At 60.4% G+C, this 46,687-nt stretch carries 42 protein-coding genes (1 of these 42 running past the window's edge); 16 read left to right on the forward strand and 26 right to left on the reverse strand.

The features are described from left to right. Window positions 1-627 carry the 5' portion of a 23S rRNA pseudouridine(1911/1915/1917) synthase RluD gene (gene rluD, locus AAEZ10_RS24680; protein ID WP_016773140.1) on the reverse strand. Its footprint begins 336 nt before the window's first position, so 627 of the gene's 963 nt are visible here — the first part of the coding sequence; its start codon is at window positions 625-627; its stop codon lies beyond the left edge, outside the window. A gap of 151 nt (window positions 628-778) precedes the next feature. Here rluD and AAEZ10_RS24685 point away from each other — a divergent pair, with 151 nt between their 5' ends. From AAEZ10_RS24685 to AAEZ10_RS24700, 4 genes are all read left to right on the forward strand, one after another. Then, window positions 779-1,795 carry an outer membrane protein assembly factor BamD gene (locus tag AAEZ10_RS24685; protein WP_056790462.1) on the forward strand — a complete coding sequence of 339 codons (1,017 nt, stop codon included), beginning with the start codon at window positions 779-781 and terminating at the stop codon, window positions 1,793-1,795. A 127-nt stretch (window positions 1,796-1,922) separates the two neighbouring features. Continuing rightward, window positions 1,923-2,156 (forward strand): PP0621 family protein, encoded by a 234-nt coding sequence (locus tag AAEZ10_RS24690; RefSeq protein ID WP_016773138.1) that lies wholly within the window; start codon window positions 1,923-1,925, stop codon window positions 2,154-2,156. After that, window positions 2,146-3,735, forward strand: a complete 1,590-nt coding sequence (locus AAEZ10_RS24695) for a sensor histidine kinase (RefSeq protein WP_350571382.1) — start codon at window positions 2,146-2,148, stop codon at window positions 3,733-3,735. The genes AAEZ10_RS24690 and AAEZ10_RS24695 overlap by 11 nt, the downstream gene beginning before the upstream one ends. Beyond that, window positions 3,732-5,078 carry a sigma-54-dependent transcriptional regulator gene (locus AAEZ10_RS24700; protein WP_110646719.1) on the forward strand — a complete coding sequence of 449 codons (1,347 nt, stop codon included), beginning with the start codon at window positions 3,732-3,734 and terminating at the stop codon, window positions 5,076-5,078. Before AAEZ10_RS24695 ends, AAEZ10_RS24700 begins: the two co-directional genes overlap by 4 nt. 92 nt (window positions 5,079-5,170) lie before the next feature. On the opposite strand, the gene thiO is transcribed toward AAEZ10_RS24700, so the two are convergent. Genes thiO through AAEZ10_RS24735 form a run of 7 tightly spaced genes read right to left on the reverse strand, consistent with a single transcriptional unit; the run spans window position 5,171 to window position 11,941 of the window. Beyond that, window positions 5,171-6,271 carry a glycine oxidase ThiO gene (thiO, locus tag AAEZ10_RS24705; RefSeq protein WP_350571384.1) on the reverse strand — a complete coding sequence of 367 codons (1,101 nt, stop codon included), beginning with the start codon at window positions 6,269-6,271 and terminating at the stop codon, window positions 5,171-5,173. A 56-nt stretch (window positions 6,272-6,327) separates the two neighbouring features. Then, a complete protein-coding gene (locus AAEZ10_RS24710) occupies window positions 6,328-6,729 on the reverse strand; it encodes a type IV pilin protein (RefSeq protein WP_122706060.1) in 402 nt (133 codons plus the stop codon). Between the two features lie 15 nt (window positions 6,730-6,744). Beyond that, the gene (locus AAEZ10_RS24715) at window positions 6,745-9,834 is read right to left on the reverse strand and encodes a pilus assembly protein (RefSeq protein WP_350571387.1); all 3,090 of its coding nucleotides are present in this window, start codon (window positions 9,832-9,834) and stop codon (window positions 6,745-6,747) included. Then, window positions 9,821-10,300: a pilus assembly PilX family protein gene (locus tag AAEZ10_RS24720; protein ID WP_041477802.1), complete on the reverse strand. Its 480-nt coding sequence runs from the start codon at window positions 10,298-10,300 to the stop codon at window positions 9,821-9,823. Before AAEZ10_RS24720 ends, AAEZ10_RS24715 begins: the two co-directional genes overlap by 14 nt. 11 nt (window positions 10,301-10,311) lie before the next feature. After that, a complete protein-coding gene (locus AAEZ10_RS24725) occupies window positions 10,312-11,025 on the reverse strand; it encodes a PilW family protein (protein ID WP_350571389.1) in 714 nt (237 codons plus the stop codon). Then, window positions 11,022-11,471, reverse strand: a complete 450-nt coding sequence (gene pilV / locus AAEZ10_RS24730; RefSeq protein ID WP_071173641.1) for a type IV pilus modification protein PilV — start codon at window positions 11,469-11,471, stop codon at window positions 11,022-11,024. The genes AAEZ10_RS24725 and pilV overlap by 4 nt, the downstream gene beginning before the upstream one ends. After that, window positions 11,468-11,941, reverse strand: coding sequence for a GspH/FimT family pseudopilin (locus AAEZ10_RS24735; RefSeq protein WP_122698535.1), 474 nt, complete (start codon window positions 11,939-11,941; stop codon window positions 11,468-11,470). Before AAEZ10_RS24735 ends, pilV begins: the two co-directional genes overlap by 4 nt. 130 nt (window positions 11,942-12,071) lie before the next feature. Here AAEZ10_RS24735 and AAEZ10_RS24740 point away from each other — a divergent pair, with 130 nt between their 5' ends. Next, window positions 12,072-12,641: a GspH/FimT family pseudopilin gene (locus AAEZ10_RS24740; protein WP_282384812.1), complete on the forward strand. Its 570-nt coding sequence runs from the start codon at window positions 12,072-12,074 to the stop codon at window positions 12,639-12,641. Here AAEZ10_RS24740 and ispH read toward each other — a convergent pair. From ispH to murJ, 6 genes are all read right to left on the reverse strand, one after another. After that, window positions 12,598-13,542 (reverse strand): 4-hydroxy-3-methylbut-2-enyl diphosphate reductase, encoded by a 945-nt coding sequence (gene ispH, locus AAEZ10_RS24745; protein ID WP_016773129.1) that lies wholly within the window; start codon window positions 13,540-13,542, stop codon window positions 12,598-12,600. The genes AAEZ10_RS24740 and ispH overlap by 44 nt on opposite strands. 206 nt (window positions 13,543-13,748) lie before the next feature. Continuing rightward, on the reverse strand, window positions 13,749-14,201 hold the full coding sequence (fkpB, locus tag AAEZ10_RS24750; protein WP_151551937.1) for an FKBP-type peptidyl-prolyl cis-trans isomerase: 453 nt from the start codon (window positions 14,199-14,201) through the stop codon (window positions 13,749-13,751). Beyond that, window positions 14,194-14,706, reverse strand: a complete 513-nt coding sequence (gene lspA / locus AAEZ10_RS24755) for a signal peptidase II (RefSeq protein WP_350571393.1) — start codon at window positions 14,704-14,706, stop codon at window positions 14,194-14,196. The genes fkpB and lspA overlap by 8 nt, the downstream gene beginning before the upstream one ends. Further along, the gene (gene ileS, locus AAEZ10_RS24760) at window positions 14,699-17,530 is read right to left on the reverse strand and encodes an isoleucine--tRNA ligase (RefSeq protein ID WP_350571395.1); all 2,832 of its coding nucleotides are present in this window, start codon (window positions 17,528-17,530) and stop codon (window positions 14,699-14,701) included. The genes lspA and ileS overlap by 8 nt, the downstream gene beginning before the upstream one ends. A 13-nt stretch (window positions 17,531-17,543) precedes the next feature. Then, window positions 17,544-18,482 carry a bifunctional riboflavin kinase/FAD synthetase gene (gene ribF / locus AAEZ10_RS24765; RefSeq protein ID WP_016773125.1) on the reverse strand — a complete coding sequence of 313 codons (939 nt, stop codon included), beginning with the start codon at window positions 18,480-18,482 and terminating at the stop codon, window positions 17,544-17,546. A gap of 129 nt (window positions 18,483-18,611) precedes the next feature. Then, complete coding sequence (gene murJ, locus AAEZ10_RS24770) at window positions 18,612-20,150, reverse strand: murein biosynthesis integral membrane protein MurJ (RefSeq protein WP_016773124.1); 1,539 nt, start codon at window positions 20,148-20,150, stop codon at window positions 18,612-18,614. A 252-nt stretch (window positions 20,151-20,402) separates the two neighbouring features. Here murJ and rpsT point away from each other — a divergent pair, with 252 nt between their 5' ends. After that, window positions 20,403-20,675 (forward strand): 30S ribosomal protein S20, encoded by a 273-nt coding sequence (rpsT, locus tag AAEZ10_RS24775; RefSeq protein WP_003228351.1) that lies wholly within the window; start codon window positions 20,403-20,405, stop codon window positions 20,673-20,675. Window positions 20,676-20,859: 184 nt separating this feature from the next. Here rpsT and AAEZ10_RS24780 read toward each other — a convergent pair whose 3' ends face one another. From AAEZ10_RS24780 to rplU, 5 genes are all read right to left on the reverse strand, one after another. Beyond that, window positions 20,860-21,327, reverse strand: coding sequence for a CreA family protein (locus AAEZ10_RS24780; protein ID WP_041477794.1), 468 nt, complete (start codon window positions 21,325-21,327; stop codon window positions 20,860-20,862). 10 nt (window positions 21,328-21,337) lie between these two features. Then, entirely contained in the window at window positions 21,338-22,456 is a 1,119-nt protein-coding gene (gene proB / locus AAEZ10_RS24785) for a glutamate 5-kinase (RefSeq protein WP_039761700.1), read from the reverse strand. Between the two features lie 137 nt (window positions 22,457-22,593). Beyond that, window positions 22,594-23,817 (reverse strand): Obg family GTPase CgtA, encoded by a 1,224-nt coding sequence (gene cgtA, locus AAEZ10_RS24790; protein WP_016773122.1) that lies wholly within the window; start codon window positions 23,815-23,817, stop codon window positions 22,594-22,596. Window positions 23,818-24,010: 193 nt separating this feature from the next. Then, window positions 24,011-24,268: a 50S ribosomal protein L27 gene (gene rpmA / locus AAEZ10_RS24795; RefSeq protein ID WP_016773121.1), complete on the reverse strand. Its 258-nt coding sequence runs from the start codon at window positions 24,266-24,268 to the stop codon at window positions 24,011-24,013. Between the two features lie 35 nt (window positions 24,269-24,303). After that, a complete protein-coding gene (rplU, locus tag AAEZ10_RS24800; RefSeq protein ID WP_007924746.1) occupies window positions 24,304-24,615 on the reverse strand; it encodes a 50S ribosomal protein L21 in 312 nt (103 codons plus the stop codon). Window positions 24,616-24,856: 241 nt separating this feature from the next. Here rplU and AAEZ10_RS24805 point away from each other — a divergent pair, with 241 nt between their 5' ends. From AAEZ10_RS24805 to AAEZ10_RS24815, 3 genes are all read left to right on the forward strand, one after another. After that, window positions 24,857-25,825, forward strand: coding sequence for a polyprenyl synthetase family protein (locus AAEZ10_RS24805; protein ID WP_016773120.1), 969 nt, complete (start codon window positions 24,857-24,859; stop codon window positions 25,823-25,825). Between the two features lie 159 nt (window positions 25,826-25,984). Beyond that, a complete protein-coding gene (locus AAEZ10_RS24810) occupies window positions 25,985-26,326 on the forward strand; it encodes a zinc ribbon domain-containing protein YjdM (RefSeq protein WP_350571400.1) in 342 nt (113 codons plus the stop codon). A gap of 204 nt (window positions 26,327-26,530) precedes the next feature. Next, window positions 26,531-26,788, forward strand: a complete 258-nt coding sequence (locus tag AAEZ10_RS24815) for a PA4570 family protein (RefSeq protein ID WP_016773118.1) — start codon at window positions 26,531-26,533, stop codon at window positions 26,786-26,788. Between the two features lie 139 nt (window positions 26,789-26,927). Here AAEZ10_RS24815 and bamJ read toward each other — a convergent pair whose 3' ends face one another. From bamJ to AAEZ10_RS24830, 3 genes are all read right to left on the reverse strand, one after another. Further along, window positions 26,928-27,545: a BamJ family beta-barrel-assembly machinery protein gene (bamJ, locus tag AAEZ10_RS24820; RefSeq protein WP_016773117.1), complete on the reverse strand. Its 618-nt coding sequence runs from the start codon at window positions 27,543-27,545 to the stop codon at window positions 26,928-26,930. 120 nt (window positions 27,546-27,665) lie between these two features. Continuing rightward, window positions 27,666-27,971: a DUF6482 family protein gene (locus AAEZ10_RS24825; protein WP_110603155.1), complete on the reverse strand. Its 306-nt coding sequence runs from the start codon at window positions 27,969-27,971 to the stop codon at window positions 27,666-27,668. A gap of 131 nt (window positions 27,972-28,102) precedes the next feature. Next, window positions 28,103-28,591, reverse strand: a complete 489-nt coding sequence (locus AAEZ10_RS24830; RefSeq protein ID WP_016773116.1) for a TIGR00645 family protein — start codon at window positions 28,589-28,591, stop codon at window positions 28,103-28,105. A gap of 160 nt (window positions 28,592-28,751) precedes the next feature. On the opposite strand from AAEZ10_RS24830, the gene AAEZ10_RS24835 reads away from it, so the two are divergent. Further along, on the forward strand, window positions 28,752-30,581 hold the full coding sequence (locus AAEZ10_RS24835; RefSeq protein ID WP_110646712.1) for a hypothetical protein: 1,830 nt from the start codon (window positions 28,752-28,754) through the stop codon (window positions 30,579-30,581). Here AAEZ10_RS24835 and AAEZ10_RS24840 read toward each other — a convergent pair. Together AAEZ10_RS24840 and AAEZ10_RS24845 are read right to left on the reverse strand one after the other, a co-directional pair. Then, a complete protein-coding gene (locus AAEZ10_RS24840) occupies window positions 30,578-30,898 on the reverse strand; it encodes a PA4575 family protein (RefSeq protein ID WP_016773114.1) in 321 nt (106 codons plus the stop codon). The two genes, AAEZ10_RS24835 and AAEZ10_RS24840, sit on opposite strands and share 4 nt — an antisense overlap. 324 nt (window positions 30,899-31,222) lie before the next feature. Further along, window positions 31,223-33,661 (reverse strand): Lon protease family protein, encoded by a 2,439-nt coding sequence (locus tag AAEZ10_RS24845; protein WP_024014367.1) that lies wholly within the window; start codon window positions 33,659-33,661, stop codon window positions 31,223-31,225. 302 nt (window positions 33,662-33,963) lie between these two features. Here AAEZ10_RS24845 and AAEZ10_RS24850 point away from each other — a divergent pair, with 302 nt between their 5' ends. The 4 genes from AAEZ10_RS24850 to AAEZ10_RS24865 all read left to right on the forward strand — a co-directional run bounded on the left by AAEZ10_RS24850 (window position 33,964) and on the right by AAEZ10_RS24865 (window position 37,542). Beyond that, window positions 33,964-34,452, forward strand: coding sequence for a DUF3015 domain-containing protein (locus tag AAEZ10_RS24850; protein ID WP_016773112.1), 489 nt, complete (start codon window positions 33,964-33,966; stop codon window positions 34,450-34,452). Between the two features lie 96 nt (window positions 34,453-34,548). Next, window positions 34,549-36,402 (forward strand): Lnb N-terminal periplasmic domain-containing protein, encoded by a 1,854-nt coding sequence (locus AAEZ10_RS24855; protein WP_024014368.1) that lies wholly within the window; start codon window positions 34,549-34,551, stop codon window positions 36,400-36,402. Window positions 36,403-36,620: 218 nt separating this feature from the next. Then, entirely contained in the window at window positions 36,621-36,977 is a 357-nt protein-coding gene (locus tag AAEZ10_RS24860) for a hypothetical protein (protein WP_095181853.1), read from the forward strand. 70 nt (window positions 36,978-37,047) lie between these two features. Continuing rightward, entirely contained in the window at window positions 37,048-37,542 is a 495-nt protein-coding gene (locus AAEZ10_RS24865) for a GreA/GreB family elongation factor (protein WP_243241612.1), read from the forward strand. On the opposite strand, the gene gdhA is transcribed toward AAEZ10_RS24865, so the two are convergent. After that, the gene (gene gdhA, locus AAEZ10_RS24870) at window positions 37,539-38,876 is read right to left on the reverse strand and encodes an NADP-specific glutamate dehydrogenase (RefSeq protein ID WP_350571405.1); all 1,338 of its coding nucleotides are present in this window, start codon (window positions 38,874-38,876) and stop codon (window positions 37,539-37,541) included. The two genes, AAEZ10_RS24865 and gdhA, sit on opposite strands and share 4 nt — an antisense overlap. Before the next feature lie 345 nt (window positions 38,877-39,221). Then, window positions 39,222-40,886 (reverse strand): energy-dependent translational throttle protein EttA, encoded by a 1,665-nt coding sequence (gene ettA, locus AAEZ10_RS24875; RefSeq protein ID WP_016773108.1) that lies wholly within the window; start codon window positions 40,884-40,886, stop codon window positions 39,222-39,224. A 287-nt stretch (window positions 40,887-41,173) separates the two neighbouring features. Between ettA and morA the strand changes: the two genes are divergently transcribed. Together morA and glyA are read left to right on the forward strand one after the other, a co-directional pair. Then, complete coding sequence (gene morA, locus AAEZ10_RS24880) at window positions 41,174-45,022, forward strand: cyclic di-GMP receptor MorA (protein ID WP_350571407.1); 3,849 nt, start codon at window positions 41,174-41,176, stop codon at window positions 45,020-45,022. Window positions 45,023-45,320: 298 nt separating this feature from the next. After that, window positions 45,321-46,574: a serine hydroxymethyltransferase gene (gene glyA / locus AAEZ10_RS24885; protein WP_016773106.1), complete on the forward strand. Its 1,254-nt coding sequence runs from the start codon at window positions 45,321-45,323 to the stop codon at window positions 46,572-46,574. The last annotated feature ends 113 nt before the right edge of the window (window positions 46,575-46,687 follow it).

Genomic DNA, 46,687 nt, shown 5'->3' on the forward strand with positions numbered 1-46,687 from the left:
GCTGACGGCAGGCTTGCCGCCTTCCATCACTGCCATGCGCTGGCGTTGCTGGCCGTGACGACCGATCGGCGCATTGATCTTGCCACCGGCGGTGACCACGCCGATCACGATGCACTCGTAGATACGGCTGACGCTGCGGCTCTGCAATTGTGCGACCAGCTTGGTCTGCGCCTGAATGGTCTTGGCCACCACCATCAGACCGGTGGTGTCCTTGTCCAGACGATGCACGATGCCGGCGCGCGGGACATTGATGATGTCCGGCACATGGTGCAACAAAGCGTTGAGCAGGGTGCCATCGGCATGACCGGCAGCCGGGTGCACCACCAGGCCCGCAGGCTTGTTGATCACCAGGATGTCGTCGTCTTCATAGACGATATCGAGCTCGATGTCCTGGGCGATCCACTCGCCCTGGGCTTCCTGCTCGGCAGTCAGCTCAAGGACGGCACCGCCATGCACAATGTCGCGCGGGCGGATCACCGCCCCGTCCACAGTCAGGCGACCTTCTTTGATCCAGGCGGAAAGGCGCGAGCGTGAGTGCTCAGCGAAGAGTTGGGCGGCGACTTGATCGAGGCGTTGGCCGCCCAATTCGGACGGCACCTCTGCGCGAAGTTCAATTTTATCGGACATGCTCGGACTGGGCGTCGGCACAGCCTTTGGTTTCGGCTGCGCGCTTGTGGTTAAATACGGCGTCTTTTGCCCCGAGGCTTTTCAACGGGGCGCTCATCATAACAGGACGGCCCCGCCCAAGACAGCGGCCGTCATAGGGACGCAAGCCGCCATGCAAGTGAAACACCTGCTGCTGATCGCCATCCTCGCATTGACCGCTGCTTGCTCATCGAAGGAAGTCGTAGACGAAAACCTCAGCGAAGCCGAGCTGTATCAGCAGGCTCAGACTGATCTGGACAACAACAGCTACACCAGCGCCACAGCCAAGCTGAAGGCTCTGGAGTCGCGTTATCCGTTCGGTCGCTACGCCGATCAGGCTCAGCTGGAGTTGATCTACGCCAACTACAAGAACGCCGAGCCGGAAGCTGCGAAGTCTGCCGCCGAGCGTTTCATTCGTTTGCATCCGCAGCATCCGAACGTGGATTACGCGTACTACCTCAAGGGTCTGACCTCGTTCGACCAGGACGTCGGCCTGCTGGCGCGCTTCCTGCCGCTGGACATGACCAAGCGTGACCCGGGCGCCGCCCGTGACTCGTACAACGAGTTCGCGCAGCTGACCAGCCGCTACCCGAACAGCCGCTACGCGCCGGACGCCAAGCAGCGCATGATCTATCTGCGCAACCTGTTGGCCGCCTACGAAATCCACGTCGCCGACTACTACCTGACCCGTCAGGCTTATGTAGCCGCTGCCAACCGTGGCAAGTATGTCGTGGAGAACTTCCAGGAAACCCCATCGGTCGGCGACGGCCTGGCGGTGATGACCGAGGCTTACCAGCGTCTGCATCTCGACGATCTGGCCGCGACCAGCCTGGAAACCCTTAAGCTCAACTACCCGGATCACCCGAGCCTGGAAGATGGCCAGTTCGTGCCACGCGTAGCCGAGGCCGACAACCGTTCGTTCCTGAGCAAGGCGACTTTGGGCCTGATCGAATCGCGTCCACCGCTGCCGCCGGGCGAAACCCGCGCCAACCAGGATGTGCAGAAGCAGTTCCAGGACGCGAAAGATGCAATCCCGAACGAGCTCAAGCCTAAGGACGAAAACGGCGACGTGATCGAAGAGCCAGAGCCGGAATCCAGCGACACCGATCGCTCGTGGTTCAGCTACATGACCTTCGGCGTGTTCGACTGATCACACCGGCTGTACGAAAAAAGGGAGATCTGCGGATCTCCCTTTTTTATTGCCGCACTTTAATAGGCTGTGCGCTGATCGGGTCCTTGGCTAAACTGCCGGATCATCAGTCGAAAAGCCGCTCATCATGCTTCGTTTATTGTTCTGGATTGCCCTGATCTTCGCCGCCATCTGGCTCTGGCGCAAATTCAAGGCCCCCGCCTCGTCCACCCGATCGCCGCGCGAACAGGATGCGCCGCCGATGGTGCGCTGCGCCCACTGCGGCGTGCACCTGCCGCGCGACCGCGCGCTGGGCAACCAGCAACTGTGGTATTGCAGCCAGGCTCATCTCGAGCAAGGCCCGGGCGCCAGTGGTCGCTGAGGCCGCCAACGCCGACCAGAAACAGGCGCAGCGTCTGCTGCGCCTTTATCACCTGTACCGTTTAAGTGTCGGCATCACTCTGGTGCTGCTGATCTCCAGCAACATGGACAACCGCCTGCTGACGTCGGCCAACGACGATCTGCTGCGCGGCGGCAGCTGGCTGTACCTGATCATCAACATGCTGCTGGTGGTGTTCCTCGAAAACACCCGGCGCCCGGCGCAGTTGTTCACCCTGGCGCTTGTCGATGTGCTGCTGTTGTGCGGCCTGTTCTACGCGGCGGGCGGCGTGGCCAGTGCGCTGGGCAATCTGCTGGTGGTCTCGGTGGCAATCAGCAACACCCTGCTACGCCGACGCATCGGCCTGCTGATTGCCGCCATCGCGGCGATCGGCATTGTCGGCCTGAGCTTTTTGCTGGGTCTGAGCCGCCCCTTGAGCGCCAACGCGTACCTGCAAGCCGGCACCCTCGGCGCGCTGTGCTTCGCCGCCTCACTGCTGGTGCAAGGGCTGATCCGCCGCCTCGAAGTCAGCGAGACCCTGGCCGAACAGCGCGCCAGCGAGGTGGTCAGCCTGGAGGCGTTGAATGCGTTGATCCTGCAACGCATGCGCACGGGGATTCTGGTGCTCGACGAGCAACGCCGGGTGCAACTGGCCAATCACAGTGCGCAGAGTCTGCTCGGCCATAGTCACCTGCAAGGTCATTTGATCGACGAATATTCGCCAGCACTCGTCGAGCGTCTGCAACTGTGGCGCAACAACCCGACCTTGCGCCCGCAGAGCCTGAAAATCCCCGGCAATGGCCTTGAGCTGCAACCCAGCTTCATCGCTCTCGAGCAGAGTCCGAACCAGCAGACGCTGGTGTTTCTCGAAGACCTGGCGCAAATCACCCAACAAGCCCAGCAACTCAAGCTCGCTGCGCTCGGGCGTTTGACCGCCGGCATCTCCCATGAAATTCGCAATCCACTGGGCGCGATCAGTCATGCCGCGCAGCTGTTGGCCGAGTCCGAGGAACTCGATAGCGCAGATCGACGTCTGACGCAGATTATTCAAGACCACTCCCAGCGCATGAACCGAGTCATCGAAAACGTCCTGCAACTGTCCCGCCGCCAGCAAAGCGCGCCGCAACGGCTGGACCTCAAGCCGTGGCTGGAAGATTTCGTCGGCGAAACCCGCGAGCAGGCCAATGAGCGCCAGCACATTCATCTGCGGATCAATTCCGGCGATTTCACCACGCTGATGGACCCGAACCAATTGCGGCAGATTCTCGACAATCTGATACGCAACGCCTGGCGTCACAGTGCGCAAATGCACGAGCAGGCCGACGTCTGGCTGGCACTGTTCGTCGACCCGGACAGCCAGTTGGCGGTGCTTGAGGTCCAGGACAACGGCCCCGGCGTGTCGGCCGATGAACAGGCGCATCTCTTTGAACCCTTCTTCACTACCAGCAGCCAGGGCACCGGTCTTGGCCTTTATCTGTCCCGTGAGCTGTGCGAAAGCAACCAGGCACGCCTAGACTTCAAATCACGCCAAGGCGGCGGCTGCTTTCGCATCACCTTTGCTCACGGACGGAAACAAAGTTGAATACAAGCCCACGGCAAAAAATTCTAATCGTCGACGACGAACCGGATATCCGCGAGCTCCTGGAAATCACCCTGGGACGGATGAAACTCGAGACCTTCAGCGCCCGCAATCTGGGCGAAGCTCAGGCGCTGTTGCAGCGCGAGCACTTTGACCTGTGCCTGACCGACATGCGCCTGCCCGACGGCACCGGGCTGGAGCTGGTGCAACACATTCAGCAACGCGCTCCACACCTGCCGGTGGCGATGATCACGGCGTACGGAAGCCTGGAAACTGCGATCAATGCGCTGAAGGCCGGGGCGTTCGATTTCCTCACCAAACCGGTGGAACTGCCGCGCTTGCGCGAACTGGTCAGCTCGGCGCTACGCCTGCCGACAGCGGGTGGCCCGAGCACCGCAATCGAGCGACGCTTGCTGGGCGATTCGCCGCCAATGGCCAATCTGCGCAAGCAGATCGACAAGCTCGCACGCAGTCAGGCACCGGTCTACATCAGCGGCGAATCCGGCAGCGGCAAAGAACTGGTCGCGCGTCTGATCCACGAACAAGGTCCGCGCGCCAGCCAGCCCTTTGTGCCGGTGAACTGCGGGGCAATTCCATCGGAACTGATGGAAAGCGAATTTTTCGGCCACCGCAAAGGCAGTTTCACTGGAGCCGTCGAAGACAAGCCGGGGCTGTTTCAAGCGGCCCATGGCGGCACTCTGTTTCTCGATGAAGTCGCCGATTTGCCACTGTCGATGCAAGTGAAACTGCTGCGGGCGATTCAGGAAAAAGCCGTGCGCAGCGTCGGCGGCCAGCAGGAAACGGTGGTGGACGTGCGCATCCTTTGCGCCACGCACAAAGACCTTGAAGCCGAAGTTTCGGCCGAACGCTTCCGCCAGGATCTGTATTACCGGCTCAACGTCATCGAACTGCGTGTGCCGTCCCTGCGCGAACGCCGTGACGACATTGAGGCGCTTGCCATGCACGTGCTCAAGCGCCTGGCCAAAGACACCGGACAACCCGAAGCACGCCTGCATCCGCAAGCGCTGGAGGCGCTGAAGAACTATCGCTTTCCCGGCAATGTGCGCGAACTGGAGAATGTTCTCGAACGCGCGCACACCCTGTGTGAAAACCGCACGATCGAAGCGCAGGATCTGCGTTTGAGCGAAGGCAATTGCACGGCGGACGGGGCGATGGCCGATCTGACGCAGATCGACAATCTTGAGGATTATCTGGAGAGCGTCGAACGCAAACTGATTTTGCAGGCGCTGGAGGAAACCCGCTGGAACCGCACGGCGGCGGCGCAGCGGTTGAGTCTGTCGTTTCGGTCGATGCGCTATCGGCTGAAGAAGTTGGGCCTGGATTAAAGGCCCCTTCGCGAGCAGGCTCGCTCCCACATCTGGAATAAGTATTCCTGTGGGAGCGAGCCTGCTCGCGAAGGCGGTCTACCCGCCTCTGACTAAATCCGGCCCTCAGGCGCATACGGCGCCGGATCAATAATCGGCGCCCGCCCCAGCATCACGTCAGCAAATAGCTGACACGATGCCGGCGCCAGCACCAGCCCGTTGCGGTAATGCCCGCAGTTCAGCCACAGCCCTTCGCATCCCGGCACCCGGCCAATAAACGGAACCCCTTCCGGCGACCCCGGCCGCAGCCCGGCCCAGTGCCCGACCACCTCGGCATCCGCCAACGCCGGCAGCAATTCGATTGCCGAGGCCTTGAGGCTTTGCAGCGCTATGTCGGTCGGGGTCTTGTCGTAACCTTCGTGCTCCAGCGTGCTGCCGATCAGAATGTGACCATCGCGACGCGGGATCGCATAACGCCCCTTGGCCAGCACCATGCTTGGCAGAAAATCAGCCGCGCACTTGTAGAGAATCATCTGGCCTTTGACCGGTTCGACCGGCAGGGTCAGGCTCAGCGTCTTGAGCAGATCACCGCTCCACGCTCCCGCCGTCAGCACAATCTGGTCGCCGTTGATCACGCCCGTCGGAGTCTGCACGCCGACCACGCGCTCGCCCTCGCGGACGAAGCCACTGACTTCGCATTGCTCATGAATCGTCACATTCGGCAGCGCCAGCAGCGCGGCTTTCAGCGATTTGACCAGCCGTGGATTGCGCACGTTGGCGACATCGGCCATGTAGATCGCTCGGCTGAAACCGCTGCCGAGCACCGGCACCGCGTCATGCGCCGCCGAGATATCCACAGCCCGCAGCGGCCGATTTTGCCGCTCGGCCCAGGCCAGGGCTGCGGCTTCATCGTCCAGATCCAGCCAATACAGGCCAGTGGTGTGAACCTCAGGATCAACCCCCGTGTCGGCAAACAAGCGCTGGCCGAGCTGTGGATAAAAGTCCTGCGACCAATGCGCCAGCGCGGTGACTGCCGGACTGTAGCGCCACGGGTATAACGGCGAGACGATGCCGCCGCCAGCCCAGGACGATTCCTGGCCGACATTCGAGCGATCCAGCAGCACCACGCTGCGCACTTCGGAGGCGAGATTGTAGGCAGTGAGCAGGCCAATCACCCCACCGCCGACAATCACCACTTGCTGTTGCCTGGTCATGTTTGATCCAACCGTAAAAAGACAGTGGGCGCAAAAGGCGCCCGAAAAAGAATGCGTCAGCGGCCCCAGCAATCCTTGGCGGTCACTCCGGTGGTCGCGTTGTTCATGCTTCGCACGCCGGTGTTGGTCAGGGTGAAATCCCCGCACTTGTCGGTGGCCATGGCCGAGCCGGTTTTACGCACCGCAGTGAGCACAAAGGTCTGGTCGGTCAGCGTCGGGGTGATGGTGTAGAAATCATTGCCCGTGCTCAGTCCGGTGACGCCGGTGTAGACATTGTTGCGGGTGTAGAAGCGTTCGAGGGTCTGCGCCTGCTCCGAGAGCAGCGAGACCACTTCGGCGCGACGGCCCTTCTTCACGTATTCGTTGTAGCTGGGGATGCTGATGGTGAGGATGATCCCGATAATCGCGATGACGATCATGATCTCGATCAGGGTAAAACCTCGGCTGGATCTGCGCATGCCTCAAATTCTCGCTTACTGGATTTGTCGCCACATGATACGACGGCTGCCGCCGCCACCTTTCTCCACAATGACCGTGACCGCGCCGCTGGTGTCAGTCGTGCCCTTGCGCTCGCCGTTAGCCGAGATGAAGTTCAGGGTCGGAATGCCGCCGGTAAAAATCACGCCGCTGGATATCGTATCGTTGCTGTCGACCAAACGGTCGCCGGTGGTGTCGATCACGGCGTAGTTGAGCATCTTACCGTTGAACGCATCGAGTTCGACCAACCTGCCCGTACCAAAGCTCGAACAAGGGTCAGTGGTATCGACGCTGGCAGTGGTGAAAACAACTCGCCCCAACACAAGACTGGCCTGATTGATCACGCGTTCACCGGTCAGCACGTTGTTATACACCAGCGGCAGATACCAGCCTTTCTCTGCCGGATAGGTCGTTTCATTCTGGCTGGTGGTCAGGAACTGCCCGGTACTGCCGGAGAACGAACCGGTAATCGCCTGCGCCTGCAAGCTGCTGACGGTGATTTGTCCGGTCCCACCTTCTGCATCCCAGATTGAATAGAACGCCTGCAGATCCTTGTTGGTCTTGTCGGCAGTTTCGTTGAACTTGCCGGTGCCGAAAAACACCTGCTTGCCGCCCTGTGGGTTGTCCGCCAGCAGCGGTTGCGCAGTGATCGGCTGCGTTGCCCCACCCGGGGCGGTAAACAAAGGCTTGCCGGCAAACGCCACGCCCCAGTTTTCTGCCCCGGGTGCGCTCAAGTCGAATTTCCACATACGCCCCTTCAGGTCACCAGCGTAGGCAGCCTGCACCACGTTCGAGGAATTGACCCTGAGTTTTACCGAAGACAGACCGTTGCTGGTTTCCGTGCTGTCGATGACGATTTTCCTGATCAGCGAACCATCCAGCGCATCCAGCACATACAACGCTGCAACCCCCGAATTGCTGCCGTAACCATTGGCGATGAATGTCGCCCAGCGACCATTGGCCAAGCGTGCCACTTCCGGACGCGCGTAGGCGTAACCCAGATCATTGAAAGCATTCGCCGTGTTGGCCGTGGCCGGCGCACTGACTTCCCACAGTGCCCTGATCACGTTACCTGCCGAGGCATCGAACAGTTGCAGCCCATAGAAGGTTTTGCCGCCGGCCCCCGTTCCGCCAATAGCCAGGGTTTTCCAGGTGGTGCCGGCTTGCGCATCGAATACGCCGACTTGGCCATCCACGAGAAACTTGTGGCTGACGCCGTTGACGTAATTGGTATCCGCAATCAGCCGCAACGAAGGCAGCACGCTGGAGGGCATGTAGGCATAACGGCGGGTGCCGTTCGCCGAATTGATCACGTTGACGAAACCGTCGTTGGCGTTCACTACCAGACTGGTGTTCATGTTCGCAGCCTTGGTGGTCAGGTAGTTGGTGTAACTGCTGTCACCCGTCAAGTCGGATGCGGTCTTGTCCGAAGGCGACGCGAGCACCAGCGGCGAATTGATGATGTCGCCCAGCAGCGCAGTGCGCACTTTGAGCCCGGCCCTGTTGGTCCCTTTGCTCCACTCCACCAGTTCAGTGCCGCTGACACCGGTGGGCAGGCCCTGATTCAGCGTGTTCTGCTGGGCTGGGGAAAAGCTGCCGAATGCCAGAGCAATGGGCGTATTGCTCAAGGTGTTCCATGACTGGAAAGTCGGCGCTGTAGCAGAGGGTACGATGGTGGTGTCGGTCGACCATTGCGCCGTCGAGGTATTTACCGTGCCGGTCGAGGTAAAGCCGAACGACCTGATCGTGCCGCGCCAATCCTTGGGATCGTAGGTTGTCTGGTAAAAACTGCTGCCACTGGTCAACGTACTGCTGCTGGCAACGCCGGCACCACCGGAGCCGGCCTTGGAAGTGATATCGCTGAGTGCCGACGATAACGCCGCATTAAGCCCGGAGCTGTCGGTAGCCTGGTAATACCTGCCCTGCCCGTAACTGGCGGCGTCGGACAACATGTCGTTATCCGCCGCGAAACCCACGGTGTAGGTGTTCATGTTCTGCCGGGGAAAATCCACCGCGTTCCAGCTCTTGCCTGCTGCGTCAGTACCGGTCGAACGCATGTCGATATCGAAGGCGAATTTGGCGATGTCATCCAGATAGAGTGTGTCGCCCTCACCGTCACCGTTGAGGTTGTCGCCATCGTTATTCACGCCATCCCAGTTCGGTAGCCGGCTGCCTCCCAGCGGATCGTTGGTCGGGAAGGTACGGTCATAGGTTGGCAAGCCATCGGTAATCACCACGCCGTAGTTTTTCTGGCAGCGGTATTGAATCGGACTGGTATAGCTCGCTGGCGTGCCGTTGTAGTAAGGCGCCAAGCCACGCATGTAGCGCGTGACTTCGTAGTAGCTCTCGGCCAACGGAGTGTTGGCCACGGCGTTCAAGCCGTTGATCGATGAGATCAGCGCGTTGTAGTTGGCGTCTGCCTGGGCCTGGGTGACGCTGCCCGCGACGGGTGACAAATCGGTGATCGAGCGAGCGATGAAACCGCCGTTGCCCGAATTGCTGCTGGTGGCCGGATTGAATGTCGACAGGCCCATGCGCAAGGTGCGGTTGCTGCTCACCAGTGCGGTGGAAACGTTGCGCGCCACGTTCATCCGGTAATCGTTGGGAATCGCCCCCGTGGTGAAGTCGCGGGTGCCGGTGCTGTTGGCCAGGCTGACTATGTAGGAAATGTAATCGGCGGAATACCGAGTGTTCTCGTTGCCTACCGGGTCTGGGAGCTTGAGGCACAACGGCGCCACGCTGTTGTTGTAGAACGCATAGGCGCCTCCCGAGCACCCGGAAGTCGGCAGGCTCGATAGAAACACCGTGTCGCCGGTAATCTGCGGCGCATTGAGTGCAGAGCACAATCCGAGGAAGGCATTGCACTGCCGGGCGGGAGTGCGGTTGACGTTCGGGTCGAATCCGGCGGCGTAGATGATGCTGTTCATACTGCCGGAGTCGTCGATCAGCAGCATGACGTTTGGCGCCACCGCAGCCGCGCTCAGCAATGGCGAATCGGAAGGCGTGAAAGCCCAGGCCGGTGCCGCCAGGTAGCTACTCAGCAGCATGCCGATCAGCAGCGACACGCCGCGCTCAATACTTCGCATAGACACTCTCCACCACGCTACGCGAATTGCCGGCGATGCCGACCGCAGTGACTCGATACAACGTCGCCGAAGTGTTACTCGGCACGTTCACCGCCGTCAGAGTCGTGCCGATGTTCTGCACGCCATAAAAGCCATTACCGGCGGCGATCCAGGTCACCCCGGAGGTCGAATTGAAGCCGGCCGAGCTGACCACTGACGACTCCGCCGGCGGCAGACATTGGTTCGTGCCGCTGCACACCGCCAACGAGTAACTGTCCAGCTGCACCGCACTTTCGCCGATACGCAACGCCGCTTCCGCAGCCTGAAACGATTGATTGCGCAGGCTTACGCTGCCGGCCATTTTCTCTTGCAGGTTGGCGCTCTGCATCGAGGACAAACCGATCAATGTGAGCAACAGCAGAAACACCAGACTGACCAACAAGACCATGCCGCGCTGGGCCTGACGTTGCTGCAAGGAAATCCTCATCGCCGCCCCCCTCATGGCAAGCGGTTGCGCAATGCCGCAACCACGTTGAAGGTTTGATTGCGCACCCGATTGTTCGGGTCGGTGAGGGTCAGGCTCAAGCGCACGCTGCGGATGCGCGCGGGATCGCCAGGGTTGCTGCTGTAGGTTGAGGCTGCGACGTCGGTCGCCGAACTGGCCAGACCGAATGTGACGTTGAAGGCGCTGACGTTGTTCACCAGCACTTGCTGCGCCGGATTGCCGCTGCCAGTGCCCATGAGGATCTGGTTATTGCTGAAACTGTAGATCAGGCGCCGGATCGGGAACGCGATCTGGCCCGAGGTCGGGTTGCGCAATCCGCTGTAGGCGACTGCACTGTTGCGGCAGTCGGAAATCACCGTCCAGGTCGGCGTTCCCCCGCCGCTGCCGACATCGGCGGTGACCAGGGTCAGCTTGAGACTGGCGTTATCCCAGTTGATCGGGATGAGTTGGGCAGTGTTGAAATCCCCTGCTGAGCTGGAGTCGACGATGGTGCCGAGGCAGCCGAACATGCCGACCATGCGGATTTCCTGAATCATTTTGCTGAGAACGAAGCGCGCGTCTTCCTGCATCGCTGCGGCGCTGTTCTGACTGACGTAGGTGTTTTTTGCGGCGATGAAAATCTGTACCACGCCGAGCACGACGATCAGCCCCAAAGCCAGGGCAATCAGCAACTCGATCAGGCCGAAACCACGGCTGGCACGCTTCATGGTGTGGCCACCGGATCGACCGCCGCACGGCTGCTCAGGACGAAACTGCGCTGGGCACTGGCAGCGTTGGCCGCGCGCGCGTCGCTCCAGGTAATGGTGATGGTGTAGACCCGCTGGTTGAGGGTGATGCTGCCCGTCGCGGTCGGGCCGCCGAAGTTGGCGATGTTGGTGGTGAAGTCGTAGAGGTCCTGGTCTCGCGCATTACTGAGATTGCCCGAGGTCGGTGGCGTGACGGTGTAGTTGGCGCCGGAATTGGCGCGGATGCGATCCATCATGTCATAGGCGATGAAACTGGCCTGACTGGTCATCCGCGAACTGTCGGTGTACTTCAGCGCATTGAGCTGTACCGCCGCTGCGCCCAACAGCCCGACGGTCAGAATCAGCAACGCGACCAGCACTTCGATCAGCGTCATGCCCTCCTGTGCGTTTTTGCTCCCTGCCCTCATCCGCAATTTCCACCCAGTTGAATGCGTCCGTTCAAACACACGTTCAGCGTCCTGCTTTGCGTGCCCAGCGTGTAACCGATGACCACCGCCGTCGACGGTGCCGCCAGACCGCCGAGGTTGTTGAAATCCAGTGCGGTCACTCCTGAGGGTAGCGTCAGAGTCGCGCCACTGCTCATTGCTGGAACAACCCGCAACACATTGGCCGGATTGCCAGTACTGTCGTAGACCGCCAGCTCACCGGTCCAGACACTGCCGCCGGCGGTCGGACGCAGACGCGTGGTCACGCCGCGATTGATTGCCTCGAGGCGAGCGAAATTGATCGCCCGCTGCAAGTCGCCGACTTCGGTATCCGCCCTGCTGCTCTGGATCGTACGGGTAAAGGCCGGCACCGCCAGCGTGATCAGTATCAGGAACACCGCGATGGCGACCAGCAACTCGACCAGCGTGAAACCTTTTGTACGAAGATCCATCGGTGCCCTCCGTTGCCGTCGGCTATACCTGCTTTTACACGCTAGAACATTCGCTCGGCACGCGCCGACTGATTTGCCCTGCGCGGCGCACGGATTGCGCTGCTCATACCATTCCACGGAGGGATTTTTCATGCCGCAACACGGTTTCAGCCTGATTGAACTGCTTATGGGACTGGCGATTGGCGCAATTGTTCTGCTGCTGGTCAGCCCGGCGTTCGCCGCACTCAAACAGGCGACTCAACGCGACCACGCGGCGCAGTCGCTGCTCGAAGGCATCCGCCACGCTCGCACACTGGCCATCACGCACAATCAGAGCGTGGTGATCCATGGCATCGACGGTGACTGGAGTCAGGGTTGGCGGATCATTCTGGATCGAAGCGGCAAGGGGCCGGAGGACAGCAGCAATCCGCTGCTGGTTGAACGCGCCAGTGAGGCGAAAGTACCGATTGTCGGCAACTGGTGGGTGAGCCGCTATGTGCGGTTCAGTCATCTGGGGCAGCCACTGATGCCGGGGCGGCGATTTCAGGCGGGGACGATACACATCTGCTCGCCGCGCGAACCGGTCAGCCAGCGGCAGATCGTGCTGGCGGCGACCGGTCGCGTGCGCCTGAGCAGTCAGGAGACCGAACAGGCGCTGTGCGACAAAGGCAGAAGCGTCAGATCGAACGGACGCGCAGCTCTTTCGGCATCGAGAACGTGATGTTCTCCTCACGGCCAGCCAGCTCGTCGGCACCGGTCGCGCCCCAGGCCTGCAATTGCTGGATCACGCCCCGGACCAGCACTTCCGGTGCCGAGGCGCCAGCGGTAATGCCAATGCGCTCGACGCCGTCGAACCAGCTCTGTTGCAGGTCCTCGGCACCGTCGATCAGGTACGCCGGAGTCGCCATACGCTCAGCCAGTTCACGCAGACGGTTGGAGTTGGAACTGTTCGGGCTGCCGACCACCAGTACCACGTCGCACTCGTCGGCCAGTTGCTTGACGGCGTCCTGGCGGTTTTGTGTGGCGTAGCAGATATCGTCCTTGCGCGGGCCACCAATCGCCGGGAAGCGCGTGCGCAGGGCATCGATCACACGGCTGGTATCGTCCATCGACAAGGTTGTCTGGGTGACGAAAGCGAGTCTTTCCGGATCGCGCACCTGCAGTGCGGCCACGTCCTTTTCGTCTTCAACGAGGTAGATCGCGCCGCCATTGCTGGCGTCGTACTGGCCCATGGTGCCTTCGACTTCCGGGTGACCGGCGTGGCCGATCAGGATGCACTCGCGACCGTCGCGGCTGTATTTGGCGACCTCGATGTGCACCTTGGTCACCAGCGGGCAGGTTGCATCGAAGACTTTCAGGCCACGACCTGCAGCTTCGTTGCGCACGGCTTGGGAAACACCGTGGGCGCTGAAGATGACGATCACGTCATCGGGCACCTGATCGAGCTCTTCGACGAAAATCGCGCCACGGCTGCGCAGGTCTTCGACGACGAACTTGTTGTGCACCACTTCATGACGCACATAGATCGGTGGCCCGAAAACTTCCAGGGCGCGGTTGACGATTTCGATCGCCCGGTCCACACCGGCGCAGAAGCCACGGGGGTTGGCGAGTTTGATTTGCATGCTGTGCCTCGTGTCTTGCGCGCGAAAACAATGGAAAACAGACTGTGGAGACCTGCTTGTTGTGGCGAGGGGAATCATCCCCGCTCGGCTGCTTAGCAGTCGTAGACCGTCAACGGACTCATCTGAGAATCCGTTGACTGGTCTGGGGGCGCTTCGCACCCCAGCGGGGATAAATCCCCTCGCCACAGAAGCTCACTCCTGCATTTTTAGATCGCTTTGACGGAAATGATTTCCACGTCAAAGGTCAGCGTCTTGCCCGCCAGCGGGTGGTTGAAGTCGACGGTCACTTGCGTGTCGTCGAATTCCTTCACCACACCTGGCAATTCAGTATTGGCCGCATCGTTGAAGATCACCAGCAGACCCGGCGACAACTCCATGTCGGTGAACTGCGAACGCGGGATGGTCTGCACGTTCTGCGGGTTCGGCTGACCAAAAGCGTTTTCCGGCTCGACGGTCAGGGTGCGCTTGTCGCCGGCCTTGAAGCCGAACAGTGCGGCTTCGAAGCCCGGCAGCAGGTTGCCATCGCCGACCTTGAACGTCGCCGGGGCCTTGTCGAAGGTACTGTCGACGGTGTCACCGTTTTCCAGGCGCAAGGCAAAGTGCAGCGTAACTTCGGTGTTCTGGCCGATGCGTTGCTCAGTCGATAGCGATTCAGTCATGAGCAGCCTCTTCGGTTTTCTTCGATTTGAACATGTCCAGTGCCAGCATGATCGCGCCAACGGTGATCGCACTGTCGGCAATGTTGAACGCCGGGAAATACCAGCGGTTCTGCCAGTGCACCAGGATGAAGTCAATCACATGGCCCAGGGCAACGCGGTCATACAGGTTGCCCAGCGCGCCACCCAGCACCAACGCCAGGGCGACGGCCAGCCAGGTGTCGTTGCGACCCAAACGCTTGAGCCAGACCACCAGCACGGCACTGACAACAATGGCGATCAGGGCAAACAGCCAGCGCTGCCAGCCGGAGCTGTCGGCGAGGAAGCTGAAGGCAGCGCCGGTGTTGTAGGCCAGGGTCCAGCTGAACAGGTCGGGAATGATCACGATCTGCTGGAACATTTCGAGCTTGCTTTCGAAGTAGAACTTGCTGGCCTGGTCAATGACCAGGACCAGCAGGCTCAACCAGAGCCAGCTCAGCCGTCCGAAACGGCCAATGGCATCAGGCATAGTGACGAACCTCGCCAGCACCGCTGATGTTGTCGACGCAACGCCCGCAGATTTCCGGATGCTCCGGGTTCACGCCGACGTCTTCGCGGCAATGCCAGCAACGCGCGCATTTCGGGAACGCCGATTTGACGATCTTCAGTTTCAGCCCGCTGACTTCGGTAACCACTGCATCGGCCGGAGCCTGAACGAACGGTGCAACGCTGGCAGTCGAGGTGATCAGGACAAAGCGCAGCTCATTGCTCAGCTTGGCCAGATCGGCGCTCAGCGCCTCTTCGGCAAACAGCGTCACTTCGGCCTGCAGGTTGCCACCGACGGCTTTCGCCGCACGCTGGATTTCCATCTCTTTGTTGACCGCAACCTTCACTTCCATGATGCGATCCCAGTAGGCGCGACCCAGCTCGAAGCCTTCCGGCAGCTCGGTCAGGCCTTCGTACCAGGTGTTGAGCATCACCGACTCGTTACGCTCGCCCGGCAGGTATTGCCACAGCTCGTCAGCAGTGAAGGCGAGGATCGGCGCGATCCAGCGCACCAGCGCTTCAGAGATGTGGAACAGCGCGGTCTGGCACGAGCGCCGGGCCTTGCTGTCGGCGCCGGTGGTGTACTGGCGGTCCTTGATGATGTCGAGGTAGAAACCACCCAGCTCCTGCACGCAGAAGTTGTGGATCTTCGAGTAGACGTTCCAGAAACGGTATTCGCCGTAGTGCTCTTGCAACTCGCGTTGCAGCAGCAGCGTGCGATCCACCGCCCAGCGATCCAGCGCCAGCATGTCTTCAGCAGGCAGCAGGTCGGTGGCCGGATTGAAACCGGTCAAGTTGGAAAGCAGGAAGCGCGCGGTGTTACGGATACGACGGTAGGCATCGGCGCTGCGCTGCAGGATCTGCTCGGACACGGCCATTTCGCCGGAGTAGTCGGTCGAAGCGACCCACAGACGCATGATGTCGGCGCCCAGGGTGTCGTTGACCTTCTGCGGCGCGATCACGTTGCCCAGCGATTTGGACATCTTGCGGCCGGACTCGTCGACGGTGAAGCCGTGCGTCAGCAGCTCGCGATATGGCGCGTGGTTGTCGATGGCGCAACCGGTCAGCAACGAGGAGTGGAACCAGCCACGGTGCTGGTCGGAACCTTCCAGGTAGAGGTCGGCACGCGGGCCGCTCTCGTGGCCCATCGGGTGCGAACCGCGCAGAACGTGCCAGTGCGTGGTGCCCGAGTCGAACCAGACGTCGAGGGTGTCGCTGATCTTGTCGTATTGCGGCGCTTCATCACCGAGCAGTTCGGCGGCGTCGAGTTTGAACCAGGCTTCGATGCCTTCGACTTCAACGCGTTTGGCGACTTCTTCCATCAGCTCGACGGTACGCGGGTGCAGCTCGCCGCTTTCCTTGTTGAGGAAGAACGGGATCGGCACGCCCCAGTTGCGCTGACGCGAGATGCACCAGTCCGGACGGTTGGCGATCATCGAATGCAGACGCGCCTGGCCCCAGGCCGGAACGAACTTGGTGTCTTCGATGGCTTTGAGCGAGCGCACGCGCAGGGTGTCGCCGCTGGTTGGCTCCTTGTCCATGCCGATGAACCACTGCGCAGTAGCGCGGTAGATCAGCGGGGTCTTGTGGCGCCAGCAGTGCATGTAGCTGTGTTCGATGACGGTGGTGTGCATCAGCGCACCGACTTCGGTCAGTTTTTCTACGATGGCCGGGTTGGCCTTCCAGATGAACTGGCCGCCGAAGAATTCCAGCGACGGCACGTACACGCCGTTGCTCTGTACCGGGTTGAGGATGTCGTCGTTGACCATGCCGTATTTCTTGCAGGTCACGAAGTCGTCCACGCCGTAGGCCGGGGCGGAGTGAACTACGCCGGTGCCAGCGCCCAGCTCAACGTAGTCAGCCAGGTACACCGGCGACAGACGATCGTAGAACGGGTGACGGAAGTTGATCAGCTCCAGCTCTTTACCGGTGGTGGTGGCGATGACCGAACCTTCCACGCCATAGCGCGCCAGGCAGGCTTCGACCAGCTCTTCAGCCAGCACCAGCAGCTTGTCGCCGATATCGACCAGGGCGTAGTTGAATTCCGGGTGCACGTTCAGCGCCTGGTTGGCCGGGATGGTCCACGGGGTGGTGGTCCAGATCACGATCGCAGCAGGTTTGCTCAGCGAGGCCAGACCGAAGGCCGCAGCCAGTTTGGCTTCGTCGGCGATCGGGAACGCAACGTCGATGGTCGAGGACTTCTTGTTCTCGTACTCGACTTCCGCTTCAGCCAGAGCCGAACCGCAATCGAAGCACCAGTTCACTGGCTTGAGGCCCTTGAAGACAAAACCACCCTTGACGATTTCGGCGAGGGCGCGGATTTCACCGGCCTCGTTCTTGAAATCCATGGTCTTGTACGGGTTGGCGAAGTCGCCCAGCACGCCGAGACGGATGAACTCGGACTTCTGCCCTTCGATCTGCTCGGTGGCGTAGGCACGGCACAGCTCGCGGGTCTTATCCGCGCCGAGGTTCTTGCCGTGGGTCACTTCCACCTTGTGCTCGATCGGCAAGCCGTGGCAATCCCAACCCGGGACATACGGCGCGTCAAAACCCGACAGGGTTTTCGAGCGGATGATCATGTCCTTGAGAATCTTGTTCAGTGCGTGACCGATGTGGATCGTGCCGTTGGCGTACGGAGGGCCGTCGTGCAGGACGAACTTCGGACGATCCTTGCCAATCTCGCGCAACTTTCCGTACAGGCCAATACTGTCCCAGCGCTGCAGGATCTGCGGTTCGCGCTGTGGCAGGCCGGCCTTCATTGGGAAGGCGGTGTCCGGAAGGTTTAGCGTGGCTTTATAGTCGGTCATTTAAGGCTCTTCATTAGCGATGGGCGCTAGGTGCGGCTAGTGCACGGGCGGTGGCGACATCCGCATTGATCGCCGTTTTCAATGCCTCCAGAGAGGCGAAGCGCTGCTCTTCACGCAGCTTTTGGTGGAAAACCACCGTCAAACGCCGGTCATACAGATCGCCGGCAAAATCTAACAGATGGACCTCGAGGTGGGCTTTGCCATCCCCTTGCACCGTAGGGCGCACGCCAATATTGGCGACACCGGGCCAGGTCTTGCCGTCGATGTCGACATTCACCAGATAGACCCCGGTGAACGGCACGCGACGACGCTTGAGTTGAATGTTGGCAGTGGGCGTGCCCAGTTGCCGGGCCAGTTTCTGCCCATGCAACACGCGACCGGCGATGCGGTACGGACGGCCGAGCAAGCGTTCGGCCAGGGCAAAATCGGCCGCAGCCAAGGCGTTGCGCACCTGCGTGCTACTGACGCGAATGCCGTCCAGCTCGACGGTTTGCGCCGCTTCGACGGTGAAACCGTGAACCTGCCCGGCCTGCATCAGAAAATCGAAATCGCCGAGGCGGTCGCAACCGAAACGGAAATCGTCACCGACCTCCAGATGCTGCACGCCAAGGCCATCGACCAGAATGGTATCGACGAACTCACTGGCGCTGAGCTTGCTCAGCCGCTGGTTGAACGCCAGGCACAACACCCGGTCGACGCCTTCAGCGGCCAGCAATTGCAGCTTGTCGCGCAACCGCGCCAGACGTGCCGGTGCGGTGTCGGGAGCAAAGAACTCCCGTGGCTGCGGCTCGAAAATCACCACGCAGCTGGGTACGCCCAACTCGAGCGCACGCTCACGCAGCCGGGCCAGGATAGCCTGGTGACCACGGTGAACACCGTCAAAGTTGCCAATAGTGGCGACGCAGCCCCGATGCTGGGGGCGCAAGTTGTGGAGGCCTCGAACCAGCTGCATAACGCGCTTCTTGCTCATAAAGTGGTCGATTATAACCACACCCGACGGCCGACGACAGGCAACACCGTAACGCAAAGTGAACGAGCCGACAAAACCGCCGGCTCATGCCTGCTCATGAAGGCTGAAACCTCAGCTCAAGGCCTTGCGATTGAAGTCGCGCAGACGGAAACCCAGCAGCAGCAACATACCGAAATACGCCACCACACCGGCCACCACCAGCGCGCCCAGGCGCAGGAAGCGCTCGAGCATATGCCCCTCATCCCACGCGGGCATGAAATGCATGCCCGCCAGCAACACCGCCGACATCACGGTCACCGCAACGACCAGCTTGAAGCCGAATTTGCCCCAGCCCGGTTGCGGTTGATACATCTTTTGCTTGCGCAGCTGATAGAACAGCAGCCCGGCGTTCAGGCAAGCACCGGCACTGATCGCCAAGGCAAGGCCGGCATGGGCCAGTGGGCCGATCAACGCCAGGTTGAACAACTGCGTGCAGACCAGCGTGAAAATCGCGATTTTCACCGGGGTGCGAATGTTCTGTTGCGCATAAAAGCCCGGCGCCAGCACTTTGATCACGATAATCCCGAGCAGGCCGACAGAATAGGCAATCAGCGCACGCTGGGTCATCTCGGCATCAAAGCCACTGAACTGGCCGTATTGAAACAATGAAACAGTCAGCGGTTCAGCAAGAATTCCCAGCGCCAATGCGCACGGCAGTACCAGCACAAAGCACAGGCGCAACCCCCAATCGAGGATCCGCGAGTATTCGTGGCGATCCTTGCTGGCGTAGGTCTTGGCCAGTGTCGGCAGCAGAATCGTGCCCAGTGCCACACCCAACACGCCCGACGGCAATTCCATCAAGCGGTCAGCGTAATACATCCACGACACTGAACCTGCGACCAGAAACGAGGCGAAGATGGTGTTGATGATCAGCGAAATCTGACTGACCGATACGCCGAGAATCGCCGGCAGCATCTGCTTCATCACCCGCCACACGCCGCTGTCGCGCAGGTTCAGGCGTGGTAGCACGAGCATGCCGATCTTTTTCAGGTGCGGCAGCTGATACAGCAGCTGCGCCAGACCGCCGACCAGCACCGCCCAGCCAAGGGCCATGACCGGTGGATCGAAGTACGGCGTGAGGAACAGCGAAAACACGATCATGCTGACGTTGAGCAGAGTCGGCACGAAGGCCGGCACCGAGAAGCGGTTCCAGGTGTTGAGGATCGCGCCGGCCAGCGACGACAGCGAGATCAGCAATATATAAGGAAAGGTCACCCGCAACAGATCGGAAGTGAGCTGGAATTTCTCCGGGGTATCGGTAAAACCGGGCGCTGTGGCCCAGATCACCCAAGGGGCGGCGATCATGCCCAGCGCCGTCACCACCGCCAATACCAGCGTCAGCAGGCCGGATACATAGGCAATAAAGGTACGCGTCGCCTCTTCGCCCTGCTGGCTTTTGTATTCGGCCAGGATCGGCACGAACGCCTGGGAGAAAGCCCCTTCGGCAAAGATGCGCCGCAGCAGGTTGGGCAGTTTGAACGCAATAAAGAAGGCATCCGTGGCCATCCCGGCGCCGAATGTCCGCGCGATCAGCGTGTCACGAACAAAACCCAGAATCCGGGAAAGCATCGTGATAGAGCTGACGGCGGCCAACGATTTGAGCAGATTCATTGAGAGAGTTTGTGCCTGTCGATAAACAGCAGGCGAACAATGCGCCTACTTGTGCGATACTCCGCGCCGCAACAGCACAGAGCCAAAGCTCGCGAGTTTACAGGTCAAGCGCCGGAAATAAATATCCCGCCTCTTTATACCTACCACTTAGCGGAACGATTCAAGTGCCCTTGACAAGACAAGTCTTCATCGGCATGATTCGCGGCCTATTTTGTTTGCTATTTCCTAAAAAGTCTTTCGAGGAGCTCGACGGTGGCCAACTCACCTTCCGCCAAAAAACGTGCAAAACAGGCTGAGAAGCGTCGCAGCCACAACGCCAGCCTGCGTTCCATGGTTCGTACCTACATCAAGAATGTAGTTAAGGCCATCGACGCAAAAGACGCTGAAAAAGCTCAAGCTGCATACGTTCTGGCTGTGCCAGTTATCGACCGTATGGCCGATAAAGGCATCATCCACAAGAACAAGGCTGCTCGTCATAAGAGCCGTCTGAATGGCCACGTCAAAGCGCTGAAAGAAGCCGCTTAATCGACGTAGTCATTAAAAAACCGACCTCAGGGTCGGTTTTTTATTGCCTGTGATTTAACAAGCTACAGGCAAAAAAATGTGGGAGCGAGCCTGCTCGCGAATGCGATCTGCCAGTCGATATTTCTATCGACCGACACGACCTCTTCGCGAACAGGCTCGCTCCCACAGTTCGGATTGGTGGCGCTTATTGCTGGACCGGCACCCACGGCAGGATCGGGATCGCCGTCACCGCATTCTGCGGACTACCTTCGATCAAGCGATCGCTGTAGACCAGATACACCAGCGTGTTGCGCTTCTTGTCGAGGAAACGCACCACCTGCATGGTCTTGAACACCAGCGAGGTGCGCTCCTTGAACACCTCGTCGCCGTCCTTCAACTCACCCTTGAACTTGATCGGCCCGACCTGACGACAAGCGATCGAGGCTTCGGCACGATCCTCGGCCAGACCGAGACCACCCTTCACTCCGCCGGTCTTGGCACGCGACAGGTAGCAGGTCACGCCCTCGACTTTCGGATCGTCGAAGGCCTCGACCACGATCCGGTCATTCGGCCCGACAAACTTGAACACCGTCGACACCTGACCGATTTCCTCGGCCGAGACCAGCAATGGCATGGCCATCAGCAGGCCCAATAAACCTTTCGCTACACGCATCGAATTTTCCTTAGACCAGAATCAGATTGTCACGGTGAACCAGTTCCGGCTCCGCCATGTAACCGAGCAAACCGACAATCGCATCCGACGACTGACCGATGATTTTTTGCGCTTCCAGGGCGCTGTAATTGGCCAGACCCCGAGCGATCTCCCGACCGTCCGGCGCCACACAGACGACCATCTCACCGCGACGGAAACTGCCTTGAACCAGTTTCACCCCCACCGGCAGCAGACTTTTGTTGCCCTTGGACAACGCCGACACCGCCCCCTCATCCAGCACCAGGGTGCCACGGGTTTGCAGATGCCCGGCCAGCCACTGCTTGCGCGCCGCGAGCATGCCGCGCTCCGGCGATAGCAGCGTGCCGATGCGCTCGCCCGCCTTGAGACGATCAAGCACACGCTCAAGCCGCCCGCCGACGATGATGGTGTGCGCACCGGAACGCGCTGCCAGGCGTGCCGCACGCAACTTGGTCTGCATGCCGCCGCGCCCCAGCGCACCACCGGTACCGCCTGCAACCGCATCCAGCGTCGGATCATCGGCGCGTGCTTCATAAATCAGCTGCGCATCGGGATTGTTGCGCGGATCGGCGTCGAACATGCCGTCGCGATCGGTAAGGATCACCAGCAGATCGGCCTCGACCAGATTGGCCACCAGCGCCGCCAACGTGTCGTTATCGCCGAAACGGATTTCATCGGTGACCACGGTGTCGTTTTCGTTGATCACCGGAATGACTTTCAGCTCGACCAGCGCACGCAAGGTACTGCGGGCGTTGAGGTAGCGCTTGCGGTCGGAGAGGTCGTCGTGGGTGAGGAGAATCTGCGCAGTGTGCCGGCCATGCTCGGCGAAGCTCGACTCCCACGCCTGCACCAACCCCATCTGACCGATTGCAGCGGCCGCCTGGAGCTCGTGCATGGCGCTGGGTCGTGCGGTCCAGCCCAAGCGACTCATGCCGGCCGCCACCGCCCCGGAGGACACCAGCACCAGCTCGACGCCCGCCTCATGCAGCGCCACCATCTGCTCGACCCAGACACTCATTGCCGCGCGATCCAGCCCTTTGCCGTCAGCTGTCAGCAAAGCGCTGCCGATCTTCACGACCCAACGCTGCGCACCTGTCACCTTGCTCCGCATCATCTTCAACCTTAGCTTGAGGGCAGCGCGACCTGGCACTGCCCGTGACGTTAATCGTGGCGATTGCTGACCAACGATCGATTTCCGGATACTAAAACGCCGCTCGATTGAGCGGCGTTCAAGTTTATCGCAACGGATCAGTCACGCACGTAAATGATTTCCGGACCGTCTTCGTCATCCACATCTTCTTCGTCCCAGTCATCGTCGCCGATGTCATGGACCGACTTCACGCCGCTGCGACGCAGGGCACGCTTGTCGTCCAGCGCCTGCAACTGCGCACGGGCTTCGTCTTCGATGCGCTGATCGAGATCGGCCAGCTCTTCCTTGTACGCAGGATCTGCGGCGAGGCGATCGGCACGGTCTTCCATGTAACGCATGATGTCGTGGCACAGACGCTCGGTACCGATCTTGGCGATGGCCGAGATCACGTAAACCGGACCGGTCCATTCCAGGCGATCGACGATTTCCTTGACGCGAGCATCGTGCTCTTCTTCAAGAATCTGGTCGCACTTGTTCAGCACCAGCCAGCGATCACGCTCGGCCAGCGACGGGCTGAACTTGATCAGCTCGTTGACGATCACTTCAGCTGCGTCCGGAGCACTGGAGTCATCCAGCGGCGCCATGTCGACGAGGTGCAGCAGCAGACGCGTACGCGCCAAGTGCTTGAGGAAACGAATGCCCAGGCCGGCACCGTCGGAAGCGCCTTCGATCAAGCCCGGAATGTCGGCAATGACGAAGCTTTTCCAGCGATCGACGCTGACCACACCCAGGTTCGGCACCAGTGTGGTGAACGGGTAGTCGGCGACTTTCGGCTTGGCGGCCGAGACCGAACGGATAAAGGTACTTTTACCGGCGTTCGGCAAGCCCAGCAGACCGACGTCGGCCAGCACTTTCATTTCCAGTTTCAGGTCGCGCTGCTCGCCCGGCTTGCCTGGCGTGGTCTGACGCGGTGCACGGTTGGTACTGGATTTGAAACGGGTGTTGCCCAGACCGTGCCAGCCGCCCTGCACTACCATCAGTTTCTGACCGGCCTTGGTCAGGTCGCCGATGACTTCCTGGGTGGCAGAGTCGATCACGGTGGTGCCGACCGGCACGCGCAGGATCAGGTCTTCGCCCTTCTTGCCGGTGCAGTCGGTGCTGCCACCGTTGGAGCCACGCTCGGCATCGAAGTGACGGGTGTAACGGTAGTCGACCAGGGTGTTGAGGTTTTCGTCGGCCATCATGTAGATGGAACCGCCGTCACCGCCATCACCGCCGTTCGGGCCGCCGTTTTCAATGAATTTTTCCCGGCGAAAACTCATGGCACCGTTGCCACCGTCACCGGCCTTTACGCGAATCGATACTTCATCAACAAACTTCATAACCAACGCCTCTCGCCGTACGGACGAGCCGAAAAACAATCAAGACATAAGACTCTTGCAAAAATGAGCGCAGCGACCCCAAGACACGACCTGCATCGCACGCCGACAGCCCATACAAACAGCTTTGCAAGAGACTCACCCCACAAACGAAAAAGCCCCGTCGCAAGACAGGGCTTCTCCAGCGATCTCGCGATTAAGCCGCGATTACGCTCACGTAACGACGACCGAAGGCGCCCTTTACTTCGAACTTGATCACGCCTTCGATTTTAGCGAAGAGAGTGTGATCCTTGCCCATGCCAACGCCGTAGCCAGCGTGGAATTGGGTGCCGCGCTGACGCACGATGATGTTGCCGGCCTTGATGACCTGGCCGCCATACATCTTCACGCCAAGGCGTTTGGCTTCTGAGTCGCGACCGTTACGGGTACTACCACCAGCTTTTTTGTGTGCCATGAGTTCAATTCTCCTAGTGAGGAATTAGGCTGTAATTAAGCCTGAATACCGGTGATTTTGATCTCGGTGAACCACTGGCGGTGGCCCATACGCTTCATGTGGTGCTTACGGCGACGGAACTTGATGATGCGGACTTTATCGTGACGACCTTGGGAGATCACTTCAGCCTTGACGGTTGCGCCAGCAACAACTGGTGCGCCGATGTTCACGTCGTCGCCGTTGGCGACCAGCAGAACGCGATCAAAAGTCACGGATTCGCCAGTAGCGATTTCCAGTTTTTCGATCTTCAGGTATTCACCTTCAGCGACCTTGTATTGCTTACCGCCGGTAACGATTACTGCGTACATGGTATTTCTCCGATAATCCTGCTCACCCAGCTCTTTATAAGAAGAGGTATTGGCTGGCATGGCTGCATGGGGCTGGAACGGCCCAAGTGCAATTGCGTAAGGCAGGTGCTGCCCAGGAAGTTCAGGGTGCGCGATTGTACGCAAGCAATCCGCCTCGCGCAAGTGGCCGTCCATCGCGCCTTGACAGGTCTGGACGGGGGTCCTAGCATGCCGCGCAACCCTTCTGGAGCGACTCTCGCTGATGCAACCCCAAGCTTTCTACCGCGCGGTGGCGGACGATTTTAGCGCCGTCGACGGCATCATCAAGAAGCAGCTGACGTCTCGAGTGCCGCTGGTATCGAAAATCGGCGATTACATCACGTCGGCCGGCGGCAAACGCCTGCGTCCTTTATTAGTGTTGCTGTGTGGCAAGGCCCTGGGTCGCGAAGGCGACGACATGCGCCTGCTGGCCGCCACCATCGAATTCCTGCACACCGCGACCCTGCTGCATGACGACGTCGTCGACATGTCCGGCATGCGCCGTGGCCGCTCGACCGCCAACGCCATGTGGGGCAATGCCCCGAGCGTGCTGGTCGGCGACTTCCTGTATTCGCGCTCGTTCGAAATGATGGTCGAACTGGGCTCGATGCCGGTGATGAAGATTTTGTCTCAAGCCACGCGGATCATCGCTGAAGGCGAAGTGTTGCAGCTGTCCAAGGTGCGTGACGCCAGCACCAGCGAAGAAACCTACATGGAAGTCATCCGCGGCAAGACCGCGATGCTCTTCGAAGCCTCGACCCACAGCGCCGCCGCCCTGGCTGGCGCGACCGCCGAGCAGAGTGAAGCCCTGCGCACGTTCGGCGATCACCTGGGTGTGGCGTTCCAGCTGGTTGATGACTTGCTCGACTATAAAGGCGACGCGGAAACCCTGGGCAAGAACGTCGGCGACGATCTGGCCGAAGGCAAGCCAACCCTGCCGCTGATCTACACCATGCGCGAAGGTACGGCCGAACAGGCGGCACTGGTGCGTCAGGCGATCCAGAAAGGCGGGATCGAAGACCTGGAAAGCATCCGCATCGCCGTCGAAGCGTCCGGCTCGCTGGAGTACACCGCGCAACTGGCCCGCGATTACGTGGCCCGCGCGATCAAGTGCCTCGAGGCGCTGCCGGCCAGCGAATACCGCGATGCGCTGGTGGAGCTGAGCGAGTTCGCGGTAGCCCGCACGCACTGATATTGCTGAAACAAGATCAAAAGATCGCAGCCTTCGGCAGCTCCTGCACATCACCGTAGGAGCTGCCGAAGGCTGCGATCTTTTGCTTTTGCCTGCCTGAAAAGCTAAAACCCTATACAATGTGCGCCCTTTATCCCTCCTGATACCCAAGGAACCTTAGTGAGCACGTTGCCACCCTGCCCGAAATGCAATTCCGAATACACCTACGAAGACGGCACCCAACTGGTCTGCCCCGAGTGCGCCCACGAGTGGTCTGCGAGCGGCGAAGCCGAAGTGGCGGCTGATGATGCCGTGAAGAAAGATTCGGTCGGCAACGTCCTGCAGGACGGCGACACCATCACCGTGGTCAAGGACCTCAAGGTCAAAGGCACGTCGCTGGTGGTCAAGGTCGGCACCAAGGTCAAGAACATCCGCCTGTGCGATGGCGATCATGACATCGACTGCAAGATCGACGGCATCGGTCCGATGAAGCTCAAATCCGAGTTCGTCAGAAAAGTCTGAGCCTTGCGTCATCCATCCTGCGCCAGCCGTGGGATGGAGCTTTGCCCTCCCCGCTTCAGCTCAATGAATCCGCGCATGGCCATCAGCCAGCCATTTTGACCTGACACAACCTTTACCCGGAAAACTCCACGATCCGCCAATAGGCACTTGCTATTTGATGAATAAGAATTATTCTCATTGAAACCTTTCAAGGAGATGAGCCCCATGACTTATTTGATCGACGCCTGGCTGGATCGCCCACACCCTTACCTCAGAATCCTCCATCGGGAAACCGGCGAAGTCTGCGCAGTGCTTGAAGAAGAAGCCTTGCATGAGCTGCAGGATCAAGGCGATCTGGACGTCAGCAGCCTCAATTCCAGCGAGCCGCTGGTGCTCAAGGAGCTGGTGCGCAATCTGTTCCTGTTCTGCTATGCCCGGGCGTTGCGCCCGACCAATGAGCTGCACAACAAGATCGAAATATGAGCAGCATTAAAAAAACCTGTGGGAGCGAGCTTGCTCGCGAAAGTGATAAATCAGTCAACGAATGAGTCGACTGAAAAACCGCCTTCGCGAGCGAGCTCGCTCCCACATTTTTCAGCCCGCCATCAAGGCAGGCTCGGTATTACAGAACGTCGAGCAGCTCGACGTCGAACACCAGAACGCTGTGCGGCGGGATGCTGCCCACGCCTTGCGCGCCGTAAGCCAGTTCGCTCGGCACGTACAGGCGCCATTTGCTGCCGGCATTCATCAGTTGCAGGGCTTCGGTCCAGCCAGCGATCACGCCGCCAACCGGGAATTCTGCAGGCTGGCCGCGCTCGTAGGAGCTGTCGAACACAGTGCCGTCGATCAGGGTGCCGTGGTAGTGCGTACGCACCTGGTCTTCACGGGTCGGCTTGGCGCCGTCGCCCTGAGTCAGTACTTCGAATTGCAGGCCGGAAGCCAGGGTGGTGATGCCGTCACGCTTGGCGTTTTCGGCGAGGAAGGCCAGGCCTTCGCCAGCCGCTGCTTCAGCCTTGGCCGCTGCTTCGGCTTGCATGATCTCGCGGATCACCTTGAAGCTGGCGGACATTTCTTCCTGGCCAACACGGCTTGGCTTGCCGGCGAAAGCGTCGGTCAGACCGGCCAGGATCGCGTCCAGGCTGACACCCGGTGGCGGGTTGTCGCGCAGCTGGTCGCCGAGTTGACGGCCGATACCGTAGCTGACGCGGGTTTCGTCGGTGGACAGATTTACTTCGGACATGACACTGCTCCGCTGTGCGGACGGCCACAGGACTTGCCGTGCGTGCACAGCGCGTCCCGGCGCGCCCGGAACCAAAAGGGCGAGCAGACTAGCACAGATACCCCGGACTTGGGGCCGGGGCTACAGGGCCGAGCGCCAGGCGAGCGGCACTTTCAGGCTTTCATCGAGGTCAGCGACCAGCCCGCACATTTCGTCATGGACTGAGGTGTGCACAAGGTTGAAGGGCAGAACCGGGAAGGCATGCAGCAGATCCCGCGCGTGCTCCACTGAGCGCAGCGTCAGCATATTGCCCTTGAGATCGCTTAACGGATACGCCGTCCCATGCATCCTCGCTTCCAACAGGTAAATGCCCCCTTCCATGGAGATCAGGTTCAACTCGTCGACCTTTTTGGCAACAGCAAACGCGTTCAACTCTTGCAGGTTCATGGAAGCACCTCACACCGTGGCGAATCGCACCGTTACAGGCATAGGCCGCTGCGCTTGAAAGCACAAGCCACAAACGAAACCGCCCGTCTGTTTCGCAACAGGCGGGCGGTTTTTTTGCCTTGATCGGCTGATCAGTGCTTGGTGACCTTGTCCAGGTAACCCATGGCAAACGCGGACACCACAAAAGTCATGTGAATGATCACGTACCACATCAGATGCTCAGGATCGACGTTCTTGGCATCCATGAAGATACGCAGTAGGTGGATCGAAGAAATCGCCACGATCGACGCCGCGACCTTCATCTTCAGCGACGACGAGTCCATGGTGCCCAGCCAGCTGAGCTTCTCTTTGCCTTCGTCGATGTCCAGTTGCGAGACGAAGTTCTCGTAGCCGGAAATCATCACCATCACCAGCAGACCGCCCACCAGCGCCATGTCGATCAGCGACAGCAGCACCAGAATCAGATCCGATTCAGCCATGGCGAAGACATTGGGCAGGATATGGATGATTTCCTGGAAGAACTTCAATGCCAGCGCCAGCAGACCGAGGGACAGGCCGATGTAGATCGGCGCCAGCAGCCAGCGGGTGGCGTACATTGCATTTTCGATAAAGCGTTCCATTGACTCTCACACAAGGGGCTGGAAATGGCGGCGAGTATAACAGCCCGCTGTGACAGCCAGAAACCGCCGGAAAATCCGCCACCTGCGTGTGTGTGACAAAGTTTTTCTGCTAGTGTCCAAAGCATTGACAGCCCAATGACAGTGGACAGGACGCGTGGAAATGGATGTGCGATCAGCCTTGACGACTGCCGGAATCTGCCTCGCCTTGCTCATCGGCGGTTGCTCGCCCGGCGATGAAAAACAAGTCGCCAACCTCGACGAAAAAACCGCCACCTTCGAACAGTCACTGGACACGATCAGCGATCCCAAGCTCAAGGACGCCATCACCGAACTCGGCGGTTCGCTGCTGTTGCTCGAACGCGCCCGGCTCAAGCTCGACGACATCGCGCCGCACACCGAATACGGCGCAGACGCCCTCGCCGTGCTCAAGCACTACCCTACCCCGCAAGCACTGGTCGATACCTTCATCGACGGCCTGTTCGTGCTGCACAAGGACGCCAGCTCGGATTACCTCACCGATCTGCAGCCGGTATTCCCGTTCAACCTGAACATTCCCGGCGGGTTCCTGTTTCCGCACGGCATCGAATGGCATTCGGTGACGTTGAGCAACAAACGCGTGATCGCCTGGCAGCCGGAGTGGTCGGAGACCGACCCCGGCATTCAGCTCAGCCCGTCCAGCTCCAACGTGACCAATCCCGATGACCTGACGGTGACCTACCCGTTCATCGATGGCCTCAACGTCGACAAGAAAAGCCTGCCGCAACCGGTCAGCCTGCAAGGCCAGGTCGAAGTCATCGCGCCACGGCGCTTGTACAGCTTTGACCTGACGCAGAAAGACGTCGGCCAAACCCGCAGCAACGACAACCTCAGCGTCAAGCTGCTCAAGCTGGAAAAGAACTACGCCGAGGTCGAAGTCAGCAACAGCCTGCCGCTCGCGGCAGAAGTTGCCGAAACCCGGATCAATCCGCTGATCGTCCAGGCCCGCGACGCCAGTGGCCAATACCTGGTGCGCGCCGGTTCGATCAACGAAAGCCCGGAGCAGGTCGAGTTTTACCAGAAGCAACTGACGCAGTTACAGAAGCAGAAGAGCTGGAGCGACACCCTGGAAAAACAGCTCAGCGACGACCAGCAAGCCTTCGAGAAAGACCACCCACGCCGCTACAACAAGGTGTATTTCCACGGCCCGATCGACACACTGGAAGTCAGCGTGCTCGACTTCTCCTCGGCAACAGTGACGCGCAAATCCCTGGACCTGCCGGTGCGCACCTTCAATCCACACACCACGGCCAAAGCCGTGCAGCCGCTGGACCTGCCAGTTGTGGTGTATGACGATCTCGCCGCCAACTGGCTCAAAGGCGCGGACCTGACTGAGGAACAATTGAAGGCCGGCGTGCGCATTCATCAATCGGTTGAAGAGCCGAGCGCGGCGCGTATCGAGTTTTCCCACCGCCGCACCTTCAATGACGAATTGCTTGGCGACGAACTCAACCCCGGCGTCAGTCCCGTGACCTTCTTCACGGAAAAGCGCGGCGGCAAACTCGACGAGCCGATCGAACTGCCGCCCGAGGCGTACCAGGTCGATCCGCTGCAAGCGACGATTACTTATGATCTGAATCTGTTTCCGGAAACCCCGGCGATTGCCGTGGGCTCGATGCCGTTGTTTCTGGCCACAGTGACCAAGCAATCCTACGACGCGCAGTCATTGCCCAAAGGCCTGGCGATCAAGGACAACACGCTGGTGGTCGACCTGAAAACCTTCCCGGCCAACGAGTGGCGCTTCTTCGTCAAGGACGACAGCGGCCACTACCTCAAGCAGATTCTTTCGGTCAGCCACGACGCCAGTGCAGAAGGCCCGGCGCTACTCGGCGTGCACTACTTTTATGGTCGCCCGACTCGCGTGGAGACCTATCAGCGCACCGACCTCGCCACCGTGCAATACGGCTTTGAGGTCAAGCTCGACAAGGCGCCGGTGGACCAGACGGCGCCTTAACCGTTGAGGCTGCGCCCACGACCGCCGTTGATCTGCCGCAACTGCGCTTGCAGGTGCAGGCTCCAGATCTGCGGATCATCGGCCAGTTCGTAACCATGCAAGGTCAGGCTTTCAACGATGGTGTCGAGAATCGACTCGGCCGCGACCGGGCCGTGAAACGGGCCTTGGGCTTTGATCGCGGAAGGTTGTTCGCCGGCCATGCCGGCCGCGAAGAGCAGCGTCCACATGCCGTTGTCGCCGGCCAGCGGCTTGACGGCGCATTCGATCCGGGTCACCAGACCCAGGCATTGACGGGTGAGACAGAGGTTGCGCGACATGGCGGCGACCCTCGGTAAAGCCGGTATTCAGCCCCCACGGGAGGACTGGCTCGATCCAGTGATACTGTCGATATCCTTGACCTGAGAATAGAAGAAAAGTGTCCCGCGCAAGCCAAATGGAACCAGAAGGCGCCGAATGGTCATTGTGTGAATATTGGCGCCAGAGTAGTGGCACATTCCCCGAAGATCACCGCAGAGATCAATCTGGAAAAGCATTGTGGGAGCGAGCCTGCTCGCGAAGACGATGGATCAGCCAACTCATTCGTCGACTGATACAGCGCTTTCGCGAGCAGGCTCGCTCCCACAGGGTTTATTGCAAGCCTGTCAGGCCGGTTTGGCTTCGGCGAGGGCCTCCTGCGCCAGTTCCTTCTCGGCCTCCTTCAGGTCCTCTTCGCTGATCATCTCGGCGATATCGCGCAGGCGCTCGACCACTCGCGCATTGATGCTGCCTTCGGGGAATTCGCCATCGGCGTTCGGCTCCCCGGCCGGCTCGCCCACCAGCAGGCTTAGCGCTTCATCGGCCTGACGCACCGCATACACATGGAACTGCCCGGCGCGCACGGCGGCGAGGACTTTCTCATCGAGCATCAGCGTGGCGACGTTGGCCTGGGGAATGATTGCGCCCTGCTCGCCGGTCAGGCCGCGTGCTTCGCAGAGGCGGAAGAAGCCTTCGATCTTCTCGTTGACCCCGCCGACTGCCTGCACTTCGCCGAACTGGTTGATCGAACCGGTGATGGCAAAACATTGCTTGAGCGGGGTTTTCGACAGTGCCGAAATCAGCGTGCACGCCTCGCCCAGCGACGCACTGTCGCCATCGACGTAGCCGTAAGACTGCTCGAGCGCAATGCTCGCCGAGATCGCCAGCGGGAATTCCTGGGCGTAACGGCTGCCCAGATAACCGGTGAGGATCATCACGCCTTTGGAGTGAATCGGCTGGCCGAGGTTGACCTCACGCTCGATGTCGACGATGCCGCTGCCGCCCGGATAGACCGTGGCGGAAATCCGCGCCGGCACGCCGAACGCCGAATCGCCGACCTCCAGCACTGTCAGCCCGTTGCACTTGCCGACCGCCGCACCGTCGGTGTCGATGAGGATGATCCCGGCGAGCATGTCGTCGAGAATCCGCGCCGAGACCCGCCCGGTGCGAGTGGCCTTGGCTTTCAGGGCGCGTTCGATATGGCCGGCGTCGGTCATTTCATCGCCGGCCAGATGGCGAATGAAATCCGCCTCGCTGACCAGTTGGAACAGATCGCCAATGCGCGCCGACAAGCGCCCCTGATGCTCGGCCAGCCGTGCGCTGTAGGTCGCCAGTCGTGCCACCGCATCGGCGGTCAGCGGCGCCATGCCTTCTTCCGAAGTGCGGGTTTTCAGGAGCTGGGCGAACTGCTCGAGGCTTTCGTCGACCATCGGGATGTCTTCGTCGAAGTCGACCAGAACGCGGAACATCTCCTGGAAGTCCGGATCGAGATCCTGCAGCGTGTAATACAGCTGCCGCGCACCGATGATGATGACTTTGACCTGCAACGGGATGTGCTGCGGATTCAGGGTCATGGTGGCGAAGCGGCCCATCTCGCCCAGCGGCGACTCCATTTTCAGTTTGCGCGATTGCAGGGCGCGTTTGAGCGCATCCCACACGAACGGCTCACTGAGCATTTTTTCCGCTTCGAGAATCAGGAAACCGCCATTGGCGCGGTGCAGCGCACCCGGACGCAACTGCCGGTAAGTGGTGTAGAGCGCGCCCTGATCGGTGGTGTACTCGATGCGGCCGAACAGGTTTTCGTAGGTCGGATGCGGTTCGAACACCACCGGTGCACCGCCGCTGGCCGGATGCCCGACCACCAGGCTTGGTGCGTATTGTTCTTCCAGCAACTTGCGCGCGACGGCGTCGGTCTTGCTGTCGTCGACCAGTTGTTCGACCACGGTTTTCAGCAGGTAGACCTGCATCGCTTGCAGGTAACCGCAAACCCCGGCGTTCTCTGCGTACTTCTCCGACAGCGGCGCCAGCAACGGCTGCAAGGCCAGGGTGATGGTTTCTTCGTTGAGCGAACGCAGTTGATTGTTCGACTCGCGCTTCCACTGCGGCAGGCTGGCGAGTTCTTCGTTCAGGCGCTCTTCGAGGCCGGAAATGTCATCGTGAAAACGCTCGCGCTCGGCTTCCGGCAACTGCGCGAATTCGGCTTCGTCCAAGGCCTTGCCGTCGAGCATCGGCGTGAAGGCGATATTGCTGCTGTCGCGGTACAGGGCGACGTCTTTTTCCAGGGCCAGGCGTTCGATGATGTCCAGCGCCTTGTCGTAGCGCTGATTGAAGGCGCGGTCGATGGCGCTTTTTTTCTGCTGGTAGGACGGGTGTTCGAAAACTGCCGGAAAAGTCGCCAGCAGGTTGTCGATCAGGCCGTTGATGTCGCCGATGAACGAGGCCGCCGTGCCCGATGGCAGCTCCAGTGCGCGCGGTTCGCGCGGCTCATCGAAGTTGTTGACGTAGACCCAGTCCGCCGGGGTCTGCAGGCGTTTGCCTTCGGCTTTCAGGTAGCGTTTGACGAACGAGAACCGGCCGGTGCCGGGCTCGCCCATGACAAATACGTTGTAACCGGGGCGTGGCATCGCCACACCGAACTGCAAGGCTTCGACCGCGCGTTCCTGGCCGAGCACACCGCGAAAGGGCTCCAGATCATTGGTGCTAGTGAAGCTGAACTGTTCAGCGGAAAACGGACGAGTCAGCGCTTCGGGCGCAAGACGCAGGCTGGCAGCAACAGGATCAGGCATCGGGCTTCCTTAACAATCAGGCGGGGCAGGTAGCGGCATTCTGGCGCTGCCCGTGCCCCACTGGCAAGGCGCGCCACATGACAAAGCATAGACAAGCGCGCGGCCGGCCGACGCGTCCCGATAAATCAGAGGTTTATTCCAAATATTTTGCAAAAAGTCACGGAACCGCTGGAACGTGCCTAAACTCCAAACTGCGCGGCTGGAACTAATACCGGCCCACTGACACTTTCGGCTTTGTCCTCGGGCAGAGCACGAAGGGCCAGAACCCTGTCCATTGGTATGCACATAAAGAGAACAAAGCTATGAAACGGATTCTTCTCGGTACTCTCTTCACCGCTGTATCCATCAACGCAATGGCGCAAGCCCCGGGCGGCCCGGATTGCGGTTGGGGCAACATGCTGTTCGAAGGTCAGCGTGGCACCCCGGCGCACTTCCTTGCTTCCACCACCAACGGCACTTCCGGTAACGCCACGTTCGGTATGACTTCCGGCACCAACGGTTGCTCGACCAACGCATCGCTGACCTACGGCGGTAAATCATGGTTCGCCATGAATGGCATGATGAACGAGCTGTCCGAAGACATGGCCAAAGGCAATGGCGAAGCGCTGACCACTTATGCCGTGGTCCTGGGCGTAGCACCGGAAGATCGTGCGCACTTCGCGCAAGTGACCCACGAGCACTTCCAGCAGATCTTCAGCAAAGCTGACGTGACCGCTGAAGACGTGCATACCAACACCCTGGCAGTACTGAAATCGGACCCACGTCTGGCCAAGTACGCAACTCAGGCTTAAGCTCGACCCCGCCCGCTTCCTTCGGGAAGCGGGTTTTGTTTTTTTGGCCCGCCCCTCTTTGGGTCTTTTATTTCTTTCCTGTTCAAGTTGCCGACTATGCTCAAACGCCTTGCCTGGCTGGCGCTCTGTGTCTGCGCCCCGCTGTCCGCCGCGCCTCACATCGATCCTCAACGTTTGCAGCAACTGGCCAACGACCGCTTCTGGATTTCCCTCGGTCATTACGAAACCGCCAAACTCGGCGGCTGGCGCAGCTATGTCAGCGACAAGAAGTTCTTTCTCGCGCCCGACGGCAACGAGCATCCGGACCGCGAACTGGCCGCCACCGTGCAGGCGCTGTACGCCCCGGCCAGTCTCGGCGAGCAACACGCACAATGCGTATACCCCGCGCGCACGCGCTGGCTGAAAGCGCAGCTCAATCTCGCTGACCTGCCAGCGCCGGAATGCGCCGAATACAAGCAATGGTTCAAGGACGTCTCGCCGCACAGCGCGGTGATGATTTTCCCGGCGGCGTACCTCAACAGCCCGTCGTCGATGTTCGGCCACACCCTGCTGCGCATCGATCAGGCGGACGTGCAGGCCGACAAGACCTCGCTGCTCAGCTACGCGATCAACTTCGGCGCCTACATCGAAGGCTCGGACAACAGCATTCTGTATGCCTGGAAAGGCTTGATGGGCGGCTACCCGGGGCTGTTCGCGCTGGTGCCGTATCAGGAAAAACTGTCGGAATACCGCAGCCTGGAAAACCGCGATCTGTGGGAATACCGGCTCAATCTGACCCAGGAAGAAACCGCACGCATGGTCGAACATGTGTGGGAGCTCAAGCAGATCCAGTTCGACTATTTCTTCTTCGACGAAAACTGCTCGTATCGCTTGCTGGAGCTGCTGCAAGTGGCGCGGCCGAGCCTGCGCCTGACCGAACAATTTCCGCTGACCGCAATCCCCACCGACACCGTCAAAGCGGTGAAAGAGGCCGGGCTGGTCGAGCACATCGAATATCGCCCGTCCCGCGAACGTGAACTGCTCAGCCGCGCCGAGCCGTTGAGCGATGATGAACAGCAATGGGTGCTGAAAGTCAGCGCCGATCAAAAAGTCCTGCAAGAGCCAACGTTCAAAGCCCTGCCCCGCGCACGTCAGGCGCTGATCGTCGACGCCGCCTATCGTCTGGAGCGCTACCGCGCCAACGGTCAGGAGCGCGATCCGCAACGAGCGCAGCGCAGTTTCGAACTGCTGCGGGCGATCAACAAGAACCCGGCGCCGGAGCTGGAAATACCGCAACCCGGTCTGCCCGAAGATGGCCACGAGTCCCGCACCTGGCAGGCCGGCCTCGGTACGCGAGGCGATCGCGCCTTTGGCGAATACGGCTTGCGCATGGCTTATCACGACCTCAATGACAACGCCGAAAGCTTTCCTCTCGGGGCGCAGATCGAGATCCTGCAACTGAAGCTGCGCCAGTACGAAGGCAATGACTGGCAGTTACAGCAACTGGACCTGGCGACCATTCGTTCGCTGACACCGCGCAACGAGCTGCTGCAACCGCTGTCGTGGCAAGTCACCGGTGGCCTTGAGCGGGTGCCGGGCAAGCATGACGACGAAACGCTGGTCAGCCATGTCAACGGTGGCGGCGGCGGCACGTGGCAGTTGGGCGAAGACGTGCTCGGCTTTGCGCTGGGCACGGTGCGCGTGGAGCACAACAACGACTTCGCCGAGTTCGTTTCCCCGGCTGGTGGCTTCAACACCGGCGTGCTATGGAAAAACCCGCTGGGCAATCTGAGCCTGGAGGCCAAGGGCGACTACTTCTTCAACGGCGAAGTGCGCCGCAGCCTGAGCCTGAATCAGCAGTGGGAGCTGTCGCGCAACCTCGGTTTGCGCCTGAGCGCGCAGCGCGAATTCAGCCAGCTCGCCAGCCCGGAAACAGAAGTCATGCTGGAAGTGAAGTGGTATCACTACTGATCCCGAGCCTGTGTGAATCTCCCTGTGGGAGCGAGCCTGCTCGCGAAAGCGTTGGTTCAGTCAATAGTAGTGTTGCCTGACACGACGCCTTCGCGAGCAGGCTCGCTCCACAGGGGCTTTGTGGTGTGCAATGGATTTTTCACAGGCCTTCGACAGCCGCCTCATGAATCCCCTTCTAGACTTTCCTTATGAGCCGAGTATCGGCGCGGGAGAGTGCGATGTGGCGGTGCGTGGGGTTGTTGGGTGTTGTATTGGCGCTGGGCGGTTGCCAGACCACCCATGAAGACTTGATCGCCAAGGGTTATCCACCGGCCTTCGCCGACGGTTTCGATGACGGTTGCGTCAGCGGCCGGCAAGCGGCAGGTTCGATCAGCGGCGAGTTTCGCAAGAACGTGCCGCGCTATCTCAAGGACCAGCAATACGCCGACGGCTGGGTCGACGGCTTCCGCCAATGTCAGGCGATGCTGGAAAACAGGGATCGCGAGCAATATCGCAACGAGCATTGGGACGAACGCGAACGCGCCTGGCAGCAGCAGAAGGACCAGGACGTCGGGCGGGCTTATCGCTCGCAATAGGTCGCTTGCAGACATCCAGTGAAACCAAATGCCGGCAATCATGGCCCAAATCCTTTAACAGGAGGACTTCATGAGTCGCGCATTCGTCAACGAAGACAACGCCGCCGCGCAGGCCGATCAGCCGGTCGAACGTCAGGTCAGCACGCAGCCCAACTACGTCACCCCACAAGGGCTGGCGCAGTTGCAGGCGAAAGTCATCGAGTTGCAGAGCCTGCACGCCGAGCAAACGGCCAAGGGCGAGCAGGCCGACAAACAACGTCTCGCCGATCTGCAACGGGATCTGCGTTATTTCACTCAACGCCTGAGCAGCGCCCAAGTCGCAGTCGCTGCGACTTCCACCGACAAGGTGCAGATCGGTAGCTGGGTGACTTTTGCCGATGAACACGACACTGAACACCGCGTGCAACTGGTCGGCGAGGATCAGGCCGACGCCAGTCAGGGCCTGATCAACTGGGCCTCACCGCTGGGCCGGGCTTTGCTTGGCGCCCAGCTCAACGATGAAGTGCTATGGCAGCGGCCTGCCGGCGATCAACTGATCGAAGTGATCCGCATCGAACCGGCTTAAACCACGCCTTGCGCCAACATCGCATCGGCGACTTTGACGAAGCCGGCAATGTTCGCGCCTTTGACGTAATTGATCTGACCGTTGTCTTCGCCGTAATGCACGCAGGCGTGGTGGATCGACTGCATGATCGCGTGCAGCTTGCTGTCCACCTCGCCCGCCGTCCACAGCAGGCGCATGGCGTTCTGCGACATCTCCAGACCGCTGACGGCCACACCGCCGGCATTCGACGCCTTGCCCGGTGCGAACAGAATGCCGGCCTCGATAAAGATATCCACAGCCGCCAGCGTGGTCGGCATGTTCGCGCCTTCAGCCACACAAACGCAGCCATTGCGCAGTAGCGTGCGCGCGGCTCCGGCATCGAGTTCGTTTTGCGTCGCGCAGGGCAGCGCGATGTCGCACGGCAGCGACCACGGATGTTGGCCGGCGCGGAATTCCAGACCATGGGCGCTCGCCAGTTCGCTGATGCGCCCACGTTTAACGTTCTTCAACTCCAGCAGCGCCAGCCACTGTTCTTCGCTCAGTCCTGCTTCGCAGTACAGCGTGCCTTCGGAGTCGGACAGGGAAATCACTTTGCCACCCAGGTCCATCACTTTGCGCGCCGCGTACTGGGCAACGTTGCCGGAACCGGAAATCGCCACGCGCTTGCCTTCCACGCTCTGCCCGCGGCGCTTGAGCATCTCCTCGGCGAAGTACACGCAGCCGAAACCGGTGGCTTCCGGGCGAATCAGGCTGCCGCCGTAGGTCATGCCCTTGCCGGTGAGGACGCTGGTGAACTGGTTGCTCAGGCGCTTGTACTGGCCAAAGAGGAAACCGATCTCCCGCGCACCGACACCGATATCACCGGCCGGCACGTCAACGTCGGCGCCGATGTGGCGATACAGCTCGCTCATGAACGCCTGGCAGAAACGCATGACTTCAGCATCGCTCTTGCCCTTCGGATCAAAGTCGGAACCGCCCTTGCCGCCGCCCATGGGCAGGGAGGTCAGCGAGTTCTTGAAGGTCTGCTCGAAGGCGAGGAATTTCAGCACGCCGAGGTTCACCGACGGATGAAAACGCAAGCCGCCCTTGTACGGGCCGATGGCGCTGTTCATCTGGATACGGAAGCCGCGATTGACCTGGACCTTGCCCTGATCGTCGACCCACGACACCCGAAACACCAGCGCACGCTCCGGCTCGCAGATGCGCTCGAGAATCCCCGAAGTCAGGTAATGCGGATTGGCTTCAAGAAACGGCCACAGGCTGCGCAGGACTTCTTCGACAGCCTGGTGGAATTCGGGTTGATCCGGGTCGCGTTTTTTCAGGCGCGCAAGGAAGGATTCGACGGATTCGATCATGGGCAAAGTCTCGGCAAATTTATTGTCGTTGGAGGAGATTGGGCCGGACTGTAACAAACGAATTGCGCACAGGAACAGAGCAAAATGTCGCAGTTATGAAATTAAATGGTGCACAGGATATAAATCAGGTCGGTTTTTGACCCTGCTTTGCACTCTAATAGTGAGATCAGACTCACGTCATGCACCAACAGTTACACGCCCTTCGCGAGCAAGCTCGCTCCACATTTGAAATGCGTTCTCCTGTGGGAGCGAGCTTGCTCGCGAAGGGTTCGACTCGGTTAAACCTGAAAAACACAGAAAAAAACGGAGCCCGAAGGCTCCGCTCTATCTGCAACCAACCCGATATCAGGCCAGTTTCTTGTGACGTACCCGGTGTGGCTGGGCCGCTGCTTCGCCGAGGCGTTTTTTGCGGTCGGCTTCGTACTCGGTGTAGTTACCTTCGAAGAACACCGCTTGCGAGTCGTCTTCGTACGCCAGGATGTGCGTGGCGACACGGTCAAGGAACCACCGATCGTGGGAGATCACAATGGCGGCGCCCGGGAAGTCCAGCAGGGCTTCTTCCAGCGAACGCAGGGTTTCCACGTCGAGGTCGTTGGACGGTTCGTCGAGCAGCAGGACGTTGCCGCCCTCCTTCAGGGTCAGCGCCAGGTGCAGACGACCGCGCTCACCGCCGGACAGGTCCTTGACGAACTTCTGCTGGTCGCCACCCTTGAAGTTGAAGCGACCGACGTAGGTACGCGACGGGATCTCGTAGTTGCCGATGCGGATCTGGTCGGAACCGTCGGAAATCTGCTGGAACACGGTCTTGCTGCCGTCGAGGTCTTCACGGCTCTGGTCGACGCAGGCCAGTTGCACGGTTTCACCGATTTCGATGCTGCCCGAATCCGGAGTTTCCTTGCCCATCAGCATGCGGAACAGCGTCGACTTACCGGCACCGTTACCGCCGATCACGCCGACGATGGCGCCCTTCGGCATGGAGAACGACAGGTTGTCGATCAGCACGCGATCGCCGTAGCCCTTGGTGACGTTCTTGAATTCGATGACCTTGTCGCCCAGGCGTGGACCGGCCGGGATGTAGATCTCGTTGGTCTCGCTGCGCTTCTGGAATTCCTGCGATTGCATTTCTTCGAAGCGTTGCAGACGTGCCTTGGATTTCGACTGGCGGGCCTTGGCGCCTTTGCGCACCCACTCCAGTTCTTCCTTCATGGCTTTTTCATGAGCCGACTGCTGCTTGGATTCCTGGGCCAGACGATCGGACTTGGCTTCGAGCCAGCCCGAATAGTTGCCCTCGTAAGGAATGCCCGCGCCGCGGTCGAGTTCCAGAATCCAGCCGGCGACATTGTCGAGGAAGTAGCGGTCGTGCGTGATCGCGACCACGGTGCCCGGGAAGTCGTGGAGGAAATGCTCCAGCCACGCCACCGAATCGGCATCCAGGTGGTTGGTCGGTTCGTCGAGCAGCAGCATGTCCGGCGCGGACAGCAGCAGACGGCACAGGGCGACACGACGCTTTTCACCACCGGACAGGTGTTCGACTTTCGCGTCCCAGGCTGGCAGACGCAGCGCATCAGCGGCGACTTCCAGTTGGCGCTCGAGGTTGTGGCCGTCGCTGGCCTGCAGAATCGCTTCGAGCTTGGCCTGTTCAGCGGCGAGCTTGTCGAAGTCGGCGTCCGGGTCGGCGTAGGCCGCGTAGACCTCGTCCAGACGCGCTTGCGCATCCTTGATCACGCTGACCGCTTCCTCGACCACTTCACGCACGGTCTTGGCAGGGTCGAGCTGCGGCTCTTGCGGCAGGTAACCGATGTTCAGGTCCGGCATCGGACGGGCTTCGCCTTCGAACTCGGTGTCGACGCCGGCCATGATTTTCAGCAGCGTGGATTTACCCGAACCGTTGAGGCCGAGCACGCCGATCTTGGCGCCGGGGAAGAAGGACAGCGAAATGTTCTTGAGGATTTCCCGCTTCGGCGGAACAACTTTGCCCAGCCGATGCATGGTGAAGACGTATTGAGCCATGGAGAACCTTGGGTCAGTGACAGATGAATGATTGGAGCGCAGGCGATGCCTGGCCAGACTGTGCGCGTCGTTCACTTGATCGCAATCAATGCGTGCGCGCTGGAAAAAGTCTGATTGTAGGGGCTGGAACGCCCCCGGTCTAACCGGCAAAGCTACCTTAATGCTGGAAGGCAGTCCAGCCGAGAGGGGCTGGCACTTCGCCACGAGTCAAGGCATGCTAGCCGCCCTTCGGGCGTCCGGCTTATAGTGCACGTCGCGCCAGTCCAGCCAAATCGCAGGATCACAGCTTGACCAATGTCACTCCGCCAGCCTCTGTGAGCAGCACCCCACCGGCGCCCGGCTCGCCCCTGCGCGGGACATTAAAGGGTGCGCTGGCCACCCTCGTGCTGTTATTGCTCGCGTTGCTGTTCTGGCAACTGCTCGATCAATTGCGCGAAACTCAGAAAAATCAGCGCCAATACACCATCGACTACACCGCCGACCTCGCCGCCCAGGTCAGCCTGAACATGGCGCTGAATGCGCAAATCGCCCTCAATCTGCTACCGATCGTCGAACAACCGCAAACCGCCGACGAACAGCAGATGTTGCTGCGCAAGTTGCAACGCTCGCTGCCCGACCTGCGCAGCATGGCCCTGCTCTCGCCCTCCGGCCGCATCATCAGCGACAGCGCCACCGACAGTTCCGACGCCGATTACCTGACCGAACTGGTACGCCGCAGCCGTGCCCAGGCGCATTACTTCAGCAATGCCGATGACGGCTCGGTGGTGCATCTGCTGTTGCATCAGGCCAGCGGCAGCAGTCGCGGTTACTGGGCCTTGCGCCTGACGCCAACCTTCTTCGATTCGCTGACCAAACAGGACGCCACCGCCCTGCGGCCGTTGTGGCTGGTGGAAAATCGCCTCAATCACCAGATCATCAGCCGCGATGCCGGGCTGCCCTCGGTCAAGGCTGGCGGGCTGACGCCTGACGATGTCGCCAACACCGTGCTGACCGTGCCGCTGAGCAGCAGCGACTGGCAACTGCGCGGGCTGTTCGACCGCCAGCGCGTACTGGAAGAGTTGCTACCGGCGTTCATCGGCAAATGCCTGCTCGGCCTGGCGTTCTCGATGTTGCCGGTGATCGCGCTGCTGAACATGCGTCGGCGCCAGCGCCAGGTGCATGAAGGCCGGCGGCGTTATCAGGATATTTTCGAAGGCACCGGCGTGGCCTTGTGCGTGCTTGACCTGTCCGGCCTCAAGCAGATGTTCGACAAGGCGCAGATCCAGACCAGCGACCAGCTCAAGGCCTGGCTCGACCAACCGCAGCAGCGCCAGCAGTTGCTCGCGGAAATGCGCGTCACCGAAGTCAACCAGGTCGCCCTGCAACTGCTCGATGTGCATTCCTGCGACGATGCCTGGCAACTGCTGATCGATGGCCAGCGCCATCCGCAGTGCGCGATCGGTCAGCAGATCCTCGACGCCGTCCTGCAACAGCAGAAGCAGCTGGAACTGGAAATCAAACTGCCCAACAGCAATGGTCGCGACCAGCACCTGTGGATGGTCCTGCGCCTGCCGAGCGAGCAGCACGACTATAAAGCGGTGATTCTCAGCATCAACGACATCACCAGCCGCAAGCTGATCGAGCTGTCGTTGCTGGAGCGCGAAGGCTTCTGGTCGGACGTGGTGCGCACCGTGCCCGATCATCTGTATGTGCAGGACGTGATCAGCCAGCGGATGATTTTCAGCAACCACCACCTCGGCCAGACCCTGGGCTACAACCGCACTGAACTGCATCAGATGGGCGAATACTTCTGGGAAATCCTCCTGCACCCGGAAGACGCCGACTATTACCATCGCTCACGGCAGTTGCAGCGCCACGCCGGTTACAGCCAGCTGTTGCAATGCCAGTTGCGCTTCCGTCATCGCGACGGCGAGTGGCGGCGCTTCGACATCCGTGAACAGGCGCTGGCGCGGGACAAGCACGATCAGGTCACGCGGATCATCGGCGTGGCCAAGGACATCACCGAACAGATCGAGGCCAGCGAATCGCTGCGTGACAGCGAGCAGCGTTACCGCATGCTCGCCGAAAGCATCAGCGACGTGATTTTCTCCACCGACAGCAAGCTCTCGCTGAACTACGTCAGCCCCTCGGTGCAGGCCGTGCTCGGTTACAACGCCGACTGGATTTTCCAGAACGGCTGGCAATCGATCATCGCCAATCCCGGGCAACTGAACGGCATTCATGTGCTGATGGACCGCGTCAGCAAGGCGCTGGACAAGCCCGAGCAACTGGCATTGCTGCGCAGTCAGGTGCAAACGCAGCTGTTCCTCTTCGATTGCCTGCGCGCCGACGGCCGCAAGATTCCGATCGAACTGCGCCTGGTGCTGGTGTGGGACGAACACGGCGCGTTCGAAGGCGTGCTCGGCGTCGGCCGCGATATCAGTCAACAGCGCCGTGCCGAAAAAGATCTGCGCATGGCCGCCACGGTATTCGAGCACTCGACTTCGGCAATCCTGATCACCGACCCCGCTGGGTACATCGTCCAGGCCAACGAAGCGTTCAGTCGGGTCAGCGGCTACAGCGTCGGCGAAGTGCTCGACCAGTTGCCGAACATGCTCACCGTCGACGAGCAGCAGGACGCGCACTTGCGCTACGTGCTCAAGCAGTTGCACGAGCACAGCACCTGGGAAGGCGAAGTGTGGATGAAGCGCCGTAACGGCGAACACTACCCGGCGTGGGTAGGCATTACTGCCGTGCTCGACGATGAGGGCGATCTGGCCAGTTACGTGTGTTTCTTCAGCGACATCAGCGAGCGCAAGGCCAGCGAGCAGCGCATTCACCGCCTCGCCTATTACGACGCCCTCACCCACCTGCCGAACCGCACGCTGTTCCAGGATCGTCTGCACACCGCGCTGCAAGCGGCCGAACGGCAGAAGTCGTGGGTGGTGCTGATGTTCCTCGACCTCGACCGTTTCAAACCGATCAACGACTCCTTGGGCCACGCCGCCGGCGACCGCATGCTCAAGGACATGGCCACGCGCCTGCTGGCCTGCGTCGATGACGATGACACCGTGGCGCGCATGGGCGGCGACGAATTCACCTTGCTGCTGCAGCATCGCTCCAACCGAGAATTGGCGCTGAACCGGGCGATTCACGTGGCCGAGCAGATTCTCGCCAGCCTGGTGCGGCCGTTCGTGCTTGAGGGCCGCGAGTTCTTCGTCACCGCCAGTATCGGCATCGCCCTGAGTCCGCAGGACGGCAATGAACTCAGCCAGTTGATGAAGAACGCCGACACGGCGATGTACCACGCCAAGGAACGCGGCAAGAACAACTTCCAGTTCTATCAGGCCGACATGAACGCCAGTGCGCTGGAGCGCCTGGAACTGGAAAGCGATTTGCGCCATGCGCTGGAGCAGAACGAATTCGTCCTGTATTACCAGCCGCAGTTCAGTGGCGACGGCAAGCGTTTGACCGGCGCCGAAGCGCTGCTGCGCTGGCGCCATCCGCGTCGCGGGCTGGTGCCGCCGGGGGATTTCATTCCGGTGCTGGAAGAGCTCGGCCTGGTGGTGGACGTTGGCGACTGGGTCATCAGCGAGGCCTGTCGACAGCTGAAAACCTGGCACCAGCAACGGGTGCGGGTGCCGAAGGTCTCGGTGAACATTTCCGCACGGCAGTTCTCCGACGGCCAGTTGGGTACGCGAATCGCGACGATCCTGCGCGAAACCGGCCTGCCGCCGGCGTGTCTGGAGCTGGAACTGACCGAAAGCATCCTGATGCGCGAAGTCAGCGAGGCGATGCAGATTCTTGCCGGGCTGAAGAACCTCGGCCTGAGCATCGCGGTCGATGACTTCGGCACCGGTTATTCATCGCTCAACTACCTCAAGCAATTCCCGATCGACGTGCTGAAGATCGACCGCACCTTCGTCGACGGCCTGCCGTCCGGCGAACAGGACGCGCAGATCGCCCGGGCGATCATTGCCATGGCCCACAGCCTGAACCTGGCGGTGATCGCCGAGGGTGTGGAAACCCATGAGCAGCTGGACTTCCTGCGCGAGCATGGCTGCGATGAGGTGCAGGGATATCTGTTCGGCCGGCCGATGCCGGCGGGACGGTTTGAAGCGCAGTTCTGTAACGATGCGCTGTTCATGTTCGACTGACGATCTGCGGCGCGCCCGAAAAGATCGCAGCCTTCGATCGTTCCCACGCTCCGCGAGGGAATGCCTCACTGGACGCTCTGCGTCCGCTTCGGCAGGTGACGCGCAGCGTCACGGGCTGCATTCCCACGCAGAGCGTGGGAACGATCAATGCCCCTTTTGCTCGCGAAGGGGCCGGCAAAAGCACCGCACATCTGTCATGAACGCCACTTGTCTGCGACATGACGTCGTTTCATATGTCATCCAAAAGCGGTTGGGTTAGAATGCCCCCCTTTTCTGCCCCCGATCCTTGAGGACCGCCATGTTCAGCCGTGATTTGACTATTGCCAAGTACGACGCCGACCTTTTTGCCGCCATGGAGCAAGAAGCTCAGCGTCAGGAAGAACACATTGAGCTGATCGCTTCGGAAAACTACACCAGCCCAGCGGTGATGGAAGCTCAAGGCTCGGTCCTGACCAACAAGTACGCCGAAGGCTATCCGGGCAAGCGTTACTACGGTGGTTGCGAATACGTGGACGTGGTTGAACAACTGGCCATCGACCGCGCCAAGGAACTGTTCGGCGCCGATTACGCCAACGTTCAGCCGCACGCCGGTTCCCAGGCCAACGCCGCTGTTTACCTGGCTCTGCTGCAAGGTGGCGACACCATTCTGGGCATGAGCCTGGCCCATGGTGGTCACCTGACCCACGGCGCCAGCGTTTCCTCCTCGGGCAAGCTGTACAACGCCGTTCAATACGGTATCGATGCCAACGGCCTGATCGACTACGACGAAGTCGAGCGCCTGGCGGTCGAGCACAAGCCGAAAATGATCGTTGCCGGTTTCTCGGCCTACTCGCAGATCCTCGACTTCCCGCGCTTCCGCGAAATCGCTGACAAGGTCGGCGCCTACCTGTTCGTCGACATGGCTCACGTCGCCGGTCTGGTTGCCGCTGGTGTCTATCCGAACCCGGTGCCGTTCGCCGACGTCGTGACCACCACCACCCACAAGACCCTGCGCGGTCCACGTGGCGGTCTGATCCTGGCCCGTGCCAACGCCGAGATCGAGAAGAAGCTCAACTCCGCAGTATTCCCGGGCGCCCAGGGTGGCCCGCTGGAGCACGTGATCGCGGCCAAGGCGATCTGCTTCAAGGAAGCGCTGCAGCCTGAGTTCAAGGCTTACCAGCAACAAGTGGTGAAGAACGCCAAGGCCATGGCCGAAGTGTTCATCGCACGCGGTTTCGACGTGGTATCGGGCGGTACTGAAAACCACCTGTTCCTGCTGTCGCTGATCAAGCAGGACATCTCCGGTAAAGATGCCGACGCCGCTCTGGGCAAAGCGTTCATCACCGTGAACAAGAACTCCGTGCCTAACGATCCACGCTCGCCGTTCGTCACCTCCGGCCTGCGCTTCGGTACTCCGGCTGTGACCACTCGCGGTTTCAAAGAGGCCGAGTGCAAAGAGCTGGCTGGCTGGATCTGCGACATCCTGGCTGACCTGAACAACGAAGCGGTGATCGACGCCGTTCGCGAGAAAGTCAAAGCCATCTGCAAGAAACTGCCGGTGTACGGCGCTTGATGCCTCGTTAATCCGCAATAAAAAACCGGTCACGATCAGACTGTGTGAAAACGCACTGACGGCGGTTCCAGCAAACGCCCCGACTTGTTCGGGGCGTTTGCTTTTGTGCTCAC

Origin of the sequence: Pseudomonas sp. H26/SER47-MNA-CIBAN-0231 (genome assembly GCF_040310465.1) — a bacterium.
Lineage (GTDB): Bacteria > Pseudomonadota > Gammaproteobacteria > Pseudomonadales > Pseudomonadaceae > Aquipseudomonas > Aquipseudomonas atacamensis.

What these genes read in the sequence shown, in the direction of transcription:
- AAEZ10_RS24685 (WP_056790462.1), top strand. Translation starts at nt 779, where the DNA reads ATGCAAGTGAAACACCTGCTGCTGATCGCCATCCTCGCATTGACCGCT.
- AAEZ10_RS24690 (WP_016773138.1), top strand. Translation starts at nt 1,923, where the DNA reads ATGCTTCGTTTATTGTTCTGGATTGCCCTGATCTTCGCCGCCATCTGG.
- thiO (WP_350571384.1), bottom strand. Translation starts at nt 6,271, where the DNA reads ATGACCAGGCAACAGCAAGTGGTGATTGTCGGCGGTGGGGTGATTGGC.
- AAEZ10_RS24710 (WP_122706060.1), bottom strand. Translation starts at nt 6,729, where the DNA reads ATGCGCAGATCCAGCCGAGGTTTTACCCTGATCGAGATCATGATCGTC.
- AAEZ10_RS24715 (WP_350571387.1), bottom strand. Translation starts at nt 9,834, where the DNA reads ATGCGAAGTATTGAGCGCGGCGTGTCGCTGCTGATCGGCATGCTGCTG.
- AAEZ10_RS24720 (WP_041477802.1), bottom strand. Translation starts at nt 10,300, where the DNA reads ATGAGGATTTCCTTGCAGCAACGTCAGGCCCAGCGCGGCATGGTCTTG.
- AAEZ10_RS24725 (WP_350571389.1), bottom strand. Translation starts at nt 11,025, where the DNA reads ATGAAGCGTGCCAGCCGTGGTTTCGGCCTGATCGAGTTGCTGATTGCC.
- pilV (WP_071173641.1), bottom strand. Translation starts at nt 11,471, where the DNA reads ATGAGGGCAGGGAGCAAAAACGCACAGGAGGGCATGACGCTGATCGAA.
- AAEZ10_RS24735 (WP_122698535.1), bottom strand. Translation starts at nt 11,941, where the DNA reads ATGGATCTTCGTACAAAAGGTTTCACGCTGGTCGAGTTGCTGGTCGCC.
- AAEZ10_RS24740 (WP_282384812.1), top strand. Translation starts at nt 12,072, where the DNA reads ATGCCGCAACACGGTTTCAGCCTGATTGAACTGCTTATGGGACTGGCG.
- ispH (WP_016773129.1), bottom strand. Translation starts at nt 13,542, where the DNA reads ATGCAAATCAAACTCGCCAACCCCCGTGGCTTCTGCGCCGGTGTGGAC.
- fkpB (WP_151551937.1), bottom strand. Translation starts at nt 14,201, where the DNA reads ATGACTGAATCGCTATCGACTGAGCAACGCATCGGCCAGAACACCGAA.
- lspA (WP_350571393.1), bottom strand. Translation starts at nt 14,706, where the DNA reads ATGCCTGATGCCATTGGCCGTTTCGGACGGCTGAGCTGGCTCTGGTTG.
- ileS (WP_350571395.1), bottom strand. Translation starts at nt 17,530, where the DNA reads ATGACCGACTATAAAGCCACGCTAAACCTTCCGGACACCGCCTTCCCA.
- ribF (WP_016773125.1), bottom strand. Translation starts at nt 18,482, where the DNA reads ATGCAGCTGGTTCGAGGCCTCCACAACTTGCGCCCCCAGCATCGGGGC.
- murJ (WP_016773124.1), bottom strand. Translation starts at nt 20,150, where the DNA reads ATGAATCTGCTCAAATCGTTGGCCGCCGTCAGCTCTATCACGATGCTT.
- AAEZ10_RS24780 (WP_041477794.1), bottom strand. Translation starts at nt 21,327, where the DNA reads ATGCGTGTAGCGAAAGGTTTATTGGGCCTGCTGATGGCCATGCCATTG.
- proB (WP_039761700.1), bottom strand. Translation starts at nt 22,456, where the DNA reads ATGCGGAGCAAGGTGACAGGTGCGCAGCGTTGGGTCGTGAAGATCGGC.
- cgtA (WP_016773122.1), bottom strand. Translation starts at nt 23,817, where the DNA reads ATGAAGTTTGTTGATGAAGTATCGATTCGCGTAAAGGCCGGTGACGGT.
- rpmA (WP_016773121.1), bottom strand. Translation starts at nt 24,268, where the DNA reads ATGGCACACAAAAAAGCTGGTGGTAGTACCCGTAACGGTCGCGACTCA.
- rplU (WP_007924746.1), bottom strand. Translation starts at nt 24,615, where the DNA reads ATGTACGCAGTAATCGTTACCGGCGGTAAGCAATACAAGGTCGCTGAA.
- AAEZ10_RS24805 (WP_016773120.1), top strand. Translation starts at nt 24,857, where the DNA reads ATGCAACCCCAAGCTTTCTACCGCGCGGTGGCGGACGATTTTAGCGCC.
- AAEZ10_RS24815 (WP_016773118.1), top strand. Translation starts at nt 26,531, where the DNA reads ATGACTTATTTGATCGACGCCTGGCTGGATCGCCCACACCCTTACCTC.
- bamJ (WP_016773117.1), bottom strand. Translation starts at nt 27,545, where the DNA reads ATGTCCGAAGTAAATCTGTCCACCGACGAAACCCGCGTCAGCTACGGT.
- AAEZ10_RS24825 (WP_110603155.1), bottom strand. Translation starts at nt 27,971, where the DNA reads ATGAACCTGCAAGAGTTGAACGCGTTTGCTGTTGCCAAAAAGGTCGAC.
- AAEZ10_RS24830 (WP_016773116.1), bottom strand. Translation starts at nt 28,591, where the DNA reads ATGGAACGCTTTATCGAAAATGCAATGTACGCCACCCGCTGGCTGCTG.
- AAEZ10_RS24835 (WP_110646712.1), top strand. Translation starts at nt 28,752, where the DNA reads ATGGATGTGCGATCAGCCTTGACGACTGCCGGAATCTGCCTCGCCTTG.
- AAEZ10_RS24840 (WP_016773114.1), bottom strand. Translation starts at nt 30,898, where the DNA reads ATGTCGCGCAACCTCTGTCTCACCCGTCAATGCCTGGGTCTGGTGACC.
- AAEZ10_RS24845 (WP_024014367.1), bottom strand. Translation starts at nt 33,661, where the DNA reads ATGCCTGATCCTGTTGCTGCCAGCCTGCGTCTTGCGCCCGAAGCGCTG.
- AAEZ10_RS24850 (WP_016773112.1), top strand. Translation starts at nt 33,964, where the DNA reads ATGAAACGGATTCTTCTCGGTACTCTCTTCACCGCTGTATCCATCAAC.
- AAEZ10_RS24855 (WP_024014368.1), top strand. Translation starts at nt 34,549, where the DNA reads ATGCTCAAACGCCTTGCCTGGCTGGCGCTCTGTGTCTGCGCCCCGCTG.
- AAEZ10_RS24860 (WP_095181853.1), top strand. Translation starts at nt 36,621, where the DNA reads ATGTGGCGGTGCGTGGGGTTGTTGGGTGTTGTATTGGCGCTGGGCGGT.
- AAEZ10_RS24865 (WP_243241612.1), top strand. Translation starts at nt 37,048, where the DNA reads ATGAGTCGCGCATTCGTCAACGAAGACAACGCCGCCGCGCAGGCCGAT.
- gdhA (WP_350571405.1), bottom strand. Translation starts at nt 38,876, where the DNA reads ATGATCGAATCCGTCGAATCCTTCCTTGCGCGCCTGAAAAAACGCGAC.
- ettA (WP_016773108.1), bottom strand. Translation starts at nt 40,886, where the DNA reads ATGGCTCAATACGTCTTCACCATGCATCGGCTGGGCAAAGTTGTTCCG.
- glyA (WP_016773106.1), top strand. Translation starts at nt 45,321, where the DNA reads ATGTTCAGCCGTGATTTGACTATTGCCAAGTACGACGCCGACCTTTTT.